The organism is Bacteroidia bacterium, from assembly GCA_040880525.1.
GTDB lineage: Bacteria > Bacteroidota > Bacteroidia > CAILMK01 > JBBDIG01 > JBBDIG01.
In genome coordinates, this window is the sequence record JBBDIG010000034.1 from 57,672 (window position 1) to 115,342 (window position 57,671).

Here is a 57,671-nt window from a genome sequence, read left to right on the forward strand (position 1 = left end):
TTCAGGTATAACGAGCCGTTCTCCATTAAGAACTTGTGTAAAAATATTTTCATCATATTTTTTATTTAACATAGGAAAAATCTCATGAACAGGTTTTCCCAATACTTCCATTTTATCAATTCCTGTAAGCACTTCAAGTGTAGGATTCCAGGATGTAATAACTTTTTCCTTATTAAAAGTAAATATGCCATCTACAGAGTATTTTATGAGACTCCGGGTAATGGCATTTTCAAGCGTTTTTTTATTCTTACTATTATTGTAGTTAATATTTGAGAACTTTTCTTTTATTTCCCCGGCTTTTTTTAGTTTATCCTGGTTCATAACCAAATTTAATATTTTGTCCGCACAATTAAATTAATTTATTTTTTCTGATCAAAATATGATCCTTTCCAGTCCTGACTTTCCTTACCATTTTTTCAAATGATTCGGTATTAAATACCAAAATAAGCGGAAACTCCAATACAGAGCGCTCGCTAAGGAAACTGGTATTAACAGTTAGTACCAAAGGTTGGTTAACCGGAAAATCAAGCACAATGGTTTTTATGCCTTCCATCACATTTTTGGTGGGCGCTTCAGGCGGTGATCCCATTATCTCAAAACCCATAATGTCAGCTATCTGAGTCAGTACAGCTCCTGTAAGAATATTACTGATTTCCATGAGCAGTGAATCCTGCAATCCGTTGTTCGCTCCTGATGCGGTATTATGGTCTTTCAGGCATCTTTCAGCTATTTGCTCCACCTGCTCCTGGCGTAAAAGCAGGAACGTCTTGCCCGTCAGGTCTCCCGAAATTTTAGACTGGATCAAAGTGTCATTATCCTTAAATCCTTGCTTTATATGTTGCACCTGGAAAAGCTGAAGAATTTTTATATGAGGAACGGTCAGGAGGACCCGCTCATGCACAATGGTTGCAAACGAATCTGCAGCCCTTGCCACCCCAATATTCAGGATTTCTCTCAGGATGTCCTTTTCTGCATCATTTATTTCAATAGCCATCGCTATAACCTACTTTTTTAAAATATAATCTTTGAGCAATGTCGGAACATCAATGACAAGGCACACTTCACCATTTCCCAACAAAGTAACGCCATTGAACAGACTCACCTCCTCAACCGGCTTGGTAAGCGGTTTAACCACAATATCGAGTTGCTTAACAAAATTTTCCACGATGATCCCGAATTTCCGATTGTTGTGATTCAGGATAATGATGTCCAGAAATATCTTGTTAACCGATTCGCTTTTTTGAGGCTGAACTCCTTCCTTGAAAAAGACATCGCTGATATTGATGAGGGGCAATGATTCTCCTTTAACATCGGCAAACAGCACCGAACCCATCCTGTGAAGTTCATCAGGCCGCATCATCACTACGGAATCTATATGGATTAAAGGCAGTGCATAATAGCTCTTCCGCACTTCAAAAAGCAAAGCACCCTTAACGGCCAGCGAGGTAGGGAGATACAGGTTGAATACGGTACCTTTCCCCTGTTGTGAACTAATGGTCATTTTACCGCCCATTGAATCCACTGCATGTTTTACCACATCCAGCCCTACGCCCCGGCCAGAATATTCTGTAAGATCCTTTGAGAGGCTGAACCCGGGTTCGAGAATGAGTTGAAGAACCTCGGCTTCATTCATCTCGTCCAGTTGCTGTTCCGTTACAAACCCCTTCTTTAGGGCGTGGCTTTGTACGATACCGGCATCAATTCCGCGTCCGTCATCCTTTACCTGGATCAGAACGGCATCCCTGACATTCTCTGCATTCAGCCATATTTTAGCAAGCGCAGGTTTCTTCCGTTTCTTGCGCTCCGTTTTATTCTCCACGCCATGAACAATAGCATTGCGCACCAGGTGCAGCAGAGAATCGGTCATGATCTGCAAAATATTCCTGTCTATTTTAATATCCTGGCCGGAGATGTCCAATTCCACTTCCTTGCCCTCGATCCCCGAAATATCCCGCACAATGCGCGGAAATTTATTAAATAAAAACCCCACGTTTACCAGGCGGGCTTCCATTACATCCTGCTGAATTTCATTGGTAATTCGATACAGATGGGCTGATACGGTTTTCAGCGGTTCGTCATCAAGTTCCTTAGCAAGCTGCAGTATTCTCTCCCGGTCTATCATTAGCTCGCCCACGAGATTCATCAGGTTATCCAATTTTTTAATGGGAATATGGATAAGTTCAGAAAGTGCAATATTCTGGGAGCGCACATAATAGCTTTCTTCCACCTTCTGGTGTTGCAACTCCTCCTTGTTCAGGATCTTGTCCAGTTGGATGCTAAGATGAGATAGCTGATCCTGATGCACTAATTTTCCTGAAGGTTTGTCAATCTGCCTGATGATCTTTCCCAGAGCATCCAGGCCCTGGAACAGGACATCCACGACTTGTCCTTTAAAAGCTATCTCCTTATTTCTAATGGCACTGAAAATACTTTCCTGCTTGTGGGCCAGCGTAGAAAGCTCCATGAAACCCATTGCTTTTGCATTTGCCTTTAGATTATGTAACAAGCGGAATACTTCAGCCAACAGCTTTTGATTTGCCGGTTTTTTTTCAAGCTCAACCAAATGCCTGCTGAGAAGATCAAACTCTTCCAGGGATTCAGCCATGAAAATTTCAAGATATTCCTTCTCTTTAAGATCCATGGGAATATTTAATCATTCTGGTCGAGTACGTTTTTCATAATGCTTTGCACCTTCTCTTCTGAAAAAGGTTTGATAATGTAGGCAAGCGCGCCAAGTGCCAGGGCCTCATCCACCACTGATTCCTGCCCTACTGCACTTACCATCACTACTTTTAAACTGGTATTGGATTTTCTGATTTCTCTCAGCACTTCCAGCCCTGTATTGTCAGGTAATATTACATCCAGCGTAACGACATCAGGTGAGTATTCTCTTATATATTCCAAAGCCGATTCAGCGTTTGCCGCCTCTCCGATCACATCATAGCCGGCATCTAAAAGGATATTCTTCAATATTGTTCTCATATAAAATGAGTCATCCACCACCAAAATCCTATGTGCCATTTGAAGTTTTTAATTATTTTAATTAAAACATTTCCTTAACCATTTTAGCCCCTACCACTTTATTAATATCTAAAATAATTATTAACTGTTCATTTACTTTTCCAATTCCTTCAATAAAATTCTGGTCAATATTAAAATCCCTGAAAAAGCCTGGCGTACGGTCAATCTTGCTTAGCGGAATAGCAAGCGACTGGGGCATTTTAGGAACAATGATCCCTAGCGGATATTCGTCAAAATCAATGACCAGCGTAAAGGATTTGAGAATTTGCTCTTCGTCAAGCGAGGATTGAAGCCCAAACCGTTTTTCAATATCCATGATGGCCACAATGTCTCCCCGGATATTTGCCACGCCCCTGATATATTCCGGGCTCCGTGGCATTTTGGATATGGGAGGAGTTACGGTTACTTCCTTTACCCGCTGAATTTTGATGCCATATTCTTCGTCTCCAAGGATAAAAACGATCAGGAAAATTTCTTCATCCTGAATTTTTTTCCCTTTAGCCGGTGCCCGTTCACTGACAACACGTTCTGCCATTATTCCTTCTTTTTATGATTAGAATTAGAAGATTGGTTAGCCGAATTTTCAGAACCCGTTGTTCTTCCGCTCCGGGATTGATTGCCGTTTTTGCTTTTCGCAGATGATTTTATGCTGCTGCCACTTTTACTATTTGTTTTTTGAGACGATTGCTTTTTGTCATATTCCTGCTGTTGCATTTTGTTTTTAAGCAGCATATTCTCCGATTGTTTCAGGGTGGATTGATAAAACCTGCCCCCGGAACCATGCTCCTGTTTAGCTTTCATATCCCTTTTGCGCTGGCGGAGGAGTGATGCTCTTCTTGCTTCATTGGCATTCTGCAGTTTGAAGGCAGAAATTGAAATCTGCAATTCATCCGCAATCACATTAAGGTTTTGGCTGCTCATGGTCAATTCCTCCATAGAACCTGATAATTGTTGAGCGGTTCCTGCTACCTCGTTGGTGCCGGATGCTGTTTGTTCGGCAATGGCCACCACCTCTTCCACGTATTTCACTACATCGCTGATACTGGCCTTCTGAACCTCTGTGGCGCCAAGAATGTCTTGCGTAGTTCTGAGGGTTTCCTCACTGGAATCAGCAATGTTCTTAAATGCATCGGATGCCTGGAAAGTGGCGTTCTTTCCTTTGTCCACCCTCTCCACCATCGTGGAAATAGCTGTGGATGCAGATGTGGTATCTTTTTTCACATACTCAACAAGGGCTTCAATCTCACTGGCCGATTTTCGGGAACTCTCTGCCAGTTTCCTGATCTCCTCTGCCACTACAGCGAAGCCTTTACCTGCTTCGCCAGCACGTGCTGCTTCAATGGCCGCATTAAGTGCCAGCAGGTTGGTTTGGGCAGCAATATCGGTGATCACACCCAGGGAGTTGGAAATTTGCTGCGAACGGGAACTCAACACCTCAATGGTTTTCACTGCGAGTGTTGCCGAGCTTGATATTTCCTCGATATTTTTTACCACCTCTGAAACGGTTTTAAGCCCGAGCTGAGAAGTTTCTTCACCGAGGGTTGCAGCCTTGTTCACAATGTCAGCTTTGTCTGCCGTTTCATCCGTAAGCTGCATGATCTCTTCAATCAGCTTAAATGCCTGATCCGTTTTAAGCGCCTGATTCTGGGCGCCTTCCGCCATTTGTTGCATTGCAAGCGCCACGTTAACGGTGGCAGTATTCATCTCAATTCCTTTCTGCGCCATTTCTTCAGATGATCCGCCTACGATCAGGGAGCTTTCATTGATCTCACCCAACAGCGAGTTGAGGTTATTCACGGCCACATTCAGTGCCTGGGCCATCACCAGAATATCTCCTGCGGTCTTCACCTCCACCTTTTGGGTCAGGTCTCCTTCTGAAATTGCCCTTACCACGCGGCTTACTTCCAGCACCGGAGTTACAATGGATTCGAGAAGGTCATTCAGCGTGTCCACAATTTCTTTCCAGCTACCGCTCACTCCCTGCAATGTAGCGCGCTCGGTAAGCTTTCCTTCTTCTCCGGCTACTTTAGCCACACGGCTTACTTCATTGGCAAGCCGGTTAAGGTCTACCACCATTGAGTTGATAGTTTCAGCCAGTTCGGCTACCTCGCCTTTGGCCTCCAACTTCAGGCTTTGCGTCAAATCCCCTTTGGATACTGCTGTTACCACCTTGATAATTCCCCGCACCTGCATCGTAAGGTTATTGGCCATTATATTCACGTTGAAGGTGAGCTGTTTCCAGACGCCTTCCACATTAGGAACTGTTGCCTGGCCGCCAAGCTTACCTTCCGTACCTACTTCGCGTGCAACCCGTGTTACCTCATTGGCGAAAATATTCAGTGAGTCAACCATCTGGTTAATATGCTCCTTCAATTCCAGGATCTCACCTTTTACATCTACGGTAATTTTCTGTGTCAGGTCGCCTTTAGCTACGGCTGTTACCACATTCGCAATTTCACGCACCTGAAGGGTGAGGTTTGCGGCCATGGTATTTACGTTGTCCGTGAGTTCTTTCCAGGTTCCTTCCACGTTTGGCACTTTGGCCTGTCCGCCAAGGTTTCCTTCCGTTCCTACCTCGCGGGCCACACGGGTTACTTCCCCGGCAAAAATGTTCAGCGAGTTCACCATCTGGTTTATGCTGTTCTTGAGTTCGAGGATCTCTCCTTTTACGTCCACGGTGATCTTCTGAGTGAGATCACCCCGCGCAACAGCCGTGGCAACATGTGCAATGTCCCGCACCTGCAATGTCAGGTTGCTGGCCATTGTATTTACATTATCAGTAAGCTCTTTCCATGTTCCTTCTACTTTAGGTACGTTGGCCTGACCACCAAGTTTTCCTTCGGTACCCACCTCACGGGCTACACGGGTTACTTCCCCGGCAAAAATGTTCAGCGAGTCTACCATCTGGTTCAGGATGTTTTTCAATTCAAGCAACTCCCCTTTTACGTCTACCGTTATCTTTTGCGTCAGGTCACCGCGTGCTACTGCTGTAGCAACATCGGCAATATCCCGCACCTGAACAGTTAGATTGCTAGCCATTGTATTCACATTGTCAGTAAGTTCCTTCCAGACTCCGGCAACGTCAGGTACATTTGCCTGTCCCCCAAGCCTGCCTTCCGTCCCTACTTCGCGCGCTACGCGGGTTACTTCCTTCGCAAAAATGTTCAGCGAGTTCACCATTTGGTTCAGGTTGTCTTTGAGATCTGCGATTTCCCCTTTCACGTCTACCGTGATCTTTTGGGTGAGGTCTCCTCTTGCCACTGCTGTTGCCACGTTTGCAATATCCCGTACCTGTACGGTAAGGTTACTGGCCATTGTATTTACATTATCGGTGAGTTCTTTCCATGTTCCGGCTACGTTGGGCACTTTAGCCTGGCCTCCAAGATTACCTTCCGTTCCTACCTCCCTGGCCACCCGTGTTACTTCATTCGCGAAGATGTTGAGTGAATCCACCATTTCATTGATATTCTCCTTTAGTTCCAGGATTTCGCCCTTCGCATCCACTTTGATCTTTTGAGTCAAGTCCCCCTTTGCAACCGCTGTGGATACATTTGCAATATCCCGCACCTGGCTGGTGAGATTGCTGGCCATGGTGTTTACGTTGTCGGTGAGTTCTTTCCAGGTCCCGGCTACGTTGGGCACTTTGGCCTGTCCTCCGAGCTTTCCTTCTGTACCAACCTCGCGTGCAACACGGGTTACCTCACCGGCAAAAATGTTCAGCGAGTCCACCATCTGGTTGATGATGTCTTTGAGTTCTAATATTTCACCTTTTACGTTTACGGTAATTTTTTGGGTCAGGTCTCCTTTGGCCACTGCAGTTGCTACGTTCGCAATATCCCGCACCTGCAGCGTGAGGTTGCTGGCCATCGTATTCACATTATGTGTCAGTTCTTTCCAGGTTCCTTCCACTTTGGGCACGTTTGCCTGCCCTCCGAGTTTTCCCTCTGTTCCTACTTCCAGGGCTACACGGGTTACCTCATCTGCAAAAATGTTCAGCGAGTCCACCATCTGGTTGATGATATTCTTTAGTTCCAGGATCTCTCCTTTTACGTTTACAGTGATCTTTTGAGTAAGATCGCCTTTAGCCACTGCTGTTGCCACGTTGGCAATATCCCGCACCTGGCTGGTAAGGTTGCTGCCCATCGTATTTACGTTGTCCGTGAGTTCTTTCCAAACCCCCGCTACATTCGGCACATTAGCCTGGCTGCCAAGTTTACCTTCGGTTCCTACCTCACGGGCCACGCGGGTAACCTCACCGGCAAAAATGTTGAGCGAGTCCACCATCTGATTGATGTTCTCCTTGAGCTGTAATATTTCTCCCCGCACCTCCACCGTTACCTTCTGCGTAAGATCACCCTTCGCAACGGAGGTGGCAACATTAGCAATATCCCGTACCTGGCTGGTAAGGTTGCTTGCCATTATATTCACATTATCTGTCAGTTCCTTCCATATCCCGGCAACATTAGGTACTGACGCCTGGCCGCCCAGTTTTCCTTCTGTACCTACTTCGCGGGCTACGCGGGTAACCTCACCGGCAAATATCTTCAGGTTATCTATGGTGCGGTTGATGGTTTCCGCCATCACCCTGAAATCGCCCGTTACCGGAATTTCAAAGTTCTTATCAAGATTACCTTTGCTGATATTGGTAAGTACTTTTCCCACTTCAAGTACCGGCACCGCAATAGAATCTACCAGACCATTGATATTATTGATCATATCCTTCCAGAATCCGGAAGCATTTTCGACTGAAGCGCGGGCCGTGAGGTTACCTTCCACACCCGCTACCTTAGATATACGCGATACTTCGCCACCCACACCCCCGATCATCTCCACCATCGAGTTGTATGCTTCAGCTATCTCAGCGAAAATGTCATCATTCTCTTTGGTGAGCCTAACGGATATATCGCCTTTCTTAAAAGCATCGAGGGCAAAAAGGACTTTGTTTAACTGGTTCAGTGTGTACTCTTTATTATCGAGCATGTCTGTGTTCAGAAATTTAGTACGTGCCGGCTGATGCCCGACCCGCTTTTGCACACCATCTTCCGGTAGATCTTTAGCTGCCAACTTCTCACTTTCAGGTGTTTCAGGTGTTTTTCTTTTATTCATCTTAATTGAAGATTTAAACTTTGTAACGGGAAATTTTTACATTCAAAAAAAGACAGATTTATGCTAACAATCATTTGTTCATCTTGTTAAAAGTTCTGCCAGGTTTAAACAGCAATTCCCGGAGTGAAAAACAGGGGTAACTCCTGAATTTAAACTGTTCCGGGCAAGGCAAGAAACTTAATCAAGGCATTACAAGATTAAAGAAAAAACTTTATTCAGGGCATCTATATGCTGAAATTTATAAATATTCTAATCTACTTTTTAAACCCGTGCGATGAAATAAAACCTTTCTTACAGGTAATTAATATTTAAAATATCAGCGTAGAAAAACTAAACAGGCGGTGCTTTAAGTGCGGAATGACAGGACGATGATCTATCCCTCAAAAGTTTTGGAATACCTTATTTTTTTGAACCGACAGGTAATTAACCGGAATTTATACATGTTCCTGATTGAAGTCTGGAGGCGCGACTTCAAGGTAGCGGAATAATCAACCAACCCCAGGGAACTGTGGTAATGCCTATTTCTTTTGGTTTCCGTGTTCGCGCTGGTCAAGGAGCAGCTCCAGCTCAATTAATTTCTGCTGAAGATTTTCCTTATGCGGCAGTTCTTGCGCCTTGTGCAATTGAATACGTGATTCACTGATCCTTCCCAGATCGAAGTTGGCGCCTGCCAATCCAAAATGTGCAATAGCACGGTCATGTTCCGTTTTAATACCGGCTTCAAGTGCCTGCTGAAGCTGAAGAATGGCCGGCTTTGGATGATCATTATGCAACTCATAAAACCCCCGCATAAAATGAAAATAGGCCCGGTTAGCACCTTTGAGCTTCTCGGGTTCTTTTATTTCCAGTAAAATCTTGTTGGCACTTTCAATGTCTCCCCTCCGGAACTTGCGGAAGGCGCTCCACACATTGCTGAAATGAAGAAACCCCAGCGCCAGCAGAAGTGATACGAACACCAACAGGCCACCAATCAGCCATTGCTCATTCATGAGATCATAGAATGCCCACAGCGCCAGGCCAGCAACAATTGCAATTCGTATATAACGGTTCATAGCAGTAATTATCCCGTCCAAAGTTCTATAACATTATTATAATACAAACGATATAAATTGAAATAACCCTGGGGTTTATAGATCTCCTGCTTATGCTCTGATTAAATGTATAATATGTATTTTTCTATTACAAAATTTTAACTTTTTAATATACATGTTACTAAAATGAAAACTCAAATTTCCAGAGGTGTGAATTCCGCCAATTCCATCCTTTGCGTTAACAAAATAACCGGTTTACCGACTTTTGCGGGTAACATCAAATATGCTGGCTTTGCATTTACACCCTATATGGTTGCGCATCTTGCTTTTCGTTCCTATAATATCTGCAACTTCACACCAATTGCAGGCACAGGAAACACCATTGCCTGCAACAGAATTTACCCGGCATGATACGTTGCGGGGTAAGCTAACTGCTTTTCGATCATGCTATGATGTCCGGTTCTATGACCTCTCCCTCCGGATTGATCCCGAACGCCAATATATCTCAGGAAGCAACACCATTCATTTTGAGGTAGAAGAAGATTTCACTACGCTCCAGGTAGATCTGTTTTCAAATCTTAGTATTGACAGCATCCTGTTCCGGGGAGAGCAACTACGATACGTGCGGGACAGCAATGCAACTTTTGTCACTTTTCCGAAAAGGCAAATTGCCGGAACCCGCGATCAATTCACAGTATATTATCAGGGGGCGCCAGTTGTAGCTAACAATCCTCCCTGGGACGGTGGGTTCGTATGGAGCAGAGATTCAGCCGGTAATCCGTGGGTGGGCGTGGCCTGCGAGGGAATGGGTGCCAGCGCCTGGTGGCCCAATAAGGATCATCTTTCTGAAGAGCCTGACAGCATGAGGATGCACTTCGAGGTGCCTGAAGCCTTGATGTGCGTGAGTAACGGAACCCTCCGCAAAGCGGAAAACCTGAACGATGGATATATACGATTTACCTGGTTCGTTCATTATCCTATTAATAATTATAATGTTTCGGTAAATATCGCGATGTACGACCATTTTTCCGATTCGATGATCTCCGGGGATGAATCCCTTCAACTGGATTATTACGTGCTGCCCGACAATCTTGAAAAGGCCAAACAACATTTTCAACAGGTGAAACCGATGATGGACTGTTTTGAAAAATGGTTTGGGCCTTATCCTTTTCCAAAAGATGGCTATGCGCTGGTAGAAACACCTTATTGGGGTATGGAACATCAGGGAGCGATAGCATACGGAAATAATTATGTGAATAACCGCTTCGGATTTGACTTTATAATAATCCATGAAAGCGGGCACGAATGGTTTGGCAACAGCCTTACTGTAGCAGACCATGCGGAAATGTGGCTTCACGAAGGCTTTACCACTTATACGGAGGCCATTTACCTGGAATGCACCCAGGGAATGCAGCGCGCAGAAGATTATCTGATGATGCAACGTGGCTACATTGCCAGCCAGGAACCCCTCATAGGGCCGTTGGATGTGAACTTCCACCGTTGGCAAAAAGGTACTGACATATACTATAAAGGCACCTGGATATTGCATACGCTTCGCAATGTGCTGGACGATGACTCGCTATGGCACCGGCTGTTATATGAGTGGGCTACCCGGCTCCGGCACCAAACGGTGACTACTCGTATATGGGTGGATTTTGTTAATGAAAAAACGGGAAAGGATTTTTCTGCTTTCTTTGATCAGTATCTGCGACAGGATCATCTGCCGGTGTTGGTTTATAAACTTCAGCGCAGATGGGGGAAACTTCGGATCCGCTACCGCTGGGAAGCCGGTGCAGAAGATTTTGCCATGCCCGTAAACGCTATAGCTGGAAATGAAGCGTTTCTGCTGCAGCCGGTAACCACAGGCTGGACCCGCCAAAAGCTTGGCAAAGCAAAGCGGCAGGAATTCAGCGTGCCGGAGGAAAAATACCTAATAAGGCTGCTGGAGGAATAACTACTGCACTAACATTTTCTGCGCAAAGGGTTGCCCGTCAATATTTCCCCGGACTACATAGAGTCCCTTCTTCAATGCCTGTGGAGAAAGAATATACCCGCCATCCGTTTTTTGAAATTCCGCGTTTACCGATTTGCCATTCAATGTTTCCACTGATAAATGCTGAACATCTTTTCCTTCAGGGATGCGCAAAATGATCTTCCCTTCCACGGTGTCATACAATACCTGCAACCTTACCCTCTTCTTTTCGATAGTTGACAGAGGCGAATTCCGAAGCCAGTAGAGAATAGTATCCGATACCTCTTTTGCAACTTCAGGGTGGGTGGAATCAGTTAAGAAATGATTAATCCCAGGCAAAATATAAACGTCTGCTGATGCGCCCAGTTGCTGCTGAAAGCGGTAGGCATTTTCAGGCGTCACATTATAATCATCTGTGCCCTGGATAAAAAGCGCAGGAACATCAGCCGTCCGGTAATACGCTACTGATGAATCGGATTTGTGGATCCAGTCCAGCCAGAAAGCAGGATAGGCACCCATGATGGGTGTATTCATATTCCAGGTACCATTGCGCAACTGCGTGAAAATCGCAAGGAGCTGAGCTGCCTGCGCTTTGCCAAAATTCGAGTCTCCACAAGCTGTATAAATATGCCGGATCTGCCCGGCTACCGCACTGTCAATCGCCATTGAGGGTGCCGCTAAACCTACGAGGGCCGCCACATCATCCCGCTCATTTGCCACAATATTGATCATGTTCCCGCCTTGGCTGTGCCCCATCAGGATCAACCGCTGATTGTCTGCCATCGGATGCGACCTCAGAAAATCCAGGGCACTATGTACATCCCGGATAAAATCATTTATCGTGATGTCTTTGAGATTGAGAGACGCAGCATGTGTCAGTGTTCGTTTGTCATACCGCAGCACGATGTAGCCTTCCGCTACAAAAGCCGCAGAAAGATCGGCAAATGTTTTTACCGTATCGCCATAAAGTCCCGGGAAAAGGCAGGCAGAATTTGCATCCGTCAGCGCTATGGATTCATCCCGTGAATTGGGGCCTGAGCCATGTACCAGTACAATTGCCGGGAAAGGGCCGTTGCCCGCAGGAACGGCCAGAGTTCCATTGAGCGTCAGCGTATCCGTTTTAAATGTTACCTCCTGTTCCTGTGCAATTAAATATTGAATTGCAAAGCACAATACAATGGTGAGTAAGATCTTATTCATGGCATTAAAAATTGATTTTTCAATAAATAAAATAGAAATTTAGAAAGCACCTCTGCCAGAAAAAGCGCAATGAGGAAAGAAATAATGCCCCGCGTTCCGCATACATTGCAGGAAACAGCATAGCCCCGGTAGCTCAGCACCATTGCCCATACCACCAGCACGATGGTGAGGAGTAGATGAACCGCAAACAGCACCAGATGACCTGCACTGATGCCGGGTTCCGGTCCCTGATCCATGAATGTGTGTTCAACATATTGCTGCACCTCTGCTGCCGGTACAGCCAGTGCTGTAAGAGCAATGATCAGGAAGGGCCAGCGTGCAAAAGCTGTGGTACCAAAAACGTCAATGGCGCGAAAAGCCGTTCGGGAAACGATCTTCCCGGCAACCAGCAGAAGCACTGCAAGAGACAGCCAGTTGATAAAACCCTGCACGATAAAGAACCACGCAGGTGCAGCAGCACCATAGTGAACATCCACCACGCCATCCAGGTGCAAATTGCCGGGAATGCATAGTGCCCCGGTTAGGAGGATGGCGAGCAAACCAGCGATCAAGGCAGTGCGCCCGGCAATAATCTCAAAGGGATGAAACAGCAGTTTCTTCATGGTTTTGGGTCCTTTTTGATTTGGTCCATTTCGTTCAGCCGGATGATGATCCCATCCAGGTAGTTTCGTACAAGGGGATAGCTTCGCTTCATGATTTTCGCCATTTCTTTCAGGCTGCCGCTTGCCTTTACAAACCGGAGGATAAACTCCTGCTCCTCCTGCGACAAATTGGCCATCGGAGGTAACGAAAAAAGGCCCTCCACCTCCGTTCCGCATTCCGTGCATATCAGACGCTTTACACTTAACTGATGGCTGCAGCTCGGGCAGCGGTGAGGAAATCTTTTTTCGCTTTCGGCCATCAAAATTTACAAGTTGGGCCACAAATATAAATAATGTTTATTATTATGTAAATAATATTTATATTTTTTAGTCTTAAATTAAAATATCTTCATCCTTATCAAAAAGACCAAAATCCGGATGCTACCTTATTAAGGGTATATCATTGCTTCCCCTCCATAAGGCATTTTTTGGAAAATCTGCATGAATTAGTTGTACAGGACGAAGCGGCTTGTGTTCTTTGCGCTCCTATTTAGAATTGATCTAAATAAAAATAGCCGCCTTGAAACTCCTTGTTTTATTCATTCTACACTGCCTGATTCTGGTACTTGCTGCCGGCAAATCGGGAGCACAATCAACTGCTTCAGTGGCAGGTACGGTCACGGGGCAAGAGGGCGAAGCAGCGGTGGGGATCAATATAGTGCTGAAAGGAACTTCTACCGGCACGGCAACGGACGTGAACGGCAATTATCAACTTTCCGGACTTCCGGCAGGAACTGCGACCCTGATTTTCTCCGGGATCGGTTATGAAGCTTTAGAGCAAGAAGTAGAACTCCATATTGGTGAGCAATTACGGCTAAATGCAGAACTACGAACTGACATGCTGCTGCTCAAGGCTGCAACAATTCGTGAGAATTCTGTGAGAGCCGATATTAAACAGCAGGCATTTTCTGTGAATGCCCTGGAAGTTGCCGCAGTACAGAACCTCAATGCTGACGTTAACCAGCTTCTGAATGCTTCTTCAGGCGTAAATATCCGTGAAGAAGGCGGGCTGGGTTCAGATTTTAACTTCTCCCTCAACGGGCTTTCAGGGAAACAGGTCAAGTTTTTTATTGATGGCATTCCAATGGAAAACTTCGGTTCCTCCATGTCATTGAACAACCTGCCGGTGAACCTGGTGGAACGAGTGGAAGTGTACAAAGGTGTGGTGCCGGTATCGCTGGGTGCCGATGCACTGGGAGGCGCCATCAATATTATTACTAAGCAAACACGCCAGGATTTCGCAGACCTCTCCTATTCATTCGGATCTTTCAATACCCACCGGACGGCATTTAGCGGGCAGTGGGTAAACGACTCTACAGGATTGGCAATTCGTACTCGGGCCTTCCTGAATTATTCTGATAATGATTATGAGGTGGATGTGCAAGTGGCTGATCCTGCCACAGGAAGCTATGGCGAACCGGTCAGGCTCAGGCGCTTTCATGATGCGTATCAATCCCAGATGGTACAGGTGGAAGCCGGCCTGATGAATACGAAGGTTGCCGACCGGTTGCTGGCGGGCGTCCTGGCATCGGGAAATATGAATGAGTTACAGCATGGCACAAGCATGGACCGCGTTTTCGGAGATGTCCATACGCGTGATCAGTTTATCATGCCTTCGCTTCAGTACAGCAAAAAGGATCTCCTGAAAAAAGGCTTAAGTGTAAATGCGTATCTGTCCTATGGAAAGAGAAAATCATGGGTGATCGATACCAGTTCCCGGCAATATGACTGGTTTGGAAATTATATAACCAGGAATAATCATCGCATAGGAGAGGCAAGCTGGCAGAAGTCACTTTTTACTTTTAACGACCATAGTGTGCAGGCCGTGGGTAACGCCTCGTACCAGAAAGGTAGGAGCCGTACCGATTTCAACTATACGCAAAGCTATCTTGAAAGAACTGGCGAGGATCCGCTGGCTACTTCGCCCATTCCTTTTGCCAATCCAAATCATCTGAATAAACGCGTGCTGGCGCTAGGCCATACACTCGAAATGCTGCAAAAAAGATGGTCAACAAGCCTCTTTTCAAAATATTATGTATTTGATTCTAAAGTCATAAACGTATCCTATCAGGATGAAGTGACTGCCGAAATTTCCCGCTTTCGGAAACCGGGATTTGGACTTGCCTCCACATTTTACTTTACAGATTTTTTACAGCTAAAAACATCTTACGAAAAAACTTACCGGCTCCCTGAAGGGCATGAACTCTTCGGGAATGGCCTGCTGTTGCAGAACAATCCGATGCTGGAACCGGAAGAAAGCCATAATGCCAATCTGGGATTGCTCCTCAGAAAGGCCACTGGTAAAAATGAAATAGAAGCAGAGGTAAACGGTTTTTACCGAAATGCCAAAAACCTGATCCGTATAGAAGCAACGGGCATTACGAGCCAATACGTAAACCTGGCCAAAGCCCGCAGCAGTGGAATTGAGGCCGGGTTTCATTATACCTGGAACCGTTTCCTGATCCTGGGAATGAATGCTACATATCAGGATATAATCAATACCACCGAATTTGACGGACAGACCCGGAGCTATGTTTACCTGGATCGTATTCCCAATATCCCCTGGTTTTTTGGAAACGTAATGGCCGGGATTCAGCAGCGCAATGTCTTTTTTGAAAATGACAGGATAGCCCTGAACTGGAGCGCCCGGTACGTGGAGGAATATTTTCTGAAATGGCCGAGCCTCGGAGATCCTTCCAACAAGCACATTATTCCACATCAATTCCTGCAAAACTTATCAGCCACCTACTCTGCCCGCGATGGACGGTACAATGTGACGTTGGGCAGCAACAACATCGCTGATAATATTGCATACGACCATTTCCGGCTCCAAAAGCCCGGGAGAAGTTTCTACTTGAAACTCCGCTGTTTCATTGAATCAAAACCTCAACTTTTATCTAAAAATTAATAAATTAAATAACAATGAACGTATTAAAAATGAAGTCATTAATAGTCCTTCTTATTGGTGCTGCCGTGATTTCCGGTTGCAAAAAAGACGAGCCTGTAGATCAGCCTGAAAATGCCCCTGAACACGTAATCGCTTTGCGGGCACAAGGCACCTCCGCTGAATCTACTGACTATCTTCTTGCTGCCGATAATATCATGAGCGGTGAATTGACAGCAGAGGGACAAGGAATAGAGCAAACCGGCTGGCGCTATTTTACCAGTGCCCATAATACCGTTTTCAGCATTGGTTATGGTGATGACAATAACTGCATCGGCTACCACATTGATGACAGCGGCCAACTTGTGGAAAAGGGCCGTTTCGTTTTCCAGACCACACTTGATGTGGCAGGCGAGATGGATGATGATGTATTGTTGGCGATGGAAGTTCCGCGCGGTGCTTTTATAGACCGGGTTTTCCACAGGATAGATGCCAACGGAGTTTCTATCATCTCTAAGGTACCGACCTCTATTTATGAAAACAGGGAAGATTCCCTGGTGGCATGGCCTACAGCGATTGTGCAGCGCGGCAACGAAGTATTTGTTCCGTTTTACCTGCTCCATGCCCGCGGAGATTTTACTACGCCCTCGGCTGATACGGCTTATGTCGCAGTATATTCCTATCCTGATCTGGAACTGAAACGCTACATAAAAGATACCCGCATGGGGCCCATCGGTATTTATGGAAACGCATCAGGAATGATCAAAACCGAAAACGGTGATCTGTATGGTTATTCGGCTGCTTCGTTGGCTTGTGGTTTTACCAGTACGCCCAAAAAATCCGGAATTCTTCGCATCAGAAATGGCGAGAACGAATTTGACGCGGGTTACTTCCTGGATATTGAAAGCGCTGCCGGAGGCAAAAAGCTTTCATGGTTCCATTATATCGGTAATGGGATGGCAATCGGGCGAATGGTTACAGATGACAGCCAATTGTGGGGCGCCTTCACCGTAACTAATCCTATTTGCCAGCTCGTGCTCATCAACCTGGAAGCGCAAACCGTAACTGAGGTCAGTGGAGTGCCCTTGCACGGTGGCCAGTACTCTACCCCAGTTCTGCTGAAAAATGATAAAGTGTACATGAATATTACTACCGGCACTGATGCACACATTTATGAAATAGACCCGGCAAGTTCAACAGCCGTAAAGGGCGCCCTGATCAAAGGACAGGAAGTTCAGGGTATCTACAGCCTCAATTAAAAGCCCCATCTGAAATAACATGGCCGGTAAAAGGAAAAATACCTTCAGATCAATTATTGGTAAATTACACCTCTGGCTCGGACTGGCGTCTGGGCTGGTGGTGTTCATAGTCGCCATTACCGGCTGCATCTATGTTTTTCAGCACGAGATCCAGGAGTTAACACAACCCTGGAGATTTGTAACTCCACAGGAGGTAAGCCTGGCACCATCTGAACTTCTGGATATTGCCCGCACTGAACTTCCTGATAAGCAACTACAACGGCTGTACGTAGAGGATCCCGGCCACGCAGCGTATGCCCTCTTTTATGGAGAAGATGGGCATTATTACAGCGTTTTTATTAATCAGTATACCGGAGATGTAATTAAAGTAAAAAACCTGCGCAGGGATTTCTTCACTATTATTCTTTATCTCCATATTTCTCTTTTATTGCCGGGAGATATTGGAACTGACATCATTTCTTATGCGTCATTGATTTTTCTCTTCATGATGATCAGCGGAATCATCATGTGGTGGCCAAAATCCATCGCTGCACGCAAACAACGTTTTTCAATAAAATGGACAGCCCGTTGGCGCAGGGTGAACTATGACCTCCATAATGTGCTGGGCTTTTACATGTCATGGGTGGCTATTTTTATTGTGATCACGGGCTTGGTCTGGGCTTTTAAATGGATGGAGACCTCCGTGTATTGGGTAGCTTCAGGTGGAGAATCGTTGCCGGAGTACGCGCGCCCGGCATCAGATACCAGGGCTTCTGCCACCTCCGACCCCATAGACAAAGCATGGTATAAAGTGAGGCAGGAAGCCGGGCCCGATATGGCAATGGCCATCTTCGTCCCGCAACGACCTGCGGATCCAATTACAGTGATGGCCAATCCTGGGATGGAAACCTACTATCAGCTTAGCTATTATTATTTTGACAGAAATACGCTGGAGGAGCTTCCGGTAAATCATCTCCGGGGAAAATATTCTGACGATGCCAGCATAGCCGAAAAGCTTAACCGCATGAACTACGACATTCATACAGGCGCCATTTTAGGATTACCAGGAAAACTGATGGCCTTTTTTGCAAGCCTCCTTGCTGCCAGTCTGCCCATTACCGGGTTTATGCTATGGCTCGGCAGGCGAAAAAAGGCGAAAAAGACGCTTCCTGAAAACCGCAGGGGAAGGATACGAACCATGCGGCAGGTTAAGACCCATTCGGAAAAGGTGAAGCGCACAGAGTTGCTGGAAGCTGAAGCTTGACAGGCTGTAATGGCTCAGGCCTGTTTCTGCTCTATAAAAGTTTTCACAATTGAATAAAATGTGTCCGGCTGGTCAGCGTGGAGCCAATGGCCGGCATCCTTTACTGTGGCAAAAAGAGCTGCGGGAAAGATCTTGCGGATGTCAGGTTGATCTTCCTCTAAAATATAATTGGAATTTTCTCCGCGAATAAAAAGCGCAGGTTTCTCAAATGGCTTTCCTGCTTCCAATGCAGCGCTGATCTCTTCATAATGGTCAGAAATTACCGGCAGATTCATTTTCCAGCGATAACCTCCATTTTCTTTTCGCGCCAGGTTTTTCAGCAGGAAAAGCCTCACACCCTCGCTTTTGATGTATTGCGCCAACTGCTCATCAGCCTCATTGCGTTTATTAACTTTATCCAGATCCAGATTCTCAAGCGCTTCTATTATGCTGTCATGATGCGGATCATACGCTTTGGGCGCCATATCAGCTACCAATAGCATCTCAACCTTTTCAGGAAATTGCATAGCAAACTGCATAGCCGTTTTGCCGCCCATCGAATGTCCCAGGACTGCAGCGGTTTTCAGCTCATGCTGCTCCATGAATTCTGCTAAGTCCTTTGCCATCAACCTGTAATTATGATGATCGGAGTGGGGTGATTTTCCGTGATTACGCTGGTCTACTGTAAATACGCAAAAGTCTTCGGCAAATCTGCCGGCCAGCGTGTGCCAGTTGTCCAGGCTGCCAAAGAGCCCATGAAGGATAATGAGCACCGGGCCGTCCTGGCCATACTTTTTAAAATTAAGTCGCATATAAAATGGAATTGCTGTAAAGGGATATACAGCAAAGCAGAATAAATGTGCGGAAATTACTGGCGTGCCTTACCAGAAAGCACGGCAGCGCAGCTATCAAAACCGGAATTTCGCTGCACTGTGCAGGTGATGATATAAGTGCCGGCAACCTTTGCTGTGAAGTAGGCGATTCCTGCATTATGTTCAGGTTGCTCCGTTTTCAGGTCCTTAACAGGTTGTCCGTCAGGTTTGGTAATTGTGATCGTCACCTGATCCGCCTCTTTTTCTGTGATGAGACAAACTACGGCCTCATCGCCAGGCTCCAGGATAATATGCCCTTCGTAAGGTTGCTGAGGAGTAATATACTGCGCCTTGGAGGCCGATACGTCATATTTCTCCTGGAGATTGAAGAGATGCTGTGCAGATTTATAATCCACTTCCTTGCTGTAGCAGGTATGGCTTTGAGCGCCTGCGGTTTGGCAGAAAGCCAGCAGCATGAGGTATAAAATTGTTGTTTTCATAATTGGCAATGATGTTCAAACATAAACAATTTTTGCAATGCAAGTGTGCGACATTTTGGGATATTTCGATAAACTATTTCAAGGCCCCGGCAAAGGAGGTATTCCGGATAATACCGGAAATGACGGGCACTTTACTATCTGCTGAAAAAAGGCACAAACGCCACAGCGCTTATTCCTGCGCCTGAGTTGTCCCTAATCCCATTCCACTTTCCCCAGGCAGTTCAGCTTGTTTCCATTTCAACGACTGCAACATAGTATCAATATCCGCGCGAATAAAATCAATTACAGGCTGCAGCGAATCACGGTTTGGAGCCGCATTAAAATAGAGCGCTCCGCGTAAATAATGGTCAGTACTATCCGTCACAAAGAACTGGATTGAGGAGGCCACATCGCCCTGTATTTTGTAGAGCAATCCATACACATCATGGTCAGTTAGTGTGATCAACTCCGGTTCATATCCCTCCGCTATTACGTTGTGCTTCACCACAAATCTGAAGGCATCTTCTGTCAGCTCATATAAGGATTCATTGTCAGTAATCTTTTTATAACTGATATGGATCTTAGCATTAAAATCAGGGAAAACGAGATTCATATAACAGGGTTGTGCATCCCGGTCCTGATCTGCCTGTATGCTGGTATAAACCGGGTGGCGAAAGGTAAAAGGACAGGTGCTGTCAAATTTCTGGTACTGTTTCTCCGGGAATGGGATCCTGAAGTAGGTGTATCGCCTGGGCGTAGGGGACTCATCGCACGAAGCAATAAAACCTAAGCTCAGGATTAAGATCAAAAAGAAAATAGAATTACGCATTATGAGAACTTTAAAAGAAATTAAAGGCTGGCCCCGGCCGCGCCTGCAGAATCTGCGGATTCCGATAAAAATTCTCTCCAGTCCCTGAATTGTGCCTCTTTCAGCACCCTGGGAAATTTAATTTGCGCGCCTTCCTTTCCGTTCTTCTTCAGCCACTGGCGGAACCGGTCCGGAGAAACTATGGTAACTGTGATTCTTTTGAGTGTATTTTGGCGAACAACGCGATAATCATCATTCAGAGTAGCTAAGGTACTGTCCAGGTGTTCTGTAAGTTTATGTGGGTCTGTATCTTTATCATTTGTTCCGATAAACCAGTGATGAGCAAATCCGGAATTTTCCGGCACACCGGCCACTGTAAATTCCGTTACGTGAATATTCATTTGCGCAGCGGTAAGTTCAATTCCTTTGTTCATGTTTTCTACTGAAAGGTGCTCACCGGCCAGGCTAAGGAATTGTTTGGTACGGCCAATAATCCTGATTTCCTGCTTTTCCTTTGAAATAATACGAATTACATCGCCAATGAGATAGCGCCAGGCCCCTGCGCAGGTTGACATTATGAGGGCATAATCCTTCCCTTCCTCCGCATCGGCCCAGGTAAGGGCCTCAGGGTTTTTCTCCAGATTACCGGTGCTGTCAAAATTATTGTTGTTGAAAGGAATGAATTCATAGAATATTCTATTGCGTAAAAGCATTCTCATTCCTCCTGCACCGGGTTCAGCCTGATATGCGATAAATCCCTCTGAAGCCAGGTAAGTCTCCAGATAAATCAGAGGCTTTCCCAACAGCTTTTCAAAGCTCCTTTTATATGGATCGAAGGAAACGCCACCATGGGTAAATACCATCAGGTTAGGCCATACGTCATGGATAGTCTCCACCTTGTAATGGCTGATAATTCTTTCCATCAAAAGCTGTATCCAGGAAGGAACGCCAACTACGGCAGCCACATCCCATTTGTGAGCCTGCTCTGTAATCGCATCCAGCTTTTCCTGCCAGTTCCTGTTGGCCGAAATACGTTTGCCGGGTTTATAAAACGGTTGAAACCAGATGGGCAGGTTCCCAGTGGTAATTCCAGAAAGATCACCGGCATAATGAATTCCATTGTAGTCGAGGCTGGTGCTGCCTCCCAGCATCATTATATCTTTCTCGAAGAAACTGCGTGGCAAATCGCATTTCGCTAGTGAGAGCATTTGGCGGATGCTTGCACGCTGAATAGCTGCGAGCATACTCCGCGTTACGGGAATATATTTGGAAGCGCCCTCAGAAGTTCCTGAACTGAGGGCGAAATGAGCAACCTTTCCAGGCCAGGTTACAGAGCTTTCGCCCTGCAGACAAAGTTGCCACCATCTCGACATATCCTCATAAGAATGCACCGGCACTCTCTGCCGGAAAGCCGCAACAATATCGGCCTGCTTTAAAATTTCATTGAAACGGTATTCTTTCCCGAATTCGGTGTTGGCAGCTTTTTGCAGCAACCGTTGTAATTCCCGAACCTGCAGCAATCCGGTATCGCCTTTTTGCGCAGGGAGGTAGCGAGTTAGCCCCAGTCCGTTCTTTAGTACCAATCCTATTACGCCCATAGCGATGCAAAGATTAATTGTTGCAAATCATTATACCCTCCTGATCGCAGGAAAATATGAATAAATCCGGTAAGATTAATTGGCTTGTTAAAAAAAAACCACTGCAGGAGGCGACAACCTACATCAAACTAAGTACTAACACTTATCCTGAAATCAGCAAAAATACCCAACATCGTTGCCATAAAAATGGTTATATTACAAACCCATTTTACACGAAGTTGAGCCTTGTTTCTTATTCAATATAAAACCAACAACCAATCAGTGTATTTACTTACTAATTATTATTCTGTCATATGAAATCCTTGCTTTTCCCCTCCTTCATTTCAATCTCATTATTGCTGTTGCTTTTGGCAGCTTCATGTAATCACTCAGAAAAAGCAAGTGGCGGGAAAATCACTTATATCATGGAAGCTGAAGGTGCAACACCTGAGCAGGTGAACGAGCTGGAAAAAATCCTGGCGAAGCGGATCTCCTCCGCTTTAGAGGGTGGTGAATTTACGATCAGGAAGGCTGGTCAAACCATTGAGGTTGACATCATGCAATTGAGGGGAATGCCGGATATGGTAATGCTCCTGCAAAGCCGGGGAGAGACTGGTATACATGAAGTTTATGACAATCTGGAATTTTTTCCGGTGCTGGAACAGGTAAATGAAAAAATGAAACCGGTTCCTGGGGAATTGCTTGCGGAGGCTTCTGCTTCGGCTCCCGCTGCTGCAGCCACTTCGCATGGCGGTGCGGCTTCTCATGCCGGAGAAGCACTGCATCTCCGCCCGGTTTTACAATACCTTCGCCCATGCACATCAACTGATGACGCGGGTGCGATAAAGCTAAAGACAGGACCGGTTACGGGCTATGTAAATATTCCGGATACCGCTGATTTTTATCATTTTTCAAAAAGCGAAGAGGTGCAATTTCTGTTGCCGGAGAATGTACATCTGGCACTGGGATCCCGGCCCGTGAACTCAGGAGATGCGGCTTTCGAGGTATTTGCCGTTAAGAAATATCCTGATAGCAACGCTGCCTTTAATCTTACAGGAATGCACGTAAAAGAGGTGGCGGTAAAGCAACGGAAGCGAAAACCGGTTGAACTGCAAATTGAATTTACACCTGAAGGCCAGCGTAAAATGGATGAACTGGCCCAAAGAAACTCAGGGAAAAATATTGGTGTGTTACTTGACGGAAAGGTGATCAGCTATCCAGTGATCAAACAGTCTTCAGGAAACACCAGCCTTAGTCTTACCGGGCATTGGACGTTGAGCGAAGCCTCTGCAATGGCCGCTCTGTTTCCTTCTGAACCTTTGCCTCTGCCGGTAAAGATTATTTCTCTGAAGAAGTATCAATAATTCATTCTGCATCTCTTCGCTGCCTGATCTCAATATCCAGATAAACCGGCAAATGGTCACTGTAGCCTCCGAAGTATTTTGATCCTCCATAAGTACGGTTGGGCCGCAGGTTCGTTGAATCGCTGCCATACATCATTTCCTTTCTGCTGAAGACTCCGGCCTTCGTTGCCCGGATAGCGGTGCTGTCGCTGTTGCTTTTCAATATTCCTGAAACAATAATCTGATCCAGCATATTCCAGTTTCCCCGGTAGTTATAGCTTCCCAGGCCCTGTTGCTGCAGAGGATACATGAAGTTATAAAGAGAGGCCGCTGACAGCCATTCATCCTGCCCGGTTGCTTTTAAAGTTGCATACAGACTGTGGTCAGTGGGCTCATCATTAAAATCTCCCATAATGATAATCTGTGTTTCTGCATTAATAGCGAACAGCGAATCCAGTTTCAGTCGAAGAACTTCTGCTGCTCTTATCCTTCTTGGCCGGCTTGCTTCTTCTCCACCCCACCGGCTTGGCCAGTGGTTCACAAAAATGTGTAGCGTATCGAGTTCGTTTACAATGCCTTTTACATAAAGTATATCCCGTGTATTTTTATCCGGGTCAAAAGGAAACCTTACCTCTATCGCCTGATGTGCAAGGCTACGGAACAGCGTACTGTCATAGGCCAGAGCCACGTCAATACCGCGGTTATCAGGAGATTCCTCATGGATCAGAGCAAAAGGCCGGGTAGCGAGGCTTCCGGTTTTCAACAAGTCCTCAACCACTTCCTGGTTTTCCACTTCCGCAAGCCCGATCAGCAATATCGGAACTTCCTCCCCAGACCAGGAAATCACATCAGCCAACTTCTCCAGCTTCGCTTGGTAGCGCTTTGTATTCCAGTTATGGTCACTGCCCGGTGTAAAAGCGCCATCCGATTTCCTGGGTGCATTCAGGGTATCAAAGAGATTTTCAACATTATAAGATACCACCCTTTTTTGGTGCAGTATGAATTGTTCTTCCGGCTCTGCTGCGGGCTTGCGCAGCGTTCCGCAAGCTGAAATAAAAAAAATGCAGAAAACAATAGATGACCAACATTTCATTTTAGGAGAAAAGATATTTAAGATTAAAAGCCAGGAAAAAGAGAAATAGAAGAATAAACAGCCAGGCTGCAATTCTATTATGTTTATGAAAGCGGAGTTTGAAAAATAAAACCATGAAGATGAAGGATATAATAAACCAGGCAACAAAATTCTGCACCGGGATCAACTGATTTTCCCAGTACCAGAAATCGTACTTCATTGCAACCGGCTCCATCAGCGCATCTGTTCCGGTCATCATAATGGCGCCAGTGAGGCATTTTACCAACCAATGCACCGGAATCCTGTTGCTGAGGACCCCGGCACCATAAGTCATTAATATCCAGTTCACGCCTAAGATCAGCGGCACATTGAGAAATTGCAAGCCGAGGTTTTCGCCATAAATGTAATTGCCAAAAATCCAACCGGTGTTCACCCCCAAAACCTCAATGCCAAACCCGGCCACGTATACGGTAATGAGAAAGGTGATGAAGTTTGGCGTCCAAACCTGGAAAAACAATATGGCCAGCAGTGAGATGATAAGGATGACTGGCACCAGTTTCAGGAACAAAGGCTGCAAAAATGGAACTTGCAATCCGGCAAAACCCACCGCATAGAGTACCGCAAGGATATAACCGGTAATCCGCCTTATATTTTTATGCTTTTCCAAATGTTTATTTTGTGGGTTTCTGACGTTGGTCAGGTGTGTTATCTAAGGGAGTAAAAATATTTTTCCGGGTTTAATATCAGCTTGTAATGAAGCTGCTGGCGGGATATCAATGAATTTACTGCACCACATAAAATGACAAGAGCAAAACTAAGCAACAACAGAACAGGAAGAGTAAAATGGAACTAAGCCAGGATTGCCACGGAAAGCCCCGATAAAACAATGGGCTTATCTAAAATATTCCAATGATTATAGAGCGGAAATTGAAAAGATTTTCCCTGGTTTAAGATATACCTTTGCACTCAAAAAAACAGCAGAAATTATGAGCAACATCACCCTCACGATGATAAAACCTGATGCAGTGAAGGACGGCAATACAGGCGGAATTTTAGAGATGCTCAGTAAGGCCGGATTTCAAATTATTGCGATGAAACTGACTTCTCTCAGCGCAGTCAGGGCAGGCGAGTTTTATGAAGTCCATAAAGAAAGGCCCTTTTACCAGAGCCTGGTGAAATACATGTCTTCAGCTCCCATTGTGGCCGCAATCCTGAAAAAAGAAAATGCGGTTGAAGATTTCCGGAAACTCATTGGCGCCACTGATCCGGCACGGGCTGAAGTAGGAACGATTCGTAAAAAATATGCAAAGTCTATTGAATCCAATGCAGTACATGGATCTGATTCAGATGAAAATGCTACAGGTGAGGCGTCATTTTTCTTCTCATCACTCGAAAGATATTAATATATATAAAGTGTCTCATACGAGGCAGGAGTGGCATTATAGTAGTTGAGAGCTAAATTCATTAATTTCGCACATTAAAGTTCCCAGCAGCAGTAACATTATATGGAAAAAGAAGAGGGAAAATACCCGGAACAGCAAAGGAAGGAAAAGAGAAACCGCTCCATTTTAATTGGCCTGATCGTATTGCTTATTGCGATCAATGGCGTCATTGGTTTTATGCTATACAGAAGCAGCCAGGAACGGCAAGAAACGGCTGAAGCACTAGTAGAGTCGCAGGAGCTGAGGGTAGACCTGGAAAATCAACTTGCGGATCTTGAAGATCAACTCCTGGAATACCGGGGCCAAAACGCAGAACTGGATTCGATGGTTGCTGTAAAAACCGCTGAAATTGAGCGGCAGGCAGAGGAGATCCGGCAAGTTCTTCGTGAAAAACAAATCACCCTCAGTAATTACCAGAAAGCCCAAAAAGATATTGAGGTGTTGAGATATTACATCAAGAAATATACAGGGCAAATTGATTCTCTTTCCAAAGCGAACACCATGCTTACAGAAGAAAACACAGGTCTCAAGGAAACTGTGAAGACAGTAAAGTTGGAATCAGATAAAATCAAGGATGTGAATGTGCGCCTGGAGAATAAGTTGTCGTTGGGTTCAATGCTTCAGGTGGAGGCGCTGGATATCGCAGGAATAAGACTAAAGGGCAGCGGAAAAGAAAAGGAAACCTACAGAGCTAAGCATATTGACCAGATTAAAACCTGTTTTAGTATAGGCGAGAACTTAGTAGCTGAAGAAGGGTACCGGGATGTATTTATGAAAGTAATTGATTCTGAGGGAAGCACTATCCATGCAGAGTCGCTCGGTTCCGGCACCTTTGAGCTTGACGGAGATCAGGCATTATACTCCACCAAAAAAGAAATTTACTACAACAATAAGCCACAGAACTATTGCATTTATTTCGACAAAGGCAATGCGTTTACTGAAGGCACCTATACCATTGAGCTTTACACGGAAGGGTATCTTCTGGGCAAGCAATCAATAGAGATCAAATAATTTCCTCAAAAATTTCAGAGTTAAAATAAATGGCTGCAATTAGCACAATCCGAAAAAATTTCGGTTTAGTAATAATCATTATCATGGTAGCACTCTTTGCATTTATTGTGGGAGATGCGCTACAGAATAATCCACTTCTCTTTCAGGATACCTCCGACAGAAGCATCGGGGTAATAGGAGATGAGGAAATTGACTACAACCTTTTCGCGAATAAATACAATGAAAATCTCGAAGGATTTAAGCAAAGGGTGCAGCGCACTTCTCTCACGCCCGAAGAAGAAGCTCAGGTAAGAGACCAGACATGGCAACAGCTTGTTCAGGAAAATACGATTGGCAAGGAATACAGCCGTATTGGCCTTGATATTTCTACCGATGAATTAGAATATATCACCATTCAGCAACCCTCCCAGGATATTATCCAGAGTTTTACAAATCCCGAAACAAATCAATTTGAACGGGACCGACTTATTTACTTTATACAGAACCTGAGCACATTTGAACCCGAGGTAAGGAATAACTGGTACAAATACGAGGATTTTCTGGTGGATGACCGGAAGCGCAGAAAGTACTTTGAGTTGATCAAACGCAGTCAGTTTGTGACTGATATAGAGGCACAGCACCGGGGTATCAGTGAAGCTAAAACAGCTTCTTTTGATTATATCTCCCTGCCACTGAGTTCGATTGCTGATACGGCCGTAGAACTAAGTGATGAGGAACTGCGTGCATATTTTGAAAAACATAAAAAAAGGTATGAGCAGGAAAAGAAGCGAACTCTTGAATATGTAGCCTTCGATCTGCGTCCAACCCCGGAAGATTCGGTCAGCGCAGTAAACGATATTGAAAACCGTAAACGACTGTTTAAAAGAACTTCCAAGGATTCGATGTTTGTAGTGAGAAATACTGATCTCCCATTTGATACCGGGTACAAAAAGCTGAATGCCATCAATGAACTTTATGTTCAAGACGTTTTGGATGCGGATAGCGGAGATGTTATCGGTCCTTATTACGAAGGAGGAAACCTGATCCTGGTTAAAGTATTAGCTGAAAAAGAAGATACAGCCAGCCTTTATAAAGCAAGTCATATCCTGATTCAGCCTGAAGGTAATGCAGATGAGGATACAGCACGGGCCATGCAGGAAGCAAGAGATATTCTGAAACAAATCCGGGAAGGAGCCGATTTTGCCGAAATGGCCCGTCAACATAGTGATGATCAGAGCAATGCTGCAAAGGGCGGAGACTTAGGTTGGTTTGCCGAAAATTCTATGGTAAAACCATTCAATGATGCGGTGATGGAAGGCAGTAAAGGGGACATGATAGTTGCAAAAACAAGTTTCGGGGCGCACATTATCCATATCACAGAAGATCCTGAAGAAACGATGTTTCGCCTTGCCGTTGTAGAGCGACCTATTACTTACAGCGGAGGAACAAAGGATAAGGTATTCCGAAAAGCCAATACATTCCGGGCAAGTGTAGAGCAGAAAAATGATTTTTCAGAGGCTGCGGCTGCAAGCAATTTAAATAAAAGAACATTAGAGAACGTGGGTCCGCAGGATGCAACACTTGTAGGCATTCAAAATCCGAGACCCTTAATAAAGTGGGCTTACGAAGGCGAAGAAGGCGATGTTTCAGATGTTATTGATTTGAATGACAGGTTGGTAGTGGCTAAGATTAGCGCAGTGACGGAAGAAGGTACGGCCGAGCTGGATGATGTAAGAGAAGAGGTTGAACTGGAAGCACGTGCCGAAAAGAAAAGGGAAATGCTTGCTGCCCGGATTAAAGAAGCGAACGAAGGGGCCAGCACCCTGGAGGATGTCGCTGAAAGATTGAACACGCAGGTAAAACAAGCTAATCAGGTACAATTTTCAGCAAGGGCCTTACCGCAAATTGGAGATGAACCCAAGGTGATTGGAGCAGTTTTTGGCCTCAGCCCCGGTTTGCTATCGTATCCTATAAAAGGACAAAATGCTGTATTTCAGGTGGTCGTAAGGGAATTCCAGAACGAGCAGGTTCCCGAAGATCTGCAACAGCCAAAAACAGCCATCCTCTCTGATCGCGAAGGGCGCTCCCAATTCCAGATAATGGAGGCATTGGAGGATAAAGCGGACATAAAAGATTACCGCTATAAATTCTATTAAGTCAATAAGAAGCCGGCATTTATTTCCGGCAGTATATATCTTGAAATGCTGTGCCGGTCACAGCATTTCTTGTTTCTGGCAGGATCAAAATTAAGACGACAAATGGCGAACGAAATAATCAACAGAGTAGCAAGCAGCGGAATCCTCACGTTCGATCTGAGTGAGTATTACCCAAATGAAGAAATTGTAGAGATAGACCTGGCTGAATTCCTGTTTCAGGGCTTAATTCTGAAAGAGAAGGATTTTCGTCAGGCACTTAGTGAAAGCGATTGGGATCATTACACCGCAAAACATGTAGGGATCTTTAGTTCTGCAGATGCCATTATTCCGGTATGGGCTTATATGTTAATTACTTCATACCTGCGGCCATCTGCAGCTTCAGTTCACTTTGGAAACAAGCAGGAGGTGTTGAGTATTTTAATGGACCGCAGATTAGCTCAAACGGATCCTGAAGAATTCCGGGATAAACGTGTGGTCGTAAAAGGATGTGGAGAGAAAGAGATTCCTGCCAGCGCCTATCTTACTGCTACCTGGCTATTGCAACCCTATGCAAAGAGCATAATGTATGGCGAGCCTTGCTCTACTGTACCGGTCTATAAAAAGCCGAAACAATAGTATTCATCTGAAAATGATTTCCTGAATGACATTCCGGCCAAGCTCCTGGTTCAGTCGTATTCTCACCTTTTCCTTCATGTAGCTCAGTTCCTGCCGCATCACCGGAGAATCCAGGCTGATGATGAGTTTTCCATTCTTTATTTGCAGGTCCGTGGTATGGCCGGCAATCACTTTTCCCACAATCTGAACCCACGAATCTTTTAGCTGAAGTTCACTCAGCTTTCCTCTGAGCTTATAGGTATCCAGCAACTTATCTATTACATGTTTCAGGGGTAAAGGATCAGTTCCTCTCATATTTCTAAATTCTACAAATAAGACAACCGGGTTCCGGGTGTGTGGGGAAAATAACGACTCTTATTATTAGATACCTTCAGAATGAGGTGGGAGAGTCTTGAAAAGGAGGGGGAAAAAAAGCCGGGCACGGGGAAAACTTAAGCACTATCATGGAAAAGGGAAAATTCTAACATGCCCGGCTATGTGGAAAAACCAGAGCAAATGTAATAAAGATATTCAGCAAAACCAATAGCGCACATCTCCTTTGCAAGAAAAGACAGCCCATGCCGACCATTTCCTGAAAAATAATGCTTAGCAGTCCGGAATTGCCTGTGGATAAACCCGGTGATGCACCAAAAATCTTTTTCACAGGGCAGAAAAAGAAGAATCCTTGTTAAACGCGTCTTCGGTTAGTTGTAGGAAAGTGCTATTTCTACACTCATTTTCCTTTGCTCTCAAGAGTTTTATATCAGATCCGGACACAGCTTCTGATTTTCTAAACAAAGGCCATCATGATGCGTTAAATTTTTCTTTGATTTTGAACCAAATAAATTACGGGAAACACATGAGCGACAAAATTTTAAACAACAGAAAAGTAGCCATTTTGGTAGAAAATGGCTTTGAACAGGTAGAGCTCACCGAACCCCGGCAGGCGCTGGATAGCGCAGGAGCTATCACTCATATTATCTCTCCAAAAGACGGAAAAGTAAAAGCCTGGGATAAAGACAACTGGGGCGATGAGTTTAAAGTAGACCTTGCTCTGGACAGCGCAGATCCTGAAGAATACCACGCCTTGTTGCTGCCAGGAGGAGTTATGAATCCTGATAAGCTTCGTCAGAACCAAAAGGCGGTAAACTTCGTAAGGTCATTCTTTAAGAGCGGCAAGCCGATCGCAGCCATCTGTCATGGTCCCTGGACTTTAATTGAAACCGGTGCATTGACAGGACGAAAGATGACATCCTATCCATCTATCCGGACGGACCTGAAAAATGCCGGAGTAAACTGGGTGGATGAAGAAGTGGTGGTGGATCAGGGCATGGTAACAAGCCGCAATCCTGATGACATTCCTGCATTCAATAATAAGATGCTGGAAGAATTCCGTGAAGGAAAGCATGAAGGCCAGAAGACAGTTTAATTTATCCCACACAAAAATGCGGAATAGGCATTTCAGCTCATCCTTCCTCATTTTGTTACCTGTGAATAGGAGTACAAGTGGGATATTCTGGGTTAATTTGCAGTCTTTAAAATTTTAGTAACAGACACAAATATGCCTGTTGATGTAATAGTGGGATTGCAGTGGGGTGATGAAGGCAAAGGAAAGATCGTGGATCTGCTTAGTCCGCATTATGATGTAGTTGCCCGCTTTCAGGGCGGCCCAAATGCCGGCCATACCATAGTCGTAAAAGGACGTAAATTCATTCTTCATACCATCCCTTCCGGGATCATTCATGATCACACCTTGAACGTAATTGGGAACGGGGTGGTAATAGACCCCGTGGTTTTGATGAAGGAAGTGGAATCGCTCAGTGTGCAGGGAATAGATGCAGCCTCGAAAATGGTGGTGAGCAAAAAGGCTCAGCTTATAATCCCTACGCACCGGTTTCTTGATGCTGCGTATGAAACTCAGAAAGGGGATCTGAAAATAGGCTCCACGCTTAAAGGTATCGGACCCACCTATCAGGACAAAGCCGCCAGGGTAGGCATAAACGTTGGCGCGTTAGCCTCGCCAGCTTTTGATTCTATCTACAATAAACTCAAAGAGCGGCATCTGAAACTGATGCCAACGCTGGGAATCGAACTTCGCGATGCGGAGGAAGAATGGATGAATGCAATTTCCTTCCTGAGAAAACTGAACCTTGATGATACAGAGGTGCTGCTAAACAACTGGAATAACCAGGGCAAAAGCATTTTGGCCGAAGGTGCCCAGGGCACTTTGCTGGATGTGGACTTTGGCACTGTTCCCTACGTTACCTCTTCCAATACAATTTCTGCCGCAGCCTGTACCGGTTTGGGAATAGCTCCCCGGCATATCGGGAGTGTACTGGGCGTTTTTAAGGCATATACCACCCGCGTAGGCAGCGGACCTTTTCCCACAGAATTGCACGGAGAAGCCGGGCAGCAGATTCAAAAAGCAGGAAATGAATTTGGTAGCACAACGGGCCGACCCAGACGCTGTGGATGGCTTGACATTCCGGCACTTAAATATGCTATTATGCTGAATGGCGCGGATCAGTTGGCCATTACCAAACTGGATGTTCTCTCTGCAACCGGCAACCTGAATATCTGTACTTCCTATTCACAAAATGGTGCACCCGGTTATCATCCTGAAAATGAGGACCTGTCTCCTGAACTATTACCTTGTGAACCCTGGAATGAAGATATTGTGAATACGCAGTCATTGGATTCGATGCCTGCCAATGCCCGGAGCTACATTGCCAAAATAGAAGAATTGCTGAACCAACCCATACAAATAGTTTCAACCGGACCAGGAAGAGAACAAACTTTGGGAGCAGATCTATTTGGCGTGCGATGAATATCTCCTCAGTTCTTAACAATTTGGTAACAGGAAATTTGTCTTTTCCAGCAAAATCTTTTGGAATGTTCGCCCAATATTTTCAACAAAATATTTATGGAGTAAATCTAACCGGACCATTTATGATTTTAATTAAAAAAACTGGATTTCGAGGATAGAACTCAAACTCTTGAATCTACTGCGAATCGCACTTCCTCCGGTATGTGGGTCCTGAAATCAAATTTTAATCTAAAAAATCATTCTCTCGAATCTTAATATTATCACAAAGCGAAAAACGAACATGAAAATTTTATCTTTTTTACTCCCATTGACTTCATTATTAATTGTTGCAGGCTGCAATGGGGGCGGGGGAAATTCTGATGGCAAACTCGAAGGTTCCATCACGATTGATGGATCCAGTACCGTATATCCTATCTCTGAGGCCGTGGCTGAAGAATACCGTGCAGAGCAACGTGATGTAAAGGTAACGGTAGGAATTTCAGGCACAGGCGGAGGGTTTCAAAAATTCTCACGGGGTGAAATAGACATCACTAATGCATCCCGTCCCATCAAAGAAAGTGAGGAGAACGATGCTAAGGCAGAAGGTATTGAGTACATTGAAATACCCGTTGCATTTGACGGCCTCGCAGTAATTGTTAATCCTGAGAATGACTGGGTAGATTACTTTACTGTAGAAGAATTGAAAAGAATATGGGAACCAGAAGCTCAGAAAACGATTAAGCGCTGGAACCAGATACGGCCCGAATGGCCGGATGAGGAGATCCACTTGTATGGACCTGGCGTAGCTTCCGGTACTTTCGATTATTTTACAGAAGCAATTGTAGGGAAAAGCGGTGCCAGCCGGGGAGATTTTACGGCAAGTGAAGATGACAATGTTTTGGTGCAGGGTGTGTCCACTGACAAATATGCACTCGGCTTTTTCGGGATTGCTTATTTTGAGGAAAACAGCAATAAGCTGAAACTTATCCCGGTGGATGACGAGGATCCTACGAATGGAACCGGACCCATTACTCCAACGATAGAAACGGTGAAGGATGGAACCTATCAGCCTCTTGCCAGGCCCATTTATATTTATGTAAGAAAGAGTGCTGCCGAACGCCCTGAAGTAAATGATTTTGTAAATTTCTATATCAGCATTGCAGGCGAACTGAGCAACGAGGTAGGATATATTGCCTTGCCTGATGATGCTTATGATCTGATAGCAGAAAGATTTGAAAAGCGAATTACAGGATCAGTGTTCCAGGGAGATATTGTAGGGGTTAATATAGCAGATCTGCTCAGGGAAGACCATGGAAACCAGAAGGAACCGGAACCTGCCCAATCACCGGCTGATACCATTCAATAGACCTCATAGTCAGGTATGAAGATAAAGGAGAAGGTTATTGAAAAGCTGCTGTGGTTCAGCAGCTTTGTTACCATTCTTACCACGCTCGGCATTATATGGGTGCTGATCTTTGAAACTGTGCAGTTTTTTGGTGAAGTACCTATCCTCGATTTTTTAACCGATACACAGTGGACTCCGCTATTTACACAAAAACATTTTGGCATATTGCCGCTGCTTTCCGGCACGTTGCTCACTACGTTCATCGCCATTTCTGTGGCTTTACCCATCGGGCTTGCCATTGCTATTTATCTCAATGAATACGCTTCCAGCAAATTTCGCCAGACGGTAAAGCCAATGCTCGAACTGCTTGCCGCTGTCCCCACGGTAGTGTACGGATACTTTGCGTTGCTGTTTGTTACTCCTTTGCTTCAAACTTTTATCCCCAATCTTTCAGGTTTTAATGCACTCTCACCCGGCATTGTGATGGGCATAATGATCATTCCGCTCATTTCTTCCCTGAGTGAGGATGCTATGTATTCTGTTCCCCGTTATCTCAGGGAAGGGGCTCTGGCGCTGGGTTCCACCCGTTTGCAAACCGCACTGAAGGTGGTGGTTCCTGCAGCTTCATCAGGCATAATCGCTTCGGTAATTCTTGCTGTTTCGCGGGCTATTGGCGAAACCATGATCGTGGCCATTGCTGCCGGCCAGCAACCTCGCCTCACCCTGAATCCACTCGTTCCTGTGGAAACCATTACTGCTTATATTGTGCAGGTGAGCCTGGGAGACGTACCGCATGGATCGGTGGAATACAGGACCATCTTTGCGGCAGGAATGGCGCTTTTTGTACTCACTTTTATTCTGAATAATATCAGCTTTTGGTTGAGAAGAAAATTCCGGGAGGTTTATGAGTAATATTAAATTAAACCGATTTAAGGACAACCTATTCCGCTATGTGGGCCTTTTCTGCACCTTCTTGGGCTTGCTGGTATTGCTGGTTTTTATCCTGGATATCGTAGTAGACGGGGTCCAAGCCCTTGACATTGGATTTCTCACCAGCCTCCCATCGCGCAAAGCAGAAGATGCCGGTATTCTTCCGGCATGGGTGGGAAGCATCTGGATCATGGTGCTCACCGCATTTATTACCTTTCCACTCGGTGTGGCCGCAGGAATACATCTGGAAGAATACGGCAAAAAAAATTGGCTGACTTCTCTGCTTGAGATCAATATTGCCAACCTGGCCGGGGTGCCTTCCATTATTTACGGACTTCTGGGATTGGAAATTTTCTCCCGGCTTTTTGGTCTCGGCCCAAGTGTGTTAACAGGATCGCTTACGCTGGCGCTGCTCATTTTGCCCATTGTGATAGTTTCCACCAGGGAAGCATTGAAGGCTGTACCCAAATCATTGCGCGAAGCCTCTTATGCTATGGGAGCCAGTAAATGGCAAACTATATGGCATCAGGTAATTCCGGCATCGTTCGGAGGAATACTCACCGGGGTGATCCTTGCGCTTTCGCGTGCAGTAGGAGAAACGGCTCCGCTCATCGTAATTGGTGCTTTGACGTATGTTCCGTACCTGCCTGAACATCCGCTGGATGAATTCACCGTTCTGCCCATACAAATATTTAATTGGGTAACTCGCCCTCAGCAGGCATTTTCCACCAATGCTGCCGCAGCTATTATCGTTTTGCTGGCCCTCACCTTCTTTATGAATGGTGTGGCGATCTACTTAAGGAACCGGCATCAAAACAAGCTCAAATGGTAACGGGGTTATGAACGATAAAAATAAGACAACCCACAACGTAAAAAACATGGATGAAAAAATGCAGGCAAAGCCCCGTGAAATGACGCTTGTAACAAATGATCTGGATGTCTATTATGGTGATTTTCATGTATTGAAGAATATCAATATGGAAATCGGGAGAAATTCTGTGACGGCCTTCATCGGGCCCTCCGGCTGTGGGAAATCCACTTTTCTCCGGATGTTCAACCGCATGAATGACCTTATTGATAGTTTCCGCAAGGAGGGAGACGTACTCTTTAATGGCAAAGAGATCTACCGTAAAAAGGTAAAAGTGGAGCAATTGCGAAAGGACATCGGGATGGTTTTTCAGAAACCCAATCCTTTTCCAAAAAGCATCTATGAAAATGTGGCCTATGGTCTGAAAATACAAGGCGAGGACAACAAGAACAAGATAAATGAGCAGGTAGAAAAAAGCCTGAAACAAGCAGCCCTCTGGAGCGAGGTAAAAGACGACCTGAAGAAATCAGCCCTGGCGCTCTCTGGCGGACAGCAGCAGCGGCTTTGCATAGCCCGCGCCCTTGCAGTGGAACCTGCCGTGCTGCTCATGGATGAACCGGCTTCAGCGCTCGATCCCATCGCCACCGCAAAAATAGAGGAGCTCATATATGAACTGAAAAAGGATTACACCATTGTGATCGTGACGCACAACATGCACCAGGCAGGAAGGGTTAGTGATAAAACTGCATTCTTCTATATGGGTGAAATGATAGAGTATGATGATACCAAACAACTCTTTACAAATCCTAAAAAAGAGAAAACAGAAAATTATATCACCGGGCGTTTCGGGTAATTAATTTTTAAAATTTTATAGTTTAAATTCTATGAAATATTCAAACAAATCCAGAACTAATATGACGCATTTGGAAACAGAGCTTAACCAGCTCAAAGATGCTATGCTGGAAATGATGCGCCTGGCGCTGAGCCAGATTCAGAAATCGAAAACAGCCCTGCTGAACCATGACAAGGATTTGGCTGAAGAGGTGATTTTCCGGGAAAAACGAATGAATGCGAATGAACTGAGCATTGACCGGGATTGCGAAAACATTTTTGCACTATTCAACCCGGTAGCTGTAGACCTTCGGTTTGTACTGGCCATTCTTAAAGTGAATACACACTTGGAACGCATTGGTGACCATGCCAAAGGGATTTGCAAGTACGTGGCACAGATTGAAGAACCTTTCAATGATAAAGTTCTGAAAGAGATCAGGCTCGAGGAGATGTTTGATATTGCTATTTCTATGTTGGATCTAACGCTGGAATCATTTGAAACGGAAGACTCTGACCTCGTGAGAAGGGTGTTTGAAAAAGACCGGGAACTGAATCAAATAAACCGGGCAGCCAGTGAGGTGATCATTGCGGTCTCAAAAGGAAACAAGGAGGGCATCAATGATTCTCTGTATCTTTTTTCAGCAATCAAGAAGCTTGAGCGTGTGGGAGACCTGACTAAGAATATCGCAGAAGAACTGATCTTTTATCTGGAAGCCAAAGTTCTGAAACACAACAAGGCAGCAAGGCAGAAGTAGATCAGTTCACAACCGGCAAAAACCCATAGTTCTTCCCATAATAAAGCATTTGCTTTTTGAAATCCACCGGGTATTCCACCTTCACGTCTGCAATCTCATCATCTTGCATTACCGGCTTCAGCACCGGATTTATAAAGCCGGAGTAAGGCGCTACATTCAGTTCCGCCATGCGCCTCAGCACCTCGGCATGTATTTCCTTGTCCACCTTTACTCCATAGTTCTCTACCAGGGCACTTCCCGCTTCAAAATCGCCTTCTGATTTAATGCGCTGAATTTCGCGAAGCAATTCCCCGAAGTACGTTTTGAGCTTGTCATAGTCCCGAATAACGAAGTAGGTTTTGCCATCACGCATCACACGCTCAATTACGTTTTCCTCCTTTCCTCTTTCAAACGCCCAGCTCGCTACCAACTGACGATTGCGCATGTGGGCACCCTCAATGCTTTCTCCCGGCTTAATCCTGCGCAATTGCAGCAGCAATCCATTGCGGATGTAGCTGTCATAAGCTTCTTTACCAACTTCCAGGCTTGGCATAAGTCCCATATCCACCAGTTTCTGGTCATGTACATAATAGAGTGCCACCAGATCGGCTCGTGCCTCCTCCAGTGTGCTGGCGTATTGCTTAAGGGTTTCTTTGGGCGTTCCTATACCCGGATTGAGCCGGCCGCTGGCATGGCCAATCACCTCATGCATATCCGTATGGAGATTATCTGCCAGGGTTCCGAACTCTTTAGCCCGCTGTATTTCTTCAGGCTTAAAGGCAAACGCCTCCAGCATTCCGCTGCCTTCAGATGATTTATTATATGAATGGACAATATTCCCCAGGTTTACTGATTTGGAACCATGTTCCGCGCGGATCCAGTTTGAATTAGGCAGATTAATACCGATGGGTGTGGAAGGTGAAGCATCCCCGGATTCCACAATCACCGTGATCACTTTGGCAGAAATGCCCTTTACATTCTTCTTCTTATGTTCCTCCATCAAAGGTGAATTATCTTCAAACCATTGTGCCTGCCGGCTAATGGCGTCTATTCTTTTGGTGGCCTCCATGTCCTTGAAGAAGACAATCGATTCAAAGGATCCTTTGGAAGCCAGCGGATCGCCATACACTTCAATAAAGCCATTAATAAAATCCAGGCTTGCCGCAGTGTCTTTTACCCAGGAAATATTGTATTCATCGAATATTTTCAGATCACCGGTATTGTAATAGTCAATCAGCAAGTTGATCGTTTTTTGCTGTTCTGGCGTCTCTGCAACTGAGGCAGCCTTTTCCAGCCAATAAACCACTTTTGTGATCGCAGCATCATACATGCCCCCTTTTTTCCATACTCGCTCCACTACATTCCCTCCTTCCTTCATCACTTTTGAATTGAGACCATAAGAAATGGGAGTGGGATCAAGCGTATCTGTGACGGCTTTGTAATAATCCTCCACTTCCTGCTGCGAAACGCCCTCATAAAAATTTGTGGCGGAGGTTTTCACTACATCTTCATTTGCGGCCTGATTCACCTTTTTCGCGGCCATCCGTGCATCAAAAATCACCGGTTTCAAAAATCTGATCAATTGCTGGGGCGCCCCTTCGCCATACCAGGAAAGTTCTGCAGCATCAGTATTCAATATTAAAGTTCCTAAATAGGCCTCGTTAAAAGCAGGAATAATCTTCATGCCTGAAGAATGATGATGAATGCCATTGGAGAAGAATACCTGCTTTGAATAAATATCGAAAGCATCCCATTGCTCCCCGGAGTGCTCACCTGTGTAGCCGTTATGTATTGATTCAATCGTCTTCCGGACCAGCAGGTTATATTTATAATTTTGATCCCAGATCATATCCCGGCCGCTCAATGCCGCCTCGTACAGATAGTACGCAAGCTTTTTCTGCTGTAGGCTCAACTCCTCAAAACCCGGTACTTTATAACGCAGCACCCGGACATCAGCAAAGGTATCAGCAACATATTGGAACGTATCCCGACCGGAGGCAGGGTCATCCACGGCTGGGAACAAAACCTCATTTTGGCGTGAAAAACCGAATGCTACAAGACACATGACAGCCACGAAGACCACCAGTTTGATTTTATTCATAATCAAATATGTTTGGATTGGAGGAAATTCAGACGCACAAAAAAACGGCTTTCGCACCAATTAGAAAAAAGCAGTGCAAAGAAGCCGTAATGCTTGCTTTAGATCTGTAATCCGAGAAGGAATTAATTATACTGAGGATTTTCAGGGCTATTGGCATAGATCCTGAATTTGCCGCCCATTCTTTTTAGCAGCGAGCGCCACAGGAAGCTCAGATCCGGCTGGAAGATGTCGCCCACTTTTACAGAAGTTACGATCCAGCTATGCTGGTCTACCTCCTCCTGCAACTGGGTTTCGCCCCAGCCGCTGTAGCCAATGAAAAAGCGAAAGTTGGCCGGGTCATATTCACCTGAATCAAGCTTCAGCTTCACAAGATCAAAGTTTCCTCCCCAATAAAGGCCTTCCGTTATGCACTGGCTTGATTCTATCAAATCCGGCTCACGGTGAAGGAAGTGAAGGGTGTTTTGCTGTACCGGCCCGCCAAAATATACCGGAATGTCCTTTCCATTCTGCATCTCCACCACATCATGCAAAAAAATATTCTCCAGCGGTTTATTAAGAATGAAACCGAGATCTCCTTTATCATGATGTTCACATAATAAAATAACTGACCGCTTAAAATTCGGGTCATAAAGAAATGGCTCTGAGATCAACAGCTTGCCGGGTTGTGGTCCTTCCAGTTCGTTTTCCATATTAAAATAATGCTTAATTCAGGATTAAAGATCAGATTTTTAAAAATGACAAAAGTCATACCTCCGGATTTATTGACGGTTCCTGACGGTGTAGAGAAAATGCCAGCCGTTGAAAGATTGTGCAGAATCCGCAACCTCAGTTTCAAAATCGGACAATACCCCAGCCGAACCTTCCGCTGCCAAAAGGGCGGCCCGGCTCATTACCTGGGGTTGGCCACCACAATTGCTGAATACTGCTTTTCCACTGACGGAAGCCTCCTCCACCATCAGGCGGATCTCCGAAGAATCAATCCGTTCGCATCGAAAAGCAGATAGGGGCGCTGTATGAGATTGATAATACATAATACTTGCGGGCCGTACAGGATCCTCCAGGATAAAAACGGATTCAGGCGAACTCATCATATAACGGGCGATCATTTCATCCTGCTGCATCCCGAAATGATACAGCGGCCATATTCCAAACCAAAAGTTCCAGACCAGAAGTGCTCCGCCAATAGCCGCTAATCCGCGCGTTGAAACATATTTAAAGCATGCCATCAGAATTACCAAGATCACAGGGATGCCTGCCAAAAATTCAGCATTTCCGTAGGATAGAAAAGCAAAAACAAGCGTGAGTAACAGGATGAGCAGATGAATTTCTGCAACTGGTAAAAAGGTTCTGTTTAATTGCCATTTTCTTTTTAAAAGAAAAAAAAGTCCTGCAATTGCAAGAAATAAGGAAATGATGGCAGGAATCCAGAAAGCTTTCTCAATCAAGAGCATTTTCCAGACATATCCGTGTACCTGGAAAAATGAACGGAACAAGCTGATGGGCGTCAGCACGAAACTCATGTACCCGATGCCTGCGGAGGCATTTCCCCGCATATATTCATGCAGCGCATATTGCTGAAGCTGTGCTAGCGAAAGTTCCAACCCCAGATGATGCAGTGCCAGCAAATAGGCCAAAGGAATGATCAATGCCGGGGCGGTAAATACTACGGCTCGCTTTACTTCTCCCGGGCCTTTCAATAAGAGACATCCGGCCAGCAAGCCCAGCCACCAGAATATGTGTAGCTGGTGAAAAAGAATGGCCAGCGCTGCAAAAAATCCGCTTAGCGCAAATTGGCTCCCCTTCCGGTTTTGGAGGCCATTGATCCAAAAATAACTTGCTGTAACCGATAAGAGGATGGGAAGAATGTAGGTCTCGTTTTCAGTAGCAAAACGCCACGGCCCAAAACTGAAGGCGGCAATCATCAGCAGCCAGGGGACTTTTCGCTTTTCCGCACCCATTTTCCGCAAACAAAAAAGGAGCACCACAAGAATTAGAAAAGCATAAATACCGTTTAGCCCGATCATAAAGTACAAGGCATCCGCTTCATCAAAAAATGAGGATACCGCACGGTGCAGCGCATAGCCCTGGAGATTATACAGAAGGTGATGCGGATGAAATAACTCTTCTCCATATTTCACTGAAGCGGCATAGGTATAGCCGTCAATCGAAGCATTGCTTGTAGGGAAAGCCAAATACAGAAATAACGATCCGGCCAACACTGCCACCAGGTGGAAATTCGCTGTTATCTTCTTCATTTAATATTTCAAAACGCAGAGATTAGATTTGCAATGTTAGCGGTTTGAAATTAAGCCGGGCAGGCAGTTTCTGCAATGGTAGGAGCCGGTGTAGAACAGCATTTGGATACGGAGATCGGCTCTGTTTGTGGAATTTGCTGTTCCTTAGCAGGATAATCTTTATTTTGCCTTCTGAAAGAAACCAGATGCTCGAAAAGACTTACGCAAGCGCAGTACAGGGTATTGATGCCCAGACCATAACCGTTGAAGTAAACATCAGCCAGGGCATAAAATTCTTCATCGTGGGCTTGCCGGACAATGCCGTGAAGGAGAGCCAGCAGCGCGTGGAAGCCGCAATCCTGAACAACGGTTTCCGGCTGACGCGCAGGAAAGTGGTGGTGAACCTGGCCCCTGCTGATATCCGCAAAGAAGGCTCATCCTACGACCTCCCAATTGCGGTAGCTATGTTGGCTGCTTTGGAACAGGTTAACCCGGAGAAATTTGAGAAGTACATGATGATTGGCGAATTATCACTCGATGGCAGCCTTATGCCGATCAAGGGTGCATTGCCCATTGCTATACAGGCACGAAAGGACGGATTTGAAGGACTCATTCTCCCGAAACAGAATGCCCGTGAAGCCGCCATTGTGGATAAACTTAATGTTTATGGAATGGAGAGTATGCGGGAGGTGGTGGAAATGCTGAATGGAACGAGCGATGCTGTTCCAACCGTGGTAGATACGAGAGAGGAATTTTTCAATAGTCTCTGTGCGAGCGATCTGGATTTTGCGGATGTAAAAGGACAGCAAAATATAAAGAGAGCCCTGGAAATAGCTGCCTCTGGTGGCCATAATGTAATATTGGTGGGGCCACCGGGGGCAGGCAAAACCATGCTGGCCAAGCGGCTGCCCACTGTCCTGCCGCCACTCAGCCTTTACGAAGCGCTGGAGACCACAAAAATCCATTCGGTAGCCGGATTTCTGAATGACAATTCTTCCCTTGTAACCAACCGGCCTTTCCGGTCGCCACATCACACGATCAGCGATGTAGCTCTTGTGGGCGGAGGTGGCTTCCCGCAGCCGGGTGAAATTTCACTGGCGCACAATGGCGTCCTTTTTCTTGATGAGCTGCCGGAATTTAAGCGCACCGTTCTGGAGGTATTGCGCCAGCCCATCGAAGAGCGAAAAGTTACGATCGCCCGCGCAAAATTCACCGTGGAATATCCCTCGAACTTTATGCTGGTAAGCAGCATGAATCCATGCCCTTGCGGCTACTACAACCATCCTGACAAGGAATGCGTATGCTCAGCCGGAACCGTGCAACGCTATCTCAACAAAATTTCCGGGCCGCTGCTGGACCGCATAGATTTACATGTAGAAGTAGTGCCTGTGGATTTTGCCCAACTCTCATCACAGCAGCACGAAGAAAAAAGCGAGAGTATCAGGCAGCGCGTTACGCTGGCCCGGGATGTCCAGAGCGAGCGCTTCAAAGAATCGAAGGAGGTGCATTGCAATGCCATGATGAGCAGCAACCAACTGAGGAAAATCTGCACAATCTCATCGGCCGGGCAAACGCTGCTGAAAACGGCCATGGAACGGCTCCATCTTTCCGCACGGGCTTACGATCGCATTCTCAAGGTTTCACGCACCATAGCCGACCTGGCCGGATCGGACGACATCAAAACCGAGCATCTTGCCGAAGCCATTCAATACCGCAGCCTGGATCGGGAAAATTGGGGAACCTGAGAAAACCAGCTAAAACGAAAGAAAGTCAAAAATGAACCATCATTTAAATCATAGCCTAAAATTTAATAAACCCAAAAAGACATGAAGCAACGTTGCGGCTGGACAGGCGATGACCCGGCAATGATCTTATATCACGATAAAGAATGGGGCGTTCCGGTCCATGACGACCGGTTGCTGTTTGAATATATGGTGCTGGATGCTTTCCAGGCCGGGCTGAGCTGGCGAACAGTACTCCACAAACGCGAAAATTTCGACCGGGCTTTCATGCACTTTGTGCCGGAAAAAGTGGCACAATTCACTGATAAAGATATTGAGCGGCTGTTGCAGGATGTCGGCATCATCCGCAACAAATCTAAGGTTCATGCCACGGTGGGTAACGCCAGGGCCTTCCTCCGCGTGCAGGAGGAGTATGGCGGCTTCGATCCTTATATCTGGCAGTTTACCGGAGGCGGGACCATCCACAATGGCTGGCGAACAATGGCCGAAGCCCCGGCCAGTACGCAGGAGAGTGATGCCATGAGCAAAGACCTGAAAAGACGGGGTTTTAAATTTGTGGGCACCACCATTTGCTATGCCTTTATGCAGGCCGCAGGTATGGTAAATGATCACGTGGTGGATTGCTTTCGCTATCAGGAAATCAAAAATAGCGAACAGCAGTAATGTTTTTTTGAATTGATCTAGATCAAGGGAACATGCTGTCCTTCCCTCTTTCTTTAAATGCACAAGCACACATAACCCGGAAGTGCTAACTGAGGAAGAGATTAAAATTATGGAAGAGTAATGAAACCGGATAAAGGATAACAGAAGCCATGCAACATGCTAAATGAGAAAAGATATGTTGGGATTATTTAAAAAGAAACTTCCTCATTGTGACGAACTTTTCGTTAAATATTTAAGTCCTTGGTATGATGAATACGATAGACCAAAAATGACGAGACCTGATATGTATCAAATTGCTGCATTTGAAGGACAACCACTTAAATTGGACGAAATACAGTCTTTGCCACCTGAATATTTAAAAAATGTAAAAACTCTTATAAATGACACGAAGTCCAAAGCCGTTCTGGAAGACTTTTCATTTATTCATAATTCTGACACCATAGACTTTGAACTTTTAGACGCTGTTGACAAATACTATGACAGAGCAAAAATATCTGAACTAATAAAAGAAAGCGATCCAAAAGATTTTTCAAATCCTTACTTAATGACAGTTTGTAAATTTGGTGTTTTGCTCGGACAACTTTTCAGACAATTAGAAGGTTACGATTGGCTTTATTCACAACCATATTATCACTCTATCATTGTTCATAAAGACACAGGATTTGGAATTACAGTATTTGACTGGGCAGTTAAAAAATTTAGCGAATATGGAGTTGACGATGGATTTGTTGCGAAATTTCACGCAGCAGTTGACGGTGTAAATGAACAATGACTGGGAAATCAAGGACAATGAATAAAAAGCGACCGCACAACAGCGTATATAACTAAAGCAACGCTGGCAAATTTTAGCAATGAAGAATTCATAAATTTCTTCTATGAATTTGTTGGTGATGGTGGAATGGTCCAGACAGGAGGCTCTCGCACGAAAAACAGGTTTAAGAAGGCAATAAAAAATGATTTGTTAAAATTTAAATCATTCGTCATAGAGCCTTTTAGTAATGAGCTTGACCTATATCATTGGTTTGAACGCATAGTTAGTTTTCCTCATTTCGGTATAGGTATAGCAACCATTTATTTAAACAGGATAAACCCTGATCTTTACCCGGTTATGAATAATAAAACGCTTATTGCACTTAATAAAATAGGCAATACGTTATCTTTCACTAAAACCTTTAGAAATTATGTACAGGTTAAGGAGATTCAGAAAAATTTGATTGCTGAATTTCCAGTTTTGGAAAATCTATATAAGGCCGATGCGTTAAATCATTTATAGTATCTGTTCCAATTGGCCAGGTTTTAATTGCAGAATATTCAGAAATAAAGTCTCTTGAAAACAATTTGGAACAAAATGAAATTGAGCATCGAAATGATATTAAAAACCAACACCTATCAACAGAAGAATCACAGGAAAGGATAAAACTTTGTGAAAGAGAAAGTTCTAAAATTATTACAATTAATGGAAAGTCTTTCAAAAGACACAACTACTTGATGGTACAAATTAAAAAGTATAGAAATTATACATGCCAATTTTGTACTGTCCAAATTCGTAAAAAAAATGGCGACTTCTATATTGAGACCTGCCATATTAAAGCAAAAGCCGAAGGAGCGAAAGACCTATTGAACAATATATTAGTACTTTGTCCTAATTGCCATAAGCTATTCGATTATGGAAAACGGAAAAATGAAATGAAAACAACAGAAATTTATTCTGAGAAATTGAATGGAAATGAATATAAAGCAGCGCTGATGTAAAACCATGTCTTGTCCTGAACACCCACTTTGACCCGGATTTCAAAGAGGTTACAAGGGGTAATTTACAGGGGGTCAAGATTTTTGATAAAACTAATTTCAGTAAATGAAACATTTTTGGCAACGCTTGATGTTGTGTGTCTGAATTCAATATACAACAGAACCGCTATGAATAAAATTTACAAGCCACTCCTGTTTTCCCTTTTAATGTTGGTCTCCTCACAGACCAATGCAGTAGACCTTCTCGGCTCAGAGCTCAGATGGAAAGCACTGGGGAATGCCACCTATGAGATAACTGCCATAATTTATACAGATTGCAACGGAACAACCCTGGGCGATACCATTGAAATAAAACTTCAGAGCATAGACAGCAACCATGCGTTTGTGGATACTATTGAACTGATAAAGGTATCTTCTAAAGATGTAACCGGCCAATGTACCAGTATTCAAACCCGTTGTCAGGCATCCACCTCCACTTTTCCTTATGGCATAGAGAAGAGGATATATGTGGATACTATTGATCTTTCATCTCAGGCAAGTTGTAGCTTCAGGATCAGTTTCAGCCAATGCTGCCGGGAAGGAATGACATATAATTCGGCTCCCCTCTATACCTATTGCGAAATCAATTCCTGCGATACCTTTATTAACAGTTCCCCGGTGTTAGAGAATGACGCTGATTTTTTAATTGTAGCAGGCCAATGTTATAGTTATAATTTCAATGGTACTGATGCGGATGGCGATTCTCTGGTATATTCCCTTGTGTCGTCCTTTCAGGATTCTGCTACCGGTCTTACATTTTTGTCTCCTTACAGATATGATAAACCACTGTATTTCAATGGGTTTCGCAATACCACCCTGCCATATAACCCCCCGCTGTGCCGTGGCCTGCACCTTTTACCCGAATCAGGTGATCTGATGTTCAGGCCAATGCAAGCGCAAACCACCTGGTTTGCCGTGGAAGTAACAGAATACCGGGGCGGAACTAAAATTGGGAGCACAAGGCGCGAGTGGCAACAAATCATCACGACTGACTCTAGTTCCAACAACGCCCCAATTTACACTGGAAGCACCTCGGCCCGCGTGTGCCAGGGAGATACGCTGAAATTTGATTTTCTTATTAGCGATAGCGACTCAGCCGACACTGTCAGCGTATCGCATGCCGGTTTAATGCCGGGCGCGTCTATCACGTATACCGGTACAGGCGATTCGGTGTATGGTCATCTCGAATGGATTCCTCAAAACACTGCACCTGGAAGATACCCAATCACCATTTACGCAAGGGATAATGCGTGTCCGCTCAATAATTTACTATTACGTGAGTTGCGTGTTGAACTGGATTCCATGCCGTCCATATCCTATTCATCCGGTCCCATCGGTTGTGGAAGGGTAGAGTTTGCAGCCCCGGTTGTTCCAAATATAGATTATGCATGGCAAGTTGATACGCTTACCTTTTCAGGGACATTTAGTACCTATAAATTTGATTCGGGAGGATGGAAGCCATTTATTCTGGAGGCAGCGTATCAATCATGTTCAACCATTTTTCAGGATAGCGTTTTTGTTCCTCTATATCAGGAAGTAACGGTGACAGTAGGACCCGATACTGCGGTGTGTTGGAATGATTGGTTCTTTCTTGCACCGACAGTTCTAACCGGCAACGGTGGCTATAGCTATCTGTGGATGCCTGATTCCATCACTTCAGAAGTTTATCAGGGAAGAATCACCTCAGCCAGAGGTTTTACCTTGCATGTTACCGACTCCGTAGGCTGCAAGGGAAGAGATGACCTCATAGTTTTTCTACTGGCGAAGCCAACCATTACACTAAAAACTATTGAAACATGCAGCACTACAGATACCCTGGATCTAATGCCGTATGCATCGCCCTCGGGTGGCAACTGGTTTGGGCCCGGGGTGAGCAACAACCAACTGGACCTTTCTCAGGCATCTTTTGGTGATTGGTTATACTATTCTTATACAGATAGCAATCGGTGCAGCAATATGGATTCGGTTCAGTTAGCCCTTGCGCCCAATCCCGTGGTTTCGGCAGGTCTGGATATTTCGGTTTGCCAAAATAGCGGTTCGGTGTTGCTGAATGGAAGTCCGGCCAATGGCACATGGAGTGGGACAGGCGTGGTAAATTCCGGTTCGCAGTCGTATTTCAATCCGGTGCAGGCGGGTGCGGGCAATGCTGAATTGATCTATACGTTCACCGATTCTTTGTCCTGCACGGCTTCCGATACACTTTCTGCCACCGTGCATCCGGCCCCAGTCGTATCTGTGCAGGCGGATTTTTCGCGCTGCCTCAATGGCGATTCGGTAGTGTTGGCAGGTACTCCAACCGGTGGAAGCTGGGCCGGAGCGGGAATTTTTTCAGGGATTTTCCTTCCGGAATTTGCAGGAGCAGGAAATCACCAGCTTATATATTCGGTTACAGATACAAATAGCTGCACGGCCAGGGATACTGTCCAGGCCACGGTGCGGGCGTTGCCGCAGGTAAATGCCGGAAATGACATTAATGCATGCAAGAGCGGCTGGCCTGTGCAATTGAAAGCTTCGCCCACAGGAGGATCATGGTTAAGCCCTTATGTAGTGGCAGGCAGCTTTTACCCCGCCCTTTCTGGCTTAGGGAATTTTGCACTGACCTACCGGTTTACGGATGGTTCCGGCTGCACAAATACTGACAGTCTGCTGGCCACTGTACACGATTTGCCGCAGGTGTTCGCCTTAGCTGATACCGCAGTTTGTATTCACGAATCCCCGATCAATCTTGCCGGGCAACCTTTAGGCGGAACCTGGTCAGGGCCGGGCGTTGTCAACAATAGCTTTACACCGGCATTGGCTGGCGAAGGCAAGCATAAGGTGATTTATAACTACGCAGCGCAATGTGCCAACAGCGATACCTCAGAAATTGAGGTGCTTCCACGCCCACGGCTGACGGCCTCTTTTAACCCGCTTTCCACTTTCCAAATTCAATTCACACTGGTTTCGCCCGATTCACTGATTGATTTTTACTGGGATTTTGATGACGGGAATAATGCATCACAGCGAAATCCTGTGCATACATATCCTGCGGTAATTGGGAATTACAGCGTTATAGTCCGCAGCACCGGAAATAATAGTTGCTGGAATGCCGATACGCTGCAAGTAAACATTGACAATAGCGCCATTAAAGAAATACCCTGGCTGGTGGATGTAAAAATATACCCCAACCCGGTAACCAGCAAACTGACCATTGTCCCGCAAAATGGGCTAAGATTGCACAAGGCTGTGCTCCAAAATACATTGGGAGAAGAAGTGCTGATAATGAAAGCTGCCGGAAACAATTTTGAAGGCAACGTCTCAGGATTGGCAGGGGGAGTTTATTTCCTTCAGTTATTCAATGTAGAAAATGAAAGGGCCGTAGTGCGCGTAGTGGTGCAATAAGGGAATTTAGTGCTTTGACAGCAAGTTTAGTTATGAACTGGGAATTTCATTAGTTTAAAAAGATAAGAATATCATTGGTCAGCCCCATTCAGGAAAATTAATGGCCTTTGTGAAAAATATTGGATGGAAAAATTAAATAAATTCGGGCTTTTCCTATACTAAATTATTTGTATTGCATTGTATAATTCTGTGGAGGATTATTAAAGCTGGCTGCCGGTTAATTTTAATATAAACAAGTGTAGTCCTATGAGCAGGTTCTATAAATTTCTAAATCAAACCAAGCCGCCTTATTTTGTAACTGGTCAGTGGTTTATTCACCGAGCTCCTTCAGCAAATCTTCCAAATCAAGCGGCCTGGTGTACATTTCTATTGATCCATCAGCTTTGGTTGGCCAGCGTTCTTTGGGCCGGTCCCAATACAGTTCTACTCCGTTGCCATCAGGGTCGTCAAGGTACAATGCTTCTGACACACCGTGGTCGCTGGCTCCGGTAAAGGGGTAATCCGCGCTGCGTACGCGGTTGTAGATAATTGCCAGATCTTTTCTTGTGGGGTAAACGATTGCCGTATGGAACAGGCCAACATTCCGTATGGGAGCAGGTGGCGCGCCTTTGCTGTGCCATGTGTTCAGCCCTATGTGGTGATGGTATCCACCGGCAGAAACAAATACTGCCTGATCTCCATACTTCATGGTTATTTCAAAACCCAATAAATCGTGATAAAACGCTAATGAACGTTCAAGATCAGAAACCTTGAGATGCACATGCCCGATGCGTGTTTGTGCCGGTATATAATAGGGATCCATAATAAATATGTTTTAAAAGTTACCCGTTTTATTCAACCCTGTCTGTAGCGGGGTCAGGCTGCTCGCCTAAAAACTCAACCCATGCTTTTTTCATACATGGATAATGCTTTGCCGCTTCAACAAGGTCCATAAATGCCTCCAGGTTTTGCTGAAAGCGAGCTGCCAGGGTTTCGTCTGCAATTTCTCCCTGGGGCGTGAATGCTTTATGGGCTATTGCCAATGAAAACATCTTAGGATAAACGCGTGTGCCCAGATGCTCAAGTGGTATTCTGAGCGACCATAGCCCTTTGTTTCCGCCTGCCATTGAAGGGGAAGCCGACATAAGCAAGGCATGGCGCTCATTAAATGGCTGCGGACGAAACCTTGACACCCAATCAATCACATTTTTAATTAAGCCGGGCATTGAACCATTATATTCAGGAGAAGAAATAATTAAGGCATCATTTGCTAAAATTCGTTTTTTTAATTCCTCTGCCCCTGCCGGATGAAAATTATCTTTTTCCATATCCTGATTGAACGATGGACAATCAAATTCAGCCATATTTGCGAAATCCACTACACCGCCATTTTTTTCGATGACTGATGCCGCCAATTTAGCCAGTTGCGTATTGAGCGAATCATTTCTGAGAGAAGCTGAAAAGACAAGAAACCTTACCGTCTCGTGCTTATTATCTTTTTCTTCTATTTTCATATTTCCGGAATTGTTTTTCTAAGTTATTTGGTATTACCACGAATTTAATGAGAGCGGTTAGACGCCAGGGCACCAACGCCCCCCTTCACCTCTGAAAGAGTCAGGAGTCCTTCGGACCCTCAATGGGGGATTAATTATTCAGTATTAAGAGATTTTAATTTTGGTAGTTGAAGATGGAATTTAACCGCTAAAATCCTGATCAAAATAACTGTTGCTGCTGCTATAAGTTCGTGATAAGGGATTAATACTTTGAACTGATAGCAAATGAAATACACAATGCCGCCCAGGATGCAGGCAATGGCATATAGGTCTTTTCTGAAAAGCAGCGGTACTTCGTTAATAATAATATCACGGAATACGCCACCTATTGCTCCTGTAATAGTGCCCATTATTATACATACCCACATCGGCAGGCCGGCTTCTAAACTTTTACTTATTCCGGTTACCGTAAACAAGCCCAGTCCTATGGCATCGAACAGAAACAGCGTATGCCCCCACTTAATGAGTTTTGTCCTTAAAATAATTATTGCCAGCAAGGCCACGCCCGTGGTAAGTAAATAGCGGGAATCTTCCATCCAAAAAGGAATTACATCCAGCAAAAGGTCTCTTGTTGTTCCGCCACCGATGGCCGTTACCAATCCTATCACATACGCCCCGAACCAATCAATATTTTTTCCTGATGCCAGCCTGATGCCGCTGATTGCAAAAGCAAAAGTGCCGGCAAGGTCCAGGATCATTGTGTAGTTTGACTGAAAAAGGATTGACATGGTGGGTAAAATACGGACGTCTTGTGTGCTTGGAAAAACCTTCACAAAACTGCAACAAACCTGAAAATCTGTTTGCGCAGGGGCGAGCTGTAAGGCTGAGGCCGGGGAAAATAATATGATACGGAAGGTTGGATTTAATCCAGGTCGTGGAACATGCCGCCCTGCACCAGGGCCGATCGCAGTGTCTCGTGATGCTTCCGTCTCATCCGCTCCATCTGCGTTTCCATCTCCTTCATTTGCTGTTGCATTTCCAGCATCCGTTCCCGCATGTGGAAGATCACATCTATGCCGGGCAGGTTCACACCTATGTCCTGGTTCAGTCGCCTTACCCGCCTCACAAGCACTACCTGCTCTTCACTGAACTTCGGCTCCGGATGGCGCTCTGCACAGGCAATGATGTCCTGCTCCAGGAGTTCCTCCACAGTTTCGCGCTCCAGGCCGCAGAATTCAGCTATTTCGGCTATTGTCATCAGATTTTTCTGTTGCTCCATAATAATCCGGTTTTCTGAAATTATGAATGATTTCTCAGTACCTCTAATTCACGGAATAATTCCTTTTCCTTGTCAGTCAGGTTCTGCGGCACCTCCACATATACTTTCAAGTGCAGGTCGCCCCGCACGCCAGTTTTGCCATAAATCGGGAATCCTTTGCCACGGATGCGCAACGTACTTCCGTTTCGCGTTCCTTCCGGAATTGTGATATTAAGCACACCATCGGGCAATTCCACGCTCACCTTTCCGCCCAGCACCGCTTTATACAAAACAACCGGCTGCTCCACGATAAGCGTATCGCCTTCGCGCTGATACCGTGTGTGTGGCAGCACCCGGACAGTGATATACAGATCGCCAGGTTCACCACCCTGTACTCCGGGGCTTCCTTTGCCCTTCAGCCGCAGCTTCTGGCCGTCAGCCACACCCGGCTTCACGTTGATCCGCAGCTTCTGCTTATTCAGTTCAAGCAGCCGCGATGTTCCATGAAACGCCTCTTCCAATGTTATATCCATTTGCGCCTGGTAGTCTTGTCCTTTAAATGCACGCTGGCGTCCGCTCCTTCCACCACGCCTGAAGCCACCGCCACCAAAAATATTCTCAAAGAAGTCAGAAAAACCTGCCCCGCCACCAAAGAGATCCTCTGCATCTCCCTCATACCGGTACTGCGTTCTTCCCCCTCCGCGCTGTCCCTGGTTGGCATACTTGCTCCAGTCGAATCCTCCGTCTCCGGCTCCTGCCGTTTCGTAGCGCTTCCAGTCGGCTCCCAGTTCATCATATTTCCTTCGTTTCTCTGGATCGCTCAACACCTCATTAGCTTCGCTGATCTCTTTAAACTTATCTTCCGCCTGCTTGTCATTGGGGTTTACATCCGGGTGATGCTTCCGCGCCAGCTTCCGGTAAGCTTTCTTTATCTCGTCCTGTGTAGCGGTCTTGCTTACACCCAGGCTATTGTAGTAGTCTTTAAAATCCACGATTCCTCTTTAACTGTTAATTACGCCTGCAAAATTGATGATTTATAAATACAAGAATTTTAAAACGACAAAGGGTAACAAAGTTTTATTTTTTGATTAAACTGGAATTTTAATGAAAAAAATTTGCCGTTGATGGGAACGCGGATTTAACTGATCTAACTAATATTGACGGACTTTTTTTATCTGTGTAAACCCGCTCAATCCGTCAGATCCCTGTTCCTATTAATTCCTTTTCTTCCAAGAATTTCTTTAAATATCCCCAATGAATAATATAACGAACGATAATTTCCTGCGTGCCTGCAGGCGTGAATCCACTGATCATATCCCCGTCTGGTTTATGCGGCAGGCTGGCCGCTACCAGACTGAATACCGGGAGATCCGGAAAAAGCATGGATTTATGGAGGTAGTACACACTCCGGAGCTTTGTGCCGAAGTTACCCTGCTTCCGGTGCAACAAATGGAGGTGGATGCCGCGATCCTTTTTTCTGACATTGCCACGCCATTTGCTGCTTTTGGTGTGCCCTTCGAGATCAGGGAAAATCACGGACCGCATATCGCAAACCCGGTTCGCAATCCTGCACAGATAGCGTCTTTGCGAAATTTTGATCCGGCTCAGGAACTGGCATACGTGGGAGAATCAATTGAACTGCTGAAGAAGCACCTGACAATTCCCCTGATCGGCTTTTGCGGAGCACCGTTCACTCTGGCAAGCTACATGGTGGAAGGAGGTGGCAGCAAAAATTATATCCATACAAAAACGCTGATGTTCTCGCAGCCAAAGCTTTGGCACCAGCTTATGGAAAAGCTTGTGAAAATGCTGACGCACTACCTCACCTACCAGGCAGAATCAGGAGCCGATGCACTGCAGATTTTCGATAGCTGGGTGGGTAATCTAAGCCGCGAAGATTATGAGGAATTTGTGTTTCCTCACATGCAACAGCTCTTTGACGGGCTGAAGCCGTTGTCTCAGCCCATCATTCATTTTGGGGTTGGCACCGGGCATATTCTTGACCTGATGAAAAAAGCAGGCGGAGACGTGATCGGATTGGACTGGAAAATGAACGTAAAGCAGGAGTGGCAACGGCTCGGCCATGATGTTGCCGTGCAGGGAAACCTGGATCCGGGAATTTTGCTGGGTCCCTGGGAACGGATCGCGCAACGTGCCAAAGCTATTCTTGCTCAGGCAGACAGGCCCGGATTTATTTTCAACCTCGGTCATGGCATTCTGCCTCCAACCCCGCCTGAGAATCTCAGGCGCCTGGTAGATCTCGTTCATGCCCACCCGGTATCCTGATCCGGATCAAACCTTTTCCTGTTCATTAAGCTTAATCAAAAAAGCCTGCACTGAAAAGTAAAAGGCACAATTAGATATGGATAAATACGGCATTCTGTTAATGGCTTATGGCAGCCCCGGCAATATGGAAGAAATAGAGCCTTACTATATTGACATCCGCAGGGGAAGGCGGCCAACAAGAGAAGCGCTCCAAGAGTTGCAGGACCGGTACCTTGAAATCGGTGGCACCTCGCCCTTGCTGGAAATTACAAATCAGCAGGCTGAAAGCTTACAGAATTTATTGGGGGCGAACTTTAAAGTATATGTGGGAATGCGGCACTGGACGCCCTGGATACATGAGGCAGTGCAGCAAATGGCCCACGATGGCATCAGGAAAGCCGTTGGCATTGTAATGTCGCCCCATTATTCCTCTATGAGCATAGAGCGGTACAAGGGAAAGGTCCGGGATGCTTTATATGAGACCAAAGGTGCTCCCGATTTTCTCTATATTGATGAATATCACAACCACCCGCTCTTTATACAGGCGCTGACGCAGAAAATTGAAGAAGCCCGCCAGGACTTATCTCCCGGCAATTTTACCTGCATTTTTACGGCACACAGCCTGCCGGAACGAATCCTGGACAAAGGCGATCCTTATGCTGACCAACTCATGGAAACCTCACGAATCCTTGCTGAAAAGGCCGGATTGGAAAAGTGGGAATTTGCTTACCAGAGCGCTGGCCGTACGGAGGAAAAATGGCTCGGCCCGGATTTAACTGAAATGATAAAACGGCTGCACGACCAGGGAGAAAATCAAATATTAATATGCCCTATCGGATTTATTATTGATCACCTTGAAGTGCTTTATGATATTGATATCGAAGCGCAGCAACTGTGTCAGGAATTGGGAATGAAGCAGGTACGCACAACCTCGCTGAATAGTGATCCGCTCCTTATCAAGGCTTTTGCACAAATTATAACCGAAAAAATCAATGGCTGAAACTGCCATCATCGGAGGTGGGATCAGCGGCCTGGCAACGGCATATTTCCTGGAGCAAAACGGGGCAAAGGACATCATTCTGCTGGAAGCTGGAGCAGAAACCGGAGGTAAGCTGAAAACCCGGAAAACGCAGCATTACCTGATAGAAGAGGGTCCGGATGCCTATGTAGCAGCCAAACCCGTAATAGGGAAATTGATCGAAAAACTGGATCTGCAGCAGGAAGTGATTGCACCGCAACACAACACCTTTTTTATTTATTCAGGCAAAAAACTACAGGAGGTACCTGCCGGCCTTTCAGCTCTGGTTCCGGCAGATATTGGCGCTTTCCTGCGCACAGAACTCATCTCGTGGCAGGGAAAGATCCGCCTTGTTCTGGAGCGCCTGGTGCCTTCCGCAAAAGGCACCGAAGATGAATCGCTGGCCGCTTTTATAGAAAGGCGGTTTGGCAGGGAAATGCTGCAAAAACTCGCAGGGCCGCTCTTTGCCGGCATCCACGCAGGCGGTGCAAACGAGTTGAGCCTGGAAGCATCGTTCCCTCAATTCCGCAAAATGGAGAAAGAATTCGGAAGCATAACGAAGGCTGTGCTGACCAGGCGGAAACAAAATCCCACCCCGCCACCTATTTTTCATAGCTTCAAAAATGGAATGCAAACGCTTCCTGACGCTATCAGGCAACACCTCAAGCAAACCTCAGTAATAATGGGAGCGAAAGTGAGGAGCATTGCATATTTTCGTGATAAGTGGCATATACAAACAGAAAGCACCCAAATAGAAGCGGAGAAGGTGATCCTTGCTGTACCTGCATTTACGGCCTCAGAGATCCTGTCTCAACTGGATAAACCGCTCTCCGCAGCGCTGGGCAGCATTCGCCACTCATCAAGTACTATCATTACCTTCGGCTTCCGGCAGGAGCAAGTGCAGAATCCCCTGAAAGGCACTGGCTTCCTGGTTCCGGCACCAGAGCAGGAAAACATCTCGGCCGTAACCTTCAGCTCCGCAAAGTGGGCTGGCCGGGCAGCGCAGGCCCACGTGCTCTTCCGCGCATTTCTGAACAAAAACAAAAAGTTCCGTAAAACTGATACAGAATCAATAATGGGATCTGTGCAAAAAGAATTATCCGGAATCCTGGGCATTGAAGGCGTCCCTGAATTGACTGACCTGCGCCATTGGGCCAACGGCCAGCCGGTATACGACATGGAACATTTGCAACGCGTTAATCATATCGAAACGCTCCTTTTGCAACATCCCGGGATACACGTTACCGGAGCGTCCTACCGGGGTGCCGGAATTGCCGACTGCGTGCGGCAGGCTAAAGAGGTAGCCGAAAAGGTGAGCGCTTAGCGTTACTCGCAGAAACGACTATTTGCAATGGTTTCTTTATTTATAAATTCTTGAATACAACAGGATGAATCCTGAATTTTGAATGTAGCATTTAAATTTTTTCCCTTATGAATGAGTGGATTTCAGATTTTGACAATCCCTTCTATGAGTTCGCTGCGATCCTAGTTTTGGCCGCAGTGCTGGGCATGATCGGCAGATTGCTGAAGCAGCCCCTCATCGTAATGTTTATCGTGCTCGGCATTCTGGTAGGACCATCGGCCCTCGATATTGTGAAATCAGAGGAGAACATTCACCTGCTGGCAGAAATAGGAATAGCCATTCTCCTGTTTATTGTGGGTTTAAAGCTGGATCTCCACATCATTAAATCCATCGGGAAGGTGGCGCTGATTACAGGATTGGGCCAGGTTGTTTTCACCTCGTTGTTTGGTTATTTAATCGGCATTTCCCTCGGCTTCTCCTCTCTCCACAGCTTTTATATTGCAATCGCCTTAACCTTTTCCAGTACCATCATTATCGTTAAGCTCCTGTCCGATAAAAAGGAAATTGATTCGCTTCACGGACAGATTGCTATCGGTTTTCTTATCGTGCAGGATTTAGTTGTGATCCTGCTAATGATCGTCCTCACCGGTATGGGACAACAGGAAGAACTAACTCTTCTTGAAAGCGCAACGAAAACTATTCTTTCAGGAGCCTTCATGGTCGCACTTGTTTTTGTCTCTATGAAATGGATCCTTCCCCGGCTGACTTTCCGGCTTGCTAAGTCGCAGGAACTGCTCATCTTGTTTGCCATAGCCTGGGCTGTGGGCCTCAATGCCCTGAGTGAATGGCTGGGCTTCAGCGGAGAGGTAGGTGCATTTTTAGCGGGCGTTACGCTCACTTCGTCTGAGTTCCGGGAAGTGATCAGCAATCGCCTCGTGAGCATCCGGGATTTTCTGTTGCTCTTCTTTTTTATTAATCTGGGGGTGAATATTGATTTGGGCATAATAGGAAGCCAGGTGCCTGCCGCCATCATTTTCTCTGTGTTTGTTCTTGCCGGAAATCCATTGATCGTGCTCATCATTATGGGCCTACTGGGTTACCGCAAGCGCACCTCGTTTCTGGCCGGATTGACCGTTGCTCAGATCAGCGAGTTCTCGCTCATATTTGCCGGTTTAGGCTTTTCGCTCGGCCATTTAAACCAGGAAACCCTGGGGCTTATCACCTTAGTGGGAATGATAACGATTGGATTATCCACTTATCTTATTCTATACTCTCATCATATTTATGAATTCTTATCTCCGGCCCTGGAGTTATTTCAAAAGAAAAATACCCACAGGGAATCAGAAATGGATCAGGTGCCAGAACAATCCGTTGACGTGATAA

Annotated in this window: 50 protein-coding genes (2 of these 50 cut by a window edge); 25 read left to right on the top strand and 25 right to left on the bottom strand. The window is 45.6% G+C overall.

Going from position 1 to position 57,671, the window contains the following annotated elements:
- The 7 genes from WD077_09855 to WD077_09885 form a co-directional block, all read right to left on the bottom strand.
- On the bottom strand, positions 1 to 321 hold the start of the coding sequence (locus tag WD077_09855; protein MEX0967532.1) for an ATP-binding protein. 855 nt of this gene lie to the left of the window's left edge; 321 of the gene's 1,176 nt are visible here — the first part of the coding sequence; it begins with the start codon at positions 319 to 321; its stop codon lies beyond the left edge, outside the window.
- A gap of 28 nt (positions 322 to 349) precedes the next feature.
- A complete protein-coding gene (locus tag WD077_09860) occupies positions 350 to 994 on the bottom strand; it encodes a chemotaxis protein CheC (protein MEX0967533.1) in 645 nt (214 codons plus the stop codon).
- Positions 995 to 1,003: 9 nt separating this feature from the next.
- On the bottom strand, positions 1,004 to 2,641 hold the full coding sequence (locus WD077_09865) for a chemotaxis protein CheW (GenBank protein MEX0967534.1): 1,638 nt from the start codon (positions 2,639 to 2,641) through the stop codon (positions 1,004 to 1,006).
- 8 nt (positions 2,642 to 2,649) lie between these two features.
- The gene (locus tag WD077_09870; GenBank protein ID MEX0967535.1) at positions 2,650 to 3,021 is read right to left on the bottom strand and encodes a response regulator; all 372 of its coding nucleotides are present in this window, start codon (positions 3,019 to 3,021) and stop codon (positions 2,650 to 2,652) included.
- A gap of 22 nt (positions 3,022 to 3,043) precedes the next feature.
- Entirely contained in the window at positions 3,044 to 3,556 is a 513-nt protein-coding gene (locus WD077_09875) for a chemotaxis protein CheW (GenBank protein ID MEX0967536.1), read from the bottom strand.
- Complete coding sequence (locus WD077_09880; GenBank protein MEX0967537.1) at positions 3,556 to 8,001, bottom strand: HAMP domain-containing protein; 4,446 nt, start codon at positions 7,999 to 8,001, stop codon at positions 3,556 to 3,558. The genes WD077_09875 and WD077_09880 overlap by 1 nt, the downstream gene beginning before the upstream one ends.
- A gap of 644 nt (positions 8,002 to 8,645) precedes the next feature.
- Positions 8,646 to 9,179, bottom strand: coding sequence for a hypothetical protein (locus WD077_09885; GenBank protein ID MEX0967538.1), 534 nt, complete (start codon positions 9,177 to 9,179; stop codon positions 8,646 to 8,648).
- 271 nt (positions 9,180 to 9,450) lie between these two features.
- Here WD077_09885 and WD077_09890 point away from each other — a divergent pair, with 271 nt between their 5' ends.
- Positions 9,451 to 11,112, top strand: coding sequence for a M1 family metallopeptidase (locus WD077_09890; GenBank protein MEX0967539.1), 1,662 nt, complete (start codon positions 9,451 to 9,453; stop codon positions 11,110 to 11,112).
- On the opposite strand, the gene WD077_09895 is transcribed toward WD077_09890, so the two are convergent.
- From WD077_09895 to WD077_09905, 3 genes are read right to left on the bottom strand one after another with little or no spacing between them, the layout of a single operon-like run.
- A complete protein-coding gene (locus WD077_09895) occupies positions 11,113 to 12,330 on the bottom strand; it encodes an alpha/beta fold hydrolase (GenBank protein MEX0967540.1) in 1,218 nt (405 codons plus the stop codon). It abuts the gene before it with no gap.
- On the bottom strand, positions 12,327 to 12,932 hold the full coding sequence (locus WD077_09900) for a hypothetical protein (GenBank protein ID MEX0967541.1): 606 nt from the start codon (positions 12,930 to 12,932) through the stop codon (positions 12,327 to 12,329). The genes WD077_09895 and WD077_09900 overlap by 4 nt, the downstream gene beginning before the upstream one ends.
- A complete protein-coding gene (locus WD077_09905; GenBank protein MEX0967542.1) occupies positions 12,929 to 13,231 on the bottom strand; it encodes a DUF2089 family protein in 303 nt (100 codons plus the stop codon). The genes WD077_09900 and WD077_09905 overlap by 4 nt, the downstream gene beginning before the upstream one ends.
- 260 nt (positions 13,232 to 13,491) lie before the next feature.
- On the opposite strand from WD077_09905, the gene WD077_09910 reads away from it, so the two are divergent.
- The 3 genes from WD077_09910 to WD077_09920 are packed head-to-tail and all read left to right on the top strand — an operon-like array spanning position 13,492 to position 18,357.
- Positions 13,492 to 15,879, top strand: coding sequence for a TonB-dependent receptor (locus tag WD077_09910; GenBank protein MEX0967543.1), 2,388 nt, complete (start codon positions 13,492 to 13,494; stop codon positions 15,877 to 15,879).
- Between the two features lie 29 nt (positions 15,880 to 15,908).
- Positions 15,909 to 17,114 carry a DUF4374 domain-containing protein gene (locus WD077_09915; GenBank protein ID MEX0967544.1) on the top strand — a complete coding sequence of 402 codons (1,206 nt, stop codon included), beginning with the start codon at positions 15,909 to 15,911 and terminating at the stop codon, positions 17,112 to 17,114.
- 19 nt (positions 17,115 to 17,133) lie between these two features.
- On the top strand, positions 17,134 to 18,357 hold the full coding sequence (locus tag WD077_09920; protein MEX0967545.1) for a PepSY-associated TM helix domain-containing protein: 1,224 nt from the start codon (positions 17,134 to 17,136) through the stop codon (positions 18,355 to 18,357).
- 14 nt (positions 18,358 to 18,371) lie between these two features.
- Here WD077_09920 and WD077_09925 read toward each other — a convergent pair whose 3' ends face one another.
- The 4 genes from WD077_09925 to WD077_09940 all read right to left on the bottom strand — a co-directional run bounded on the left by WD077_09925 (position 18,372) and on the right by WD077_09940 (position 22,033).
- On the bottom strand, positions 18,372 to 19,148 hold the full coding sequence (locus WD077_09925; protein ID MEX0967546.1) for an alpha/beta fold hydrolase: 777 nt from the start codon (positions 19,146 to 19,148) through the stop codon (positions 18,372 to 18,374).
- A 56-nt stretch (positions 19,149 to 19,204) separates the two neighbouring features.
- A complete protein-coding gene (locus WD077_09930; protein MEX0967547.1) occupies positions 19,205 to 19,648 on the bottom strand; it encodes a hypothetical protein in 444 nt (147 codons plus the stop codon).
- A 169-nt stretch (positions 19,649 to 19,817) separates the two neighbouring features.
- The gene (locus tag WD077_09935) at positions 19,818 to 20,456 is read right to left on the bottom strand and encodes a gliding motility lipoprotein GldD (protein MEX0967548.1); all 639 of its coding nucleotides are present in this window, start codon (positions 20,454 to 20,456) and stop codon (positions 19,818 to 19,820) included.
- Between the two features lie 20 nt (positions 20,457 to 20,476).
- A complete protein-coding gene (locus WD077_09940) occupies positions 20,477 to 22,033 on the bottom strand; it encodes a GH3 auxin-responsive promoter family protein (GenBank protein MEX0967549.1) in 1,557 nt (518 codons plus the stop codon).
- Positions 22,034 to 22,437: 404 nt separating this feature from the next.
- Here WD077_09940 and WD077_09945 point away from each other — a divergent pair, with 404 nt between their 5' ends.
- On the top strand, positions 22,438 to 23,376 hold the full coding sequence (locus tag WD077_09945; GenBank protein MEX0967550.1) for a hypothetical protein: 939 nt from the start codon (positions 22,438 to 22,440) through the stop codon (positions 23,374 to 23,376).
- Position 23,377: 1 nt separating this feature from the next.
- Here WD077_09945 and WD077_09950 read toward each other — a convergent pair whose 3' ends face one another.
- A complete protein-coding gene (locus WD077_09950) occupies positions 23,378 to 24,448 on the bottom strand; it encodes an endonuclease/exonuclease/phosphatase family protein (protein MEX0967551.1) in 1,071 nt (356 codons plus the stop codon).
- A gap of 1 nt (position 24,449) precedes the next feature.
- The gene (locus tag WD077_09955; protein ID MEX0967552.1) at positions 24,450 to 25,094 is read right to left on the bottom strand and encodes a carotenoid biosynthesis protein; all 645 of its coding nucleotides are present in this window, start codon (positions 25,092 to 25,094) and stop codon (positions 24,450 to 24,452) included.
- 316 nt (positions 25,095 to 25,410) lie between these two features.
- On the opposite strand from WD077_09955, the gene WD077_09960 reads away from it, so the two are divergent.
- The 4 genes from WD077_09960 to WD077_09975 all read left to right on the top strand — a co-directional run bounded on the left by WD077_09960 (position 25,411) and on the right by WD077_09975 (position 29,630).
- Positions 25,411 to 25,830, top strand: coding sequence for a nucleoside-diphosphate kinase (locus tag WD077_09960; GenBank protein ID MEX0967553.1), 420 nt, complete (start codon positions 25,411 to 25,413; stop codon positions 25,828 to 25,830).
- A 102-nt stretch (positions 25,831 to 25,932) separates the two neighbouring features.
- Entirely contained in the window at positions 25,933 to 26,880 is a 948-nt protein-coding gene (locus WD077_09965) for a hypothetical protein (protein MEX0967554.1), read from the top strand.
- A gap of 29 nt (positions 26,881 to 26,909) precedes the next feature.
- Positions 26,910 to 29,015: a peptidylprolyl isomerase gene (locus WD077_09970; protein ID MEX0967555.1), complete on the top strand. Its 2,106-nt coding sequence runs from the start codon at positions 26,910 to 26,912 to the stop codon at positions 29,013 to 29,015.
- Between the two features lie 102 nt (positions 29,016 to 29,117).
- On the top strand, positions 29,118 to 29,630 hold the full coding sequence (locus WD077_09975) for a DUF2480 family protein (GenBank protein ID MEX0967556.1): 513 nt from the start codon (positions 29,118 to 29,120) through the stop codon (positions 29,628 to 29,630).
- A gap of 3 nt (positions 29,631 to 29,633) precedes the next feature.
- On the opposite strand, the gene WD077_09980 is transcribed toward WD077_09975, so the two are convergent.
- Entirely contained in the window at positions 29,634 to 29,924 is a 291-nt protein-coding gene (locus WD077_09980; GenBank protein ID MEX0967557.1) for a DUF721 domain-containing protein, read from the bottom strand.
- Between the two features lie 544 nt (positions 29,925 to 30,468).
- Between WD077_09980 and WD077_09985 the strand changes: the two genes are divergently transcribed.
- The 7 genes from WD077_09985 (at position 30,469) to phoU (ending at position 37,084) form a co-directional block, all read left to right on the top strand.
- Complete coding sequence (locus WD077_09985) at positions 30,469 to 31,038, top strand: type 1 glutamine amidotransferase domain-containing protein (GenBank protein ID MEX0967558.1); 570 nt, start codon at positions 30,469 to 30,471, stop codon at positions 31,036 to 31,038.
- 132 nt (positions 31,039 to 31,170) lie between these two features.
- Positions 31,171 to 32,436: an adenylosuccinate synthase gene (locus WD077_09990; protein ID MEX0967559.1), complete on the top strand. Its 1,266-nt coding sequence runs from the start codon at positions 31,171 to 31,173 to the stop codon at positions 32,434 to 32,436.
- Between the two features lie 280 nt (positions 32,437 to 32,716).
- A complete protein-coding gene (locus tag WD077_09995) occupies positions 32,717 to 33,781 on the top strand; it encodes a PstS family phosphate ABC transporter substrate-binding protein (protein ID MEX0967560.1) in 1,065 nt (354 codons plus the stop codon).
- 15 nt (positions 33,782 to 33,796) lie between these two features.
- Positions 33,797 to 34,672: a phosphate ABC transporter permease subunit PstC gene (pstC, locus tag WD077_10000; protein ID MEX0967561.1), complete on the top strand. Its 876-nt coding sequence runs from the start codon at positions 33,797 to 33,799 to the stop codon at positions 34,670 to 34,672.
- The gene (pstA, locus tag WD077_10005) at positions 34,665 to 35,522 is read left to right on the top strand and encodes a phosphate ABC transporter permease PstA (GenBank protein MEX0967562.1); all 858 of its coding nucleotides are present in this window, start codon (positions 34,665 to 34,667) and stop codon (positions 35,520 to 35,522) included. The genes pstC and pstA overlap by 8 nt, the downstream gene beginning before the upstream one ends.
- Positions 35,523 to 35,601: 79 nt before the next feature.
- A complete protein-coding gene (gene pstB / locus WD077_10010; protein ID MEX0967563.1) occupies positions 35,602 to 36,351 on the top strand; it encodes a phosphate ABC transporter ATP-binding protein PstB in 750 nt (249 codons plus the stop codon).
- Between the two features lie 31 nt (positions 36,352 to 36,382).
- Positions 36,383 to 37,084, top strand: coding sequence for a phosphate signaling complex protein PhoU (gene phoU / locus WD077_10015; protein MEX0967564.1), 702 nt, complete (start codon positions 36,383 to 36,385; stop codon positions 37,082 to 37,084).
- A 1-nt stretch (position 37,085) separates the two neighbouring features.
- Here the strand turns inward: phoU and WD077_10020 are convergent, their stop codons facing one another.
- From WD077_10020 to WD077_10030, 3 genes are all read right to left on the bottom strand, one after another.
- On the bottom strand, positions 37,086 to 39,164 hold the full coding sequence (locus tag WD077_10020) for a dihydrofolate reductase (GenBank protein MEX0967565.1): 2,079 nt from the start codon (positions 39,162 to 39,164) through the stop codon (positions 37,086 to 37,088).
- Between the two features lie 122 nt (positions 39,165 to 39,286).
- Positions 39,287 to 39,853 (bottom strand): YqgE/AlgH family protein, encoded by a 567-nt coding sequence (locus tag WD077_10025; protein MEX0967566.1) that lies wholly within the window; start codon positions 39,851 to 39,853, stop codon positions 39,287 to 39,289.
- Between the two features lie 69 nt (positions 39,854 to 39,922).
- Positions 39,923 to 41,419 carry a hypothetical protein gene (locus WD077_10030; GenBank protein MEX0967567.1) on the bottom strand — a complete coding sequence of 499 codons (1,497 nt, stop codon included), beginning with the start codon at positions 41,417 to 41,419 and terminating at the stop codon, positions 39,923 to 39,925.
- 185 nt (positions 41,420 to 41,604) lie between these two features.
- On the opposite strand from WD077_10030, the gene WD077_10035 reads away from it, so the two are divergent.
- From WD077_10035 to WD077_10055, 5 genes are all read left to right on the top strand, one after another.
- Positions 41,605 to 43,143 carry a YifB family Mg chelatase-like AAA ATPase gene (locus WD077_10035; GenBank protein ID MEX0967568.1) on the top strand — a complete coding sequence of 513 codons (1,539 nt, stop codon included), beginning with the start codon at positions 41,605 to 41,607 and terminating at the stop codon, positions 43,141 to 43,143.
- Between the two features lie 81 nt (positions 43,144 to 43,224).
- Entirely contained in the window at positions 43,225 to 43,803 is a 579-nt protein-coding gene (locus tag WD077_10040; GenBank protein ID MEX0967569.1) for a DNA-3-methyladenine glycosylase I, read from the top strand.
- Between the two features lie 163 nt (positions 43,804 to 43,966).
- Positions 43,967 to 44,575 carry a hypothetical protein gene (locus tag WD077_10045; GenBank protein ID MEX0967570.1) on the top strand — a complete coding sequence of 203 codons (609 nt, stop codon included), beginning with the start codon at positions 43,967 to 43,969 and terminating at the stop codon, positions 44,573 to 44,575.
- Between the two features lie 566 nt (positions 44,576 to 45,141).
- On the top strand, positions 45,142 to 45,555 hold the full coding sequence (locus tag WD077_10050; protein MEX0967571.1) for an HNH endonuclease: 414 nt from the start codon (positions 45,142 to 45,144) through the stop codon (positions 45,553 to 45,555).
- A 165-nt stretch (positions 45,556 to 45,720) separates the two neighbouring features.
- A complete protein-coding gene (locus WD077_10055) occupies positions 45,721 to 48,972 on the top strand; it encodes a PKD domain-containing protein (protein MEX0967572.1) in 3,252 nt (1,083 codons plus the stop codon).
- A 310-nt stretch (positions 48,973 to 49,282) separates the two neighbouring features.
- Here the strand turns inward: WD077_10055 and WD077_10060 are convergent, their stop codons facing one another.
- The 5 genes from WD077_10060 to WD077_10080 form a co-directional block, all read right to left on the bottom strand.
- The gene (locus WD077_10060) at positions 49,283 to 49,774 is read right to left on the bottom strand and encodes a VOC family protein (GenBank protein ID MEX0967573.1); all 492 of its coding nucleotides are present in this window, start codon (positions 49,772 to 49,774) and stop codon (positions 49,283 to 49,285) included.
- A gap of 28 nt (positions 49,775 to 49,802) precedes the next feature.
- Positions 49,803 to 50,465: an NAD(P)H-dependent oxidoreductase gene (locus WD077_10065; protein MEX0967574.1), complete on the bottom strand. Its 663-nt coding sequence runs from the start codon at positions 50,463 to 50,465 to the stop codon at positions 49,803 to 49,805.
- Between the two features lie 134 nt (positions 50,466 to 50,599).
- Positions 50,600 to 51,232, bottom strand: a complete 633-nt coding sequence (locus tag WD077_10070) for a trimeric intracellular cation channel family protein (GenBank protein MEX0967575.1) — start codon at positions 51,230 to 51,232, stop codon at positions 50,600 to 50,602.
- A 134-nt stretch (positions 51,233 to 51,366) separates the two neighbouring features.
- Entirely contained in the window at positions 51,367 to 51,723 is a 357-nt protein-coding gene (locus WD077_10075; protein MEX0967576.1) for a chaperone modulator CbpM, read from the bottom strand.
- A 20-nt stretch (positions 51,724 to 51,743) separates the two neighbouring features.
- On the bottom strand, positions 51,744 to 52,694 hold the full coding sequence (locus tag WD077_10080) for a J domain-containing protein (protein MEX0967577.1): 951 nt from the start codon (positions 52,692 to 52,694) through the stop codon (positions 51,744 to 51,746).
- Between the two features lie 262 nt (positions 52,695 to 52,956).
- Between WD077_10080 and hemE the strand changes: the two genes are divergently transcribed.
- From hemE to WD077_10100, 4 genes are all read left to right on the top strand, one after another.
- Entirely contained in the window at positions 52,957 to 53,988 is a 1,032-nt protein-coding gene (gene hemE, locus WD077_10085; GenBank protein ID MEX0967578.1) for a uroporphyrinogen decarboxylase, read from the top strand.
- A gap of 76 nt (positions 53,989 to 54,064) precedes the next feature.
- Positions 54,065 to 54,967, top strand: a complete 903-nt coding sequence (gene hemH, locus WD077_10090) for a ferrochelatase (GenBank protein MEX0967579.1) — start codon at positions 54,065 to 54,067, stop codon at positions 54,965 to 54,967.
- Entirely contained in the window at positions 54,960 to 56,309 is a 1,350-nt protein-coding gene (hemG, locus tag WD077_10095) for a protoporphyrinogen oxidase (protein MEX0967580.1), read from the top strand. Before hemH ends, hemG begins: the two co-directional genes overlap by 8 nt.
- A 107-nt stretch (positions 56,310 to 56,416) precedes the next feature.
- Positions 56,417 to 57,671, top strand: the 5' portion of a protein-coding gene (locus WD077_10100) for a cation:proton antiporter (GenBank protein ID MEX0967581.1). Its footprint extends 416 nt past the window's final position; only the first 1,255 of its 1,671 coding nucleotides appear in the window; it begins with the start codon at positions 56,417 to 56,419; the stop codon falls past the right edge of the window.

Coding starts and splice junctions, on each gene's coding strand:
- hemE (MEX0967578.1), top strand. CDS start 52,957: ATGAATAATATAACGAACGATAATTTCCTGCGTGCCTGCAGGCGTGAA.
- hemH (MEX0967579.1), top strand. CDS start 54,065: ATGGATAAATACGGCATTCTGTTAATGGCTTATGGCAGCCCCGGCAAT.
- WD077_10070 (MEX0967575.1), bottom strand. CDS start 51,232: ATGTCAATCCTTTTTCAGTCAAACTACACAATGATCCTGGACCTTGCC.
- WD077_10060 (MEX0967573.1), bottom strand. CDS start 49,774: ATGGATCCCTATTATATACCGGCACAAACACGCATCGGGCATGTGCAT.
- WD077_10045 (MEX0967570.1), top strand. CDS start 43,967: ATGAGAAAAGATATGTTGGGATTATTTAAAAAGAAACTTCCTCATTGT.
- WD077_09935 (MEX0967548.1), bottom strand. CDS start 20,456: ATGCGTAATTCTATTTTCTTTTTGATCTTAATCCTGAGCTTAGGTTTT.
- WD077_09965 (MEX0967554.1), top strand. CDS start 25,933: ATGGAAAAAGAAGAGGGAAAATACCCGGAACAGCAAAGGAAGGAAAAG.
- WD077_09865 (MEX0967534.1), bottom strand. CDS start 2,641: ATGGATCTTAAAGAGAAGGAATATCTTGAAATTTTCATGGCTGAATCC.
- WD077_09905 (MEX0967542.1), bottom strand. CDS start 13,231: ATGGCCGAAAGCGAAAAAAGATTTCCTCACCGCTGCCCGAGCTGCAGC.
- WD077_09895 (MEX0967540.1), bottom strand. CDS start 12,330: ATGAATAAGATCTTACTCACCATTGTATTGTGCTTTGCAATTCAATAT.
- WD077_09880 (MEX0967537.1), bottom strand. CDS start 8,001: ATGCTCGATAATAAAGAGTACACACTGAACCAGTTAAACAAAGTCCTT.
- WD077_10040 (MEX0967569.1), top strand. CDS start 43,225: ATGAAGCAACGTTGCGGCTGGACAGGCGATGACCCGGCAATGATCTTA.
- WD077_09925 (MEX0967546.1), bottom strand. CDS start 19,148: ATGCGACTTAATTTTAAAAAGTATGGCCAGGACGGCCCGGTGCTCATT.
- WD077_09950 (MEX0967551.1), bottom strand. CDS start 24,448: ATGAAATGTTGGTCATCTATTGTTTTCTGCATTTTTTTTATTTCAGCT.
- WD077_10055 (MEX0967572.1), top strand. CDS start 45,721: ATGAATAAAATTTACAAGCCACTCCTGTTTTCCCTTTTAATGTTGGTC.
- WD077_09995 (MEX0967560.1), top strand. CDS start 32,717: ATGAAAATTTTATCTTTTTTACTCCCATTGACTTCATTATTAATTGTT.
- WD077_10035 (MEX0967568.1), top strand. CDS start 41,605: ATGCTCGAAAAGACTTACGCAAGCGCAGTACAGGGTATTGATGCCCAG.
- WD077_09900 (MEX0967541.1), bottom strand. CDS start 12,932: ATGAAGAAACTGCTGTTTCATCCCTTTGAGATTATTGCCGGGCGCACT.
- pstC (MEX0967561.1), top strand. CDS start 33,797: ATGAAGATAAAGGAGAAGGTTATTGAAAAGCTGCTGTGGTTCAGCAGC.
- WD077_09940 (MEX0967549.1), bottom strand. CDS start 22,033: ATGGGCGTAATAGGATTGGTACTAAAGAACGGACTGGGGCTAACTCGC.
- WD077_10030 (MEX0967567.1), bottom strand. CDS start 41,419: ATGAAGAAGATAACAGCGAATTTCCACCTGGTGGCAGTGTTGGCCGGA.
- WD077_10025 (MEX0967566.1), bottom strand. CDS start 39,853: ATGGAAAACGAACTGGAAGGACCACAACCCGGCAAGCTGTTGATCTCA.
- WD077_10075 (MEX0967576.1), bottom strand. CDS start 51,723: ATGGAGCAACAGAAAAATCTGATGACAATAGCCGAAATAGCTGAATTC.
- WD077_09980 (MEX0967557.1), bottom strand. CDS start 29,924: ATGAGAGGAACTGATCCTTTACCCCTGAAACATGTAATAGATAAGTTG.
- WD077_09985 (MEX0967558.1), top strand. CDS start 30,469: ATGAGCGACAAAATTTTAAACAACAGAAAAGTAGCCATTTTGGTAGAA.
- WD077_09885 (MEX0967538.1), bottom strand. CDS start 9,179: ATGAACCGTTATATACGAATTGCAATTGTTGCTGGCCTGGCGCTGTGG.
- WD077_09915 (MEX0967544.1), top strand. CDS start 15,909: ATGAAGTCATTAATAGTCCTTCTTATTGGTGCTGCCGTGATTTCCGGT.
- WD077_09870 (MEX0967535.1), bottom strand. CDS start 3,021: ATGGCACATAGGATTTTGGTGGTGGATGACTCATTTTATATGAGAACA.
- phoU (MEX0967564.1), top strand. CDS start 36,383: ATGAAATATTCAAACAAATCCAGAACTAATATGACGCATTTGGAAACA.
- WD077_09875 (MEX0967536.1), bottom strand. CDS start 3,556: ATGGCAGAACGTGTTGTCAGTGAACGGGCACCGGCTAAAGGGAAAAAA.
- WD077_09990 (MEX0967559.1), top strand. CDS start 31,171: ATGCCTGTTGATGTAATAGTGGGATTGCAGTGGGGTGATGAAGGCAAA.
- WD077_09975 (MEX0967556.1), top strand. CDS start 29,118: ATGGCGAACGAAATAATCAACAGAGTAGCAAGCAGCGGAATCCTCACG.
- WD077_09930 (MEX0967547.1), bottom strand. CDS start 19,648: ATGAAAACAACAATTTTATACCTCATGCTGCTGGCTTTCTGCCAAACC.
- WD077_09945 (MEX0967550.1), top strand. CDS start 22,438: ATGGAAGCTGAAGGTGCAACACCTGAGCAGGTGAACGAGCTGGAAAAA.
- WD077_09920 (MEX0967545.1), top strand. CDS start 17,134: ATGGCCGGTAAAAGGAAAAATACCTTCAGATCAATTATTGGTAAATTA.
- hemG (MEX0967580.1), top strand. CDS start 54,960: ATGGCTGAAACTGCCATCATCGGAGGTGGGATCAGCGGCCTGGCAACG.
- WD077_09970 (MEX0967555.1), top strand. CDS start 26,910: ATGGCTGCAATTAGCACAATCCGAAAAAATTTCGGTTTAGTAATAATC.
- pstA (MEX0967562.1), top strand. CDS start 34,665: ATGAGTAATATTAAATTAAACCGATTTAAGGACAACCTATTCCGCTAT.
- WD077_10065 (MEX0967574.1), bottom strand. CDS start 50,465: ATGAAAATAGAAGAAAAAGATAATAAGCACGAGACGGTAAGGTTTCTT.
- WD077_10020 (MEX0967565.1), bottom strand. CDS start 39,164: ATGAATAAAATCAAACTGGTGGTCTTCGTGGCTGTCATGTGTCTTGTA.
- pstB (MEX0967563.1), top strand. CDS start 35,602: ATGACGCTTGTAACAAATGATCTGGATGTCTATTATGGTGATTTTCAT.
- WD077_09860 (MEX0967533.1), bottom strand. CDS start 994: ATGGCTATTGAAATAAATGATGCAGAAAAGGACATCCTGAGAGAAATC.